Consider the following 56170-nt stretch of genomic DNA (forward strand, 5'->3'; position numbering starts at 1 on the left):
GGCAAGCGGCAAGTTCACCACCGGCGCGCGCGTGGAAAAGATCGGCGCGGTGGAAGGCCAGTCGAACAACCGGCCAACAGACGTATCGCTGCCCTTCAAGGGCCAGCCGCTGCAAGGCCATTCCGGCATCAAGCACATGGCGGACGGCAGCTTCTGGGTGCTGACCGACAACGGCGCCGGCAGCAAGGCCAATTCGCCGGACTTCATGCTCTACCTGAATCACTACAAGGTGGACTTCAAGAACGGCAAGCTCCATCGCCTGGGCACCGTGTTCCTGCACGATCCGGACAAGAAGGTGCCCTTCCGCATCGTTCACGAAGGCAGCAGGCAACGCTACCTGACCGGTTCGGACTTCGATACGGAGAGCTTCCAGTTCGCCGGCGGCGCGCTGTGGATCGGCGACGAGTTCGGGCCCTTCCTGATCAAGGCCGACCTGCAAGGCAAGGTGCTTGCCGTGTACGACACGCTGGTCGACGGCAAGGTTGTCCGCTCGCCCGACCATCCCGCCGTGACCACGCCGGGCGTGCCGGGCGGCGCGGTGGATTTCCAGGTCAAGCGCTCCAAGGGCTTCGAGGGCATGGCCTCGTCACCGGACGGCAGCAAGCTCTATGCCCTGCTGGAAGGCCCCGTGTGGAACGCCGAAGCCAAGGACTTTGAACGCATCGACGGCAAGGAAGCCCTGCGGGTGCTGGAGTTCGACACCCAGGCCGGCAAGTGGACGGGCCGCTCCTGGAAGTACCCGCTGGAAGCCAACGGCAACGCCATCGGCGACTTCAACATGATCGACGCCACCACCGGCCTCATCATCGAGCGCGACAACGGCGAAGGCACGGCCGACAAGGCCTGCCCCGAAGGCCAGAAGCGCAACGACTGCTTCTCGGACATCGCGAAGTTCAAGCGCATCTACAAGATCGAGCTGACCGACGCCAACGCGGGCGGCCCGGTCCGCAAGATCGGCTACATCGACCTACTCAATATCGCCGACCCCGACAAGCTGGCCCGCAAGCCGCTGAACGACGGCGTGCTCAAGTTCCCGTTCTTCACCATCGAGAACGTGGATGTGGTGGACCCGACCCACATCGTGGTCGGCAACGATAACAACCTGCCTTTTTCCAGCAGCCGCGAGCCGAACAAAGCGGACGACAACGAGCTGGTCCTGCTCGAGGTCGGTGAGTTCCTGAAGGCACGTTGAGCCTGGCTGGCGCGGCGCGCCTTGCGCCGCGCTCGTCCCTGTGCTGCTTCCGTCCGGGGCTTGGCGTTTGGGCGCTCTCGTCAACTCCGTGGGACTCTGCTCGGAGATTGCGCCGTGGCCGCTGCCGATCGCAACTAGTCAGTACACATACCAAGCACTGCTCCAGCAGTAGGCTTCCCATCGTGAGTATGGCGCGGTGCTCGAGGCGGAGACGCGTCCCTTTTCCCGTTATTCCGCAAAAACTTCCTGCAAGGTGCGCAGGGTGCTCAACAACGTTTTATCGGCCACCACACCGGCTTTCTTGACCAGGCGCACTTTGTCCACCGTGCGAATCTGGTCGAGCAAAATCAACCCACTCTTCTTCATGAAGGTGATCGGAACGCGGAACGGCGCAGGCTGCCCCTTCGTTGTCATCGGCGCGACGATGACCGTGCGCAGATGGTCGTGCAACTCGGGCGGTGACACGACCACGCAGGGACGCGTTTTCTGAATCTCGCTACCCAAGGTCGGGTCCAACGCGACCAGCCATATTTCACCGCGCGCTACCACACGAGCTCCGCATCACCCGCGTTGGAGAATTCGCCCATCACCAGCGCGTCATCGCCGGCTGCAGCGACATCCTTGCTGGCTTCAGCCCAACCCGCACGAGCCTTCCTTTGCGCACGCCGAATGACCAACGTGTCATCCTCAACTTCCATGTCCACTTCACCCTCCAAACCGAGCTGAGCAAGGATCGGCTTGGGGATCAATACACCCTGCGAATTACCCATCCTGCGAATCATCGTTCTCATAGCATCACCGTAAGCACAATGTTATACCATCCAATGCTGAATGGCAACACAATGTTATTACATCCTGGCTCAATCATCTAATATCACCGAAAGCATCGCCCACAACTGCCATCGCCTCCCGCCGCTCCTGTGGCAAGCGCACATCCGCAATGACGCGCTGCGCCGTCTGCATCTAGCCGCGCAGAGCGGCGAGACGCTGTTCTACCTCATGCGGCCCCAGGCTTCTCAAAAGCGCATACCGGCAAGTGTACTTATCGGCATATTAGTGGTGGTGGGGGGGGGCCGAAAAAGCTGTGTCCATGGGCGCAACGGGCAGATCCGCATGCGCAACTACTACAGGCACGATCCCCGCGACGCGAAAGGGGAAGCCCGAAACGCGCGGGTCAATGAACCCCATCCATGGCTAAGTCGGCATCTGCAAACGCGCGCAGCATGGATTGATGTTGGCGATTCGCCGGAACCCTTGCGCAGGTCATATTGCGCAGTACGCGCTGGAGATCGCCCATGAGGCCGACGTGACCAAGATGGTAAAAACGGTTTTTCAAACGCGCCAGGACCCACCAGCCTGGAGGAAGAGAAAGCCGGTGCCTCGCACACCAGAGATACCGCCTGCTGGGCGTGGACGGCATCCCCCCCGGCCCTTGCCACCTGCCCCTACACCTCCAGCCACTCCTTGCGAATAGCCGCATTGGCCTTCAGATCCCCCGGCGTGCCTTCGAACACGATATGCCCGTGCCCCATCACATAGACCCGCTGGGAAATATCCAGCGCGATGGCCAGCTTCTGCTCGATCAGCAACACCGACACGCCACGCTCCTTCAGGACCTTCAGGTAATCGCCCACCAGCGTGACGATCATCGGGGCCAGCCCTTCGGTAGGCTCGTCGATCAGCACCAGGTCGGGGTCGCCCATCAGGGTGCGGCACAGCGTGAGCATCTGCTGCTCACCGCCGGAGAGCACGCCGGCGGCGGTGTTCTCACGCTCCTTCAGGCGCGGGAACATGTTGTACATGTCCTGCACCGTCCAGCGGGGCTTGGACTGGCGCGGATTGCGCTTCTCGCCAAGTTGCAGGTTCTGGCGCACCGTGAGCGTAGGGAAGATATCCCGGTTCTCCGGCACGTAGCCCACGCCCAGGTGGGCGATCTCGAAGGTGCGCCGCCCGAGGATCTCCTCGTCGCGAAAGCGCACCGAGCCCTCAGCCTTGACCATGCCAAGGATGGCCTTGGCCATGGTCGAGCGCCCCACCCCGTTGCGGCCCAGCAGCGCGACGATCTCGCCTTCGCCGATATGCGCATCGACGCCGTGGAGGATATGGCTCTTGCCGTAGTAGGCGTGCAGGCCCTGCACGTCCAGCATGCGCTTGCCCATCAGTGCGCTCCCTCAGTAGCAGGTTCGTCCAGGGTCGTGCCCAGGTAGGCTTCCTTGACCTTGCGGTTGGCGCGGATGGCTTCGGGCGTGTCGGTGGCGATGACCTCGCCGTAGACCAGCACCGAGATGCGGTCGGCCAGCCCGAACACCACGCTCATATCGTGCTCCACCATCACCAGGGTCTTGCCCACGGTGACGCGACGGATCAACTCCACCGCATGGTCGGACTCAGAACGGCTCATGCCGGCCGTGGGCTCGTCCAGCAGGATCACCTCGGCGCCGCCGGCAATGGTGATGCCGATCTCCAGCGCGCGCTGCTCCGCATAGGTCAGCAGGCTGGCCTGGGTGTTGCGGCGGTGCTGCAGGCCGATCAGTTCCAGCACTTCGTCAGCCCGCTCGCGCGCGTCGCGCAGCTCCGAGAGACGATGCCAGAACGAATACTTGTAGCCCAATGACCAGAGCACGGCGCAGCGCAGGTTCTCGAACACCGACAGGCGGTGAAAGATATTGGTGATCTGGAAGCTGCGCGACAGCCCCATGCGGTTGATCACGAAGGGCTGTAGCCCGCCTATCTGCTGGCCATTGAGCTTGACCGTGCCCGAGCTGGGCGCAAAGCGGCCAGAGATCAGGTTGAAGGTGGTCGACTTGCCGGCGCCGTTGGGGCCGATCAGCGCATGCCGCTCACCCTTGGGGATGGTCAGGTTGACGCCCCGGATGATCTCGGTCTGGCCGAATTTCTTGCGTACATCGTTCAGTTCCAGTGCGGCGCTCATGCCGTGCCTCCCGCCATTTCGGCCTGTACCTTGTCCCACGTGGCGCGTACCCGCGTGCGGGCAGCGCGGCAAGCCAGCAGGCCAGCCACCCACAACGCTGCCGCCACCAGCCACGGTGCCACGGTGCCGGCGTCGAAGCCGATGCGCAGCAACGACATCTCGGTGCCGTTGGCGCTATCCACCTGCACCTTGTAGACCAGTTCCACGGTGAGGATCACCGCCGCTAGCAGCACCAGCCCGGCGGCCGCAGCGATGCCGTAGTCGGGCAGCATGCGGCGCAGCTTGCCGCGCGCGAGCAGCGGCACCTGCATCATCAGCAGGCTGGCGATGCCGCCGGGCACGAACATGACCATCAGCACAAAGAACAGGCCAAGGTACAGCAGCCAGGCCTTGGTCAGGTCCGACAGTGCCACTGCGAACAGGATGAAGACCACGGCGCCGATCACCGGGCCGAAGAACACGCCCGCACCGCCGATGAAGGCCGCCAGCAGCACCCCCCCGGAGCGCACCGCACTGACGTTCTCGGCCGACACGATCTCGAAATTGATGGCCGACAGCGCCCCCGAGATGCCGGCGAAGAACGCCGACAGGATCAGCACCAGGTAGCGCACGCGCTGCGTGTTGTAGCCGATGAATTCCACCCGCTCCGGGTTGTCGCGCACCGCGTTGGCGATGCGCCCAAGCGGCGTCTGGGTCCAGGCGTACATGGCCGCCATGGACAGCAGGCACCACACCGCGATCAGGTAATACACCTGGCGGCCGGGGCCGTAGGTGATGCCGAACACGGGGTCTCCCACCATGCGGTTGGTGGAGATGCCGCCCTCGCCGCCGAAGAAATCCGGGAACATCAGCGAGCTGGCAAATACCATTTCCCCGATGCCCATGGTGATCATGGCGAAGGTGGTGCCGGACTTCTTGGTGGTGACGTAGCCGAACAGCACACCGAAGAAGGCGCCGGCCAGGCCGCCAACCACCGGCAGCAGCGAGACCGGCAGCCATACCTTGCCCGCGCCAACCATATTGAGCACGTGGATGGCGATGAAGGCGCCCAGGCCCGCGTACACCGCATGGCCGAACGACAGCATGCCGGTCTGCCCAAGCAGCATGTTGTAGGACAGCGCGAAGATAATCATGATGCCCATCTGCGACATCAGCGTGATGGCGAAGCCGCCGGTGAAAAACAGCGGCATCACCAGCATCAGGGCGGCGGTCAGGCCCCAGATCGCCCAGCGTGCCAGGTTCATCGGGCGGTAGCGCATGGTGCGGCCCGTCACGACCGCCTCGCGGCGTTGTTGCATTGTCGTCTCCATGCTGTCAGCCCTCCCGGGTACCCATCAGACCACGCGGGCGGAAAATCAGCATCACCACCAGCAACAAATACGGCAGTACCGGGGCAACCTGCGCCACCGTGAGCTTCCATAGCGAAGACAGCGGCGTGCTGTCGGTAATCTGCAGGCCGATTGAGCCCAGCAAGCCAGCCAGCGAGGCGTCGAGCGTGACGGCAAAGGTTTGCAGCACGCCGATCAGCAGCGAGGCAATGAAGGCCCCCACTAAAGACCCCATGCCGCCCACCACCGCCACCACGAAGATGATCGACCCCACCGCTGCCGCCATCGACGGCTCGGTAATAAAGGCATTGCCGCCGATCACGCCGGCCAGCCCCGCCAGCGCGGCGCCACCGCCAAAGACCATCATGAACACGCGCGGCACATTGTGGCCAAGCGCTTCGACCATCTCGGGATGCGTCAGCGCCGCCTGGATCACCAGCCCGATGCGGGTGCGGGTGAGCACCAGGTAGATCGCCACCAGCATGGCCAGCGACACCAGCATCATGAAGGCGCGGTACTTGGGGAACGACGAGGTGAATACGGTAAACAGCGGCCCGTCCAGTTCGGCCGGGATGCGGTAGGGTACGGCGGCCAGGCCCCATACCAGCTTCACGCCTTCCTCGATCAGGTAGGCCAGGCCAAAGGTGAACAGCAACTCGGCCACATGCCCGAACTTGTGCACGGTGCGCAATCCGAAGCGCTCGACCAGCGCCCCGGCGCCGGCCACCAGCAGCGGCGCGAAGATCAGCGCGGGCCAGAAGCCGATCTTGCTGGCGATAGTGTAGGCGAAGTACGCGCCCAGCATGTAGAAGCTTGCGTGCGCGAAGTTCAGCACGCCCATCATGCTGAAAATCAACGTAAGCCCGGAAGAGAGCATGAACAACAGCAGCCCGTAGCTGATGCCATTCAACAGGGAAATGACGAAGAATTCCACAACATATCCTTCATTCTGACGCCGGCCAGCCACCTGGCTGCCGGCAGCCGGCCGGTCTGGAAACGGTTGCACGCGGGTGCAAACGGGTGTGCGCCACCCGCCCGGGGCCGCAAGCGCTGCCCCGGGCCGACCGAAGTATGCAGGATCGGGCGGCGCGCCGGAACCCGACGCGCCGCCCGCCAAGCGCGCAGGCTTAGCCCGGGCGCTTCATCTGGCAGGAAGTCGGCTGCGCTGCCACGTACTGGTCCATCAGCGCATCGGTCTTCCAGCCAAAGCCGGTGTTTTCCTGGTCGAACTTGACCTCCTTGCCATCAACCTTGGTCCAGGTGGCCACCACCAGCGATTGCTGGGCCTGGTGATCCGAGCCGCGCATCTCCACGGTGCCATTCAGGCTTTCGGCCTTGATGCCTTCGAGCGCCTTGGCCACCTTGACCGGATCCGTCGACTTGATGTCCGTGAATGCCTTGCCCAGCATGGCGATGCCCGTGTACGCGGCCATCACGTAGAAGTCATCGTTGTACTTCTTCTTGAAGCCTTCGATGACGTCGCCGCCCTTGAAGCCCTTGTTGTTGGGGTTGTAGTAGCCGACGTACTTGACATGCCCGGCTTCCGACGGCCCCATGGCGGTGGGCACGCCAGTGGTGGCGGCGTAGTAGGTGTAGTAGTTGGTGCCCAGGCCCGCGTCCTTGCCGGCCTTGATCAGCAGCGCGAGGTCGCTGCCCCAGTTACCGGTGATGACGGTATCTGCGCCGGAGGCCTTGATCTTGGCCGCATACGGGGCAAAGTCCTTGACCTGTGCCAGCGGATGCAGGTCTTCGCCGACGATCTGGATGTCCGGACGCTTGCGCTTGAGGTAGTCCTTGGCGGCGCGCGCCACCTGGTGGCCGAACGAGTAGTTCTGGTTGATCAGGTAAACCTTCTTGACGTTGGGATCCTTGGCCAGGAAGGTGGTCAGGGCTTCCATCTTCATGTCGGAGTTGGCGTCGAGCCGGAAATGCCAATAGTTGCACTTGCTGTTGGTCATGTCCGGGTCCACCGCGGCGTAGTTCAGGTAGACGATTTCCTTGCCCGGATTGCGCTCATTGTGCTTGGCCACCGCGTCTTCCAGCGCCATGCCCACGGAGGAGCCGTTGCCTTGCACGATATAGCGGATGCCCTGGTCCACCGCCTGCTTGAGGATGGTCAGGCTTTCCTGTGGCGAGAGCTTGTTGTCGAAGCCAACCACTTCAAACTTGTTGCCACCGCCCCAGTTCTTCTGGTTGGCGATGTCCGCCACATACTGCCAGCTCTTGAGCTGGTTCTGCCCCACCGGCGCCATCAGCCCGGACAGCGGGTCGATAAAGGCAATCTTCACCGTATCGGCAGCCGCGACCCCGGAACCCATTGCCGCGAAAATGGCCGTGGCGGCCACGAGCGGACGCAATCTGATCATGCTTGTCTCCTTCGGTTTTATTGTTGGCTGTTGTTGATCCCGGTTCGCGGCGGCGCTCTCTCCCACGACCTCGCGCGCCGCGAACCTGTCCTGCAATCGCCGGCATCGAAGGCCGGCAAGCATTGGCGGCTCTATGGCCGCCTTGGGGTCAGGCCGCCGGCAGGCGGTAGTCCTTGAACTGCTCGCGCAGCTTGAGTTTCTGCATCTTGCCGGTAGCGGTGAGCGGAATCTCGGTGACAAAGACGACGTCGTCGGGGATCCACCATTTGGCGACCTTGCCTTCGAAGTACTTCAGCAGTTCCTCGCGCGTCACCTCGGCCCCCGACTTCTTCATCACGACCAGCAGCGGGCGCTCGTCCCACTTGGGGTGATAGCAGGAAATGCAGGCCGCCATGTGCACCGCCGGGTGGGCCGCCGCGACGTTCTCGATATCGATCGAGGAGATCCACTCGCCGCCGGACTTGATCACGTCCTTGCTGCGATCGGTGATCTGCATATAGCCGTCGGGGTCGATGGTGGCCACGTCGCCCGTGGGGAACCAGCCATCCACCAGCGGCGACGCGTCGTTGCGGTAGTAGTGCTCGATCACCCAGGGACCGCGTACATGCAGGTCGCCAAACGCCTTGCCATCCCAGGGCAGCTCGTTGTCGTCGCCGTCGACGATCTTCATGTCCACGCCGTAGATCACGCGGCCCTGCTTTTCCTGGATCTTCTGCTGCTCGTCTTCCGGCAGGTCGTTGTGGCGCGCCAGCAGCTTGCAGGAGGTGCCCAGCGGGGACATCTCCGTCATGCCCCAGGCGTGGATGGTCTCCACGCCGAGCGCCTTGAGCGCGCGGATCATGGCGGGCGGCGCGGCCGAGCCACCGATCACGGTGCGATGGAAGGTGGAGAACTTGAGATTGTTGGCCTGCACATACTGCAGCAGGCCCAGCCATACGGTGGGCACGCCGGCCGAGAAGGTCACCTTCTCCTGCTCGAACAGTTCGTAGACCGAGGCGCCGTCGAGCTTGGCGCCCGGCAGCACCAGCTTGGCGCCCACCAGCGGCACCGAGTACGGCAGGCCCCAGGCATTGACGTGGAACATCGGCACCACGGGCAGGATCACGTCACGGGCCGAGCAGCCCAGCGCGTCCGGCAGCGCCGATGCGTAGGAATGCAGCACGGTGGAGCGATGCGAATACAGCGCGCCCTTGGGGTTGCCGGTGGTGCCGGAGGTGTAGCACAGGCTGGAAGCCGTGTTCTCGTCGAACTGCGGCCACGTGTAGTTGCCGTCCTGCGCGTCGATCAGGTCCTCGTAGCACAGCAGCGCAACTTTGGCGTTGGCCGGCATGTGCGAGCGGTCGCTCATCATCACCCAGCCCTTCACGCCCGGGCAATGCGCCGCCACGCCTTCCACCAGCGGCAGGAAGGTGGCATCGAAGAACACGTACTGGTCTTCGGCGTGGTTGATGATGTAGGCGACCTGCTCGGGGAACAGGCGCGGGTTGACGGTATGGCATACCGCTCCCGAGCCCGATACGCCGTAGTAGATCTCCAGGTGACGATAGCCATTCCAGGCCAGCGTGCCGACACGGTCGCCCGACTGCACGCCCAGCGCGGCGATGGCCTGGGCCAGCTTGCGCGAGCGCAGCTCGCAGTCGCGGTAGGTATAGCGGTGCAGATCGCCTTCGGTCCGTCGCGAGACGATTTCCGTGCCGCCATAGTGGCGTGCGGCGTGCTTGATGATGGAGGAAATGAGCAGAGGTTCGCTCATCATTTGACCCATCAATGCCATGGAATAGTCTCCTGTGATTTCTCGGAATCCGTCAAAAAAACGAACAACCGTTCTATTTTTGGGCCGATTGTTCCCATACTTTGATGAAGCGTCAACGGGAATCCGTTGTGCGCCGCCATATCCGGCATGCCGGGTGGCTGCACATCTGCCCCATGCCGGTGCGCTGGGGGCAGGATTCAAGGTCAGTCTGGAAACATTGCGGTGACAATAGCGGTCAGAGATGCGAGTGACGGCGTGGAAGTACAATAACGCCTGCCATGTTGCACCTCAACATGTCGTTTTCCCTAGCCTGCAAGCGCACTTGCGGGAAATTCGACGAGCCGGCGCTGCACCGCCCAGCTACCCAAAGTGATGCCCCTGTGAATTCTCCCGAGCTAACCAACCTTCCCCAAGCCTTGCCTGAGGCCGCCTTCTCCGCCCCGCTGGACACTGCCGAACCGCGGCCGCCGTTCACGAGCGTGCCGGGCTTTGCAGAGTTGGGCCCGCGCTTCTTTACACGGCTCGCGCCGACGCCGCTACCCTCCCCCAGGCTGGTCAGCGTGTCGGCCTCCGCCGCCGGCTTGCTCGGCTGGGATGCGGATGCCGCAACGCAGCGTAGCTTCATCGAAACTTTTGCAGGAAATCACGTGCCCGAGTGGGCCGACCCCCTCGCCAACGTGTACTCGGGCCATCAGTTCGGGGTCTGGGCGGGCCAGTTGGGCGACGGCCGGGCGATTCGCCTGGCCGAGGCGCGCACCGCCTCCGGCCCCTGGGAAATCCAGCTCAAGGGCGCCGGCATGACGCCCTACTCGCGCATGGCCGATGGCCGCGCCGTGCTGCGCTCCTCGATCCGCGAATACCTGTGCTCCGAGGCGATGCAAGCCCTGGGCGTGCCCACCACCCGCGCCATGTGCATCATCGGGTCCGACGCCCCGGTGCGCCGCGAAACCATCGAGACCGCCTCCGTGGTGACGCGCCTGGCGCCGTCCTTTATCCGCTTCGGCCATTTCGAGCATTTCGCGGCCCGCGAGGACATCGGCGCGCTGCGCCAGCTGGCGGATTTCGTGATCGACCGCTTCATGCCCGAGTGCCGCGAGGACAAAGAGCCCTACCAGGCGCTGCTGCGTGAAGTCTCGCTGCGCACCGCCGACCTGATGGCCAAGTGGCAGGCCGTGGGCTTCTGCCATGGCGTGATGAACACCGACAATATGTCGATCCTCGGCCTGACCATCGACTATGGCCCCTTTGGCTTCCTCGATGCGTTCGACGCCAACCACATCTGCAACCATTCCGATTCGCAAGGCCGCTACGCCTACAGCCAGCAGCCGCAGGTTGCGTTCTGGAACCTGCACTGCCTGGCCCAGGCGCTGATGCCGCTGTGGCGCGAGCGCGATGGCAACGCCGATGCCGAAGCCGAAGCCAACAAAGCGGCCACCGACGCCGCGGTGCAAGCCGCGCGCGCCGCGCTGGATCCGTTCCGCGAGCGCTATGCCGCGGCCTTTTTCCAGCAGTACCGGGACAAGCTCGGCCTGCGCGCGACAGGCGGCCCCGATGCCGACGACGAGCCGCTGCTGACCGACCTGTTCCAGCTGCTGCACGCCCAGCGCGTGGACTACACCTTGTTTTGGCGCAACCTCGCCCGCATCTCCTCTGCCGATGGCAGCCAGGATGCCCCGGTGCGCGACCTGTTCCTGGACCGCGCGGCGTGGGACGCCTGGGCCGAAGGCTACCGCGCCCGCCTGCGTGCCGAGAACTCTGTCGACGCCGCGCGCGCCGTGGCCATGCTGGCGGTCAACCCCAAGTACGTGCTGCGCAACCACCTGGCCGAGACCGCTATCCAGCGTGCGCGCGAGAACGACTTCAGCGAAGTGGACCGCCTGCTGGCCGTGCTGTCGCGCCCGTTCGACGAGCAGCCGGAGGCCGAAAGCTATGCCGCGCTGCCGCCGGACTGGGCAGCCGGGCTGGAAGTGAGCTGCTCGTCATGAAGGCGCAGCGGCAATGTAAGGTTTGACAGGGCAGATACGACCAACTGGCCTTGGGTGACGAAAAGCGGGCTGCGCAACAAGCTGTGCGCCTGCCGAGTCTCCCGGCCAACGAGAAAGGAAAGCCGAATATGACCACGCACAAGACCGAAGCCGAGTGGCGCGAGCAACTCTCCGACATCGAGTACCGCGTTGCCCGCGAAGCCGCCACCGAGCGGCCCTTCACCGGGCGCTACTGGGATCACTGGGAGCGCGGCACCTACCGCTGTGTCGGCTGCGGCACGCCGCTGTTCGAAGCCAGCACCAAGTTCGACGCCGGTTGCGGCTGGCCGAGCTACTTCCGCCCGATCAACGGCGAGGTGATCGACGAGCACACCGACCGCACGCACGGCATGGTCCGGGTGGAAGTCCGCTGCAAGGAATGCGGCAGCCATCTTGGCCACGTTTTCGAAGATGGCCCCGCGCCCACCGGTTTGCGCTACTGCATCAACTCGGCTGCGCTAAAATTCGACGAGCGCGACCCCGCCGACCTCAATGCGGGTGACGCCGCGCCGACATCGCCCGACACGCCGCGCTAAGCCCGAACCGCCCGCGCGGCGGTTCGCCGCCAACCCAGCCCTCGACCTTGCGTCGCTCTATCCTGTCCGCATGAAATTCCTGTTCGACCTGTTTCCGGTCATCCTGTTCTTCGTCGCCTTCAAGTTCGCGGGCATCTATGCCGCCACCGGAGTGGCGATCGCCGCCACGGTCGTGCAGATCGGCTGGGTCTGGCTGCGCCATCGCAAGGTCGAGCCGATGCAGTGGGTCAGCCTGGTGATCATCTCCGTGTTTGGCGGCGCCACGCTGCTGCTGCACAACGAGACCTTCATCAAGTGGAAGCCCACCGTGCTGTACTGGCTCTTCGCCGCCACGCTGACGCTGTCGGCACTGATCTGGCGCAAGAACCTGATCCGCGCCATGCTGGGCAAGCAGGTCACCATGCCGGAAGCCGCCTGGGGCAAGCTCAACGCCGCGTGGGCCGCTTTCTTCGCCGTGATGGGCGTGGTCAACCTCTACGTGGCCTACCAGTTCTCCACCGACGCTTGGGTCAACTTCAAGCTGTTCGGCAGCATGGGCCTGATGCTGGTGTTCATCCTGGCGCAAAGCGTCTGGCTGTCCCGCCACATGCAGGAAAACACCACCGAGTAAGCGTCCCGGCGGGCCATGCCCGCCGCGCCTCCCCCAAGATTGACCGCTCCGGCCCCGGCCGGACCCCACCAGGACACGCACCTCAGCCAATGGCCGCCGACCCCGCACAAATCGAAGCCCTGCTGCGCGCAGCCCTCACCCCCTCCAGCGTCGAGGTACGCGACGACAGTGCGCTGCACGCCGGCCATGCCGGCGCCGCGTCCGGTGGCGGGCATTACCACGTCACCATCGTCAGCGCGCAATTTGCCGGCAGCACCCGGGTAGCGCGCCATCGCATGGTGTATGATGCGCTGCGCGATCTATTCCCCACGCAAATCCACGCGCTGGCGGTGACCGCGCTGACTGACCAAGAACTTGAATCCCGCGAAACCTCCCGCGATTCCTCGAGCAACTCTCAGATCTGATTCCATGAAGACCACAGTCCTCTCGTTCAGCCTGGCGGCTGTGCTTGCCGCTGGCAGCTTGCCCGCCCTCGCCCAGAACGCCGCCGTCGTGAATGGCAAGGCGATCCCCTCGGCCAAGCTGGACAAGCTCGTAGCCGGCACCGGACAGCCTCCCAGCGCAGAACTGCGCGACCGTGCCCGCACCATGCTGATCGACCGTGAGCTGCTGCTGCAGGAAGCCAACAAGCGCGGCCTGACCCAGCGCGACGACCTGCAGGAACAACTGGAACAAGCCAAGCTGAACGTGCTGGCCGGTGCCGTGTTCGAAGACTACGTCAAGACCCACGGCGCCAGCGACGACGAACTGCGCAAGCAGTACGACAAGATCAAGTCCCAGTTCGGCAGCGGCAAGGAATACCACGCCCGCCACATCCTGGTCGAGAAGGAAGCCGACGCGCGCGCCATCATCGCCAAGATCAAGGCTGGCGCCAAGTTCGAAGACCTGGCCAAGGCCTCGTCCAAGGACCCGGGCTCCGCAGCCAACGGCGGCGACCTCGACTGGGCCAACAGCAGCAGCTACGTGCCGGAATTCTCGGCCGCCATGACCGCGCTGAAGAAGGGCCAGATGACCGAAACCCCGGTCAAGACCCAGTTCGGCTGGCACATCATCCAGCTCGACGACACGCGCGACGCCAAGATCCCGACGTTCGAGGAAGTCAAGCCGCAGCTGGTGCAGATGCTGATGGGCGACCAGAACTGGCAGCGCGAGCAGTTCCAGGCAATGATGAAGTCGCTCAAGGACAAGGCCAAGATCCAGTAAGTGGATTCAGGCTTGCCGTGACGGGAAAACCGGCGCCGATGGCGCCGGTTTTCATTTGCGCGAGCGGGATAGCGCTGGTTTGCTCCCCTCAGCCCTGAGGGGAGAGGGAGAAACAGCCGTCGTCATGGCGCGCGGCTTTGGCCTGTTCCGCCAAGCGTTCGCAGGTATCCATGCGCTGCGCCCCGCAGTTGCCGCATCAGCCGCGAGAAATCGATCCCCTCCCCCTCATCGATACAAGCATGCGAGATCAGGCCATAGACGATGGCCTGCAGCGTCACCGAGGCCTCCTCGACCACCGCGGCCTGCGGCGCGTCGGCCGCGCTTAGCAGCGCCCGGCTCCACAACGCGACGAACCGCGCATACATCTTCTGGTAAGCCCCGCGCCCCGAATAATGCCGCTCCAGCAGGTAGATCGGGCCCCACCGCTCCGGCGTCTCGCGGTGGTGCTCCGCGTTGACGGCAATCAGCGCGTCCACGATGGCCGCCATCGATTCGCCCCGGCACTGCGCGAGACTCGCATCCATCGCCAGCACGATGCGTTTGGCGCGCAGGTGCAGGCACACCTGCGCCAGCTCTTCCTTGCTGCCGAAGTACTCGTAAAACGTTCCCAGCCCCACCCCGGCCAGGTCAACGATGGCGCGGATCGTCACCTGCGCATAGTCCTGCCCGGCCAAAAGCCGAACAAAGGCCTCCTGGATGGCCAGCGACGTCTGCCACGAGCGCGACTGCATTGGCCTGCGGCGCGGCTTTGCCGGGCCTTTTTGCTGTGGGTTCATGGTGCTCCGAAAGCCGAACATGAAGGCTGGCCATTCTATCTAGAATGACCCTTCGAATCTAACGGGCGGCGGCAAGCCCGGCCAGCCCGGCCCAAGGAGACAGCCCGTCATGAACGCTACCCAAGCTACCCACGCCACCCACGTCATCACCAACCAGGTTCCCGAGCTTAAGGACTACAACCTCTATACCAGCGACCCCGCCATCCGCCGCGCCGTTGCGCGCGCCGGTGCGGGCTGGAACGAGGCGCAGCTCAAGCGCCAGGGCGCGGTGCTCGGCGCCGAGCAAACCATCCGCCACGCCGAAGACGCCAACCGCTACCACCCGGAGTTGCACACGCATTCGCGCATCGGCGAACGCATCGACCAGGTGCGTTTCCATCCCGGCTGGCACGAGATGATGGCCATTGCGCGCCGCAGCGGGCTCGCCAACCTGCCCTTCGCCGATACGCGCCCCTCGGCATGGGCCTCGTATGCGGCCTCGCTGTATATGCACAGCCAGATCGAGTCCGGCTCATTGTGCCCCACCAACATGACCCAGGCCTGCATCCCGGTGCTGCGCAAGGAGCCCGGGCTGTTCGCGCAGTTCGGCGACAAGCTGCTGACCCAGGCCTATGACCCACGCGACATCCCTATCAAGCAAAAGGGTTCGATCAACGTGGGCATGGGCATGACGGAGAAGCAAGGCGGATCGGACGTGCGCGCCAACACTACCCGCGCGGTGGCCAGCCGCGGCGAAGGGCGCGGCGCCGAGTACCTGATCACCGGCCACAAGTGGTTCTTCTCCTCGCCGATGTCGGATGCCCACCTGGTGCTGGCCAATACCGATGCCGGCTCCTCCTGCTTCTTCGTGCCGCGCTGGCGCCCCGACGGCAGCAAGAACCCGATCGAGATACAGCGCCTCAAGGACAAGGTAGGCAACCGTTCCAACTCCAGCAGTGAGGTCGAGTTCCGCGATGCCTGGGGCATTATGGTGGGCGAGGAAGGCCGCGGCATTCCCACCATCCTGGAGATGGCCACGTACAGCCGGCTCAACTGCTCGCTGTCCAGCGCCGGCTTCCTGCGCCAGGCGCTGGTGCAGGCCCTGCACTACGCGCGCCACCGCAGCGCCTTCGGCAAGCCGCTGATCCGCCAGCCGCTGATGATCAGGCTGCTGGCCGACATGGCGCTGGAGGCCGAGGCCGCCATGCTGCTGGCCATGGACCTGGCCACCGCCTTCGAAGCTACCGACGACCCCGCCCGCCTGGCATGGCGCCGCATCCTCACGCCCGCGTCCAAGTTCTGGATCTGCAAGCGCGCGGTGGAGATGACCGGCGAGGCCATGGAAGTCTTCGGCGGCAACGGCTATGTGGAGGATGGCCCCATGGGCCGGCTGTTCCGCGAAGCCCCGGTCAACTCGATCTGGGAAGGCTCCGGCAACGTGATGTGCCTGGACGTGCTGCGCGCCATCGGCCGCAACCCGGACGACTACCTGCGCGTGCTGGACCAGATGAGCACGGTGGGCGCGGGCGAGCCGCGCATCCAGGCCAGCGTGGCCGCGCTGCGTGCGGCGCTGCGCCTGCCCGAAGACGAACAGCAGGCAGAGGCGCGCCGCACCACCACGCGGCTGGTGCTGACCGCCCAGGCCTGCCTGATGCTGCAGCATGGTGAACCGGCTACGGCGCAGGCTTTCCTGGCCAGCCGCTTCGACCCGGAATGGGGCGCCGTGATGGGCATTAGCGCGGGCGGTGGCGACGCCGCGCGCATCCTGGAGATGGCCTGGGCCGCCTGACCCTGCCAGGGCTGCAGGACACGACAAAAACACGACAATGCCACCTCCAGGCGGCACGAGGAGACAAGCCTTGCACCTGGTATCTGCTGCGCGCGGGCCAGGCCGACGGCAGGCGCGACGGCTCCGGTACCAGATAACGGCCCTCAGGCCGCGCAGAGTTCCAATAGCTGCTCGTCGCGAAAGCCCCACTGCGCCGGGTCCTCGAAACCCACGATGGTATCTTCCGCCGCGCTCAGGTCCAGTGTCTCCGGACCAAGGTGCGCAGCCTCGCTCACCGAATAGAACACCTTGACCAGCGGGCGCAGCGGCTCGTTGTCGTTTTGCGCGAAGACCACCGCCAGCCGTCCGGAGCGCAAGCGCAGCACCGTGCCCAGCGGATAGATGCCGATGGACCGGGTAAAGGCCTGGAACACGGTACGGTCGAACAGCGTATCCACCCGCACCGCCATGTACTCCAGCGCCCGCGCTGGCGTCCACGCCTGGTGCCCGGGCCGGTTGGAGGTCAGCGAGTCATAGGTGTCGCACACCGCGGCGATCTTGGCATGCACGCTGATCTCGTTGCCGTGCAGGCCAAACGGATAGCCGCGCCCGTCGATGCGCTCGTGGTGATGCATGCAGACGTCGAGGGGAATATTGCTGTAGAGCTTGGCCTCGTTGAGGATGCGGTAGCCCACCGAAGGATGCCGCTGCACCATCGCCACCTCGGCGGCGGTCATCTCGCCCTGCTTGTGGAGCACGTGCGTGGGCACGGAAATCTTGCCGATATCGTGCACCAGGCCCGCCAGGCCGAGTTGCTGCAACTCGCCCCGGTCCAGGCCGAGCGTGCGTCCAAGCGCGATCATCAGCGCGCAGACCGCGAAGGAATGCAGGTAGGTGTAGTCGTCCCGCACCTTGAGCCGTGCCAGTGCGATCAGGGCCTGCGAATGGCGCGTGAGCGAATTCGAGACGGAATCGACCAGCATCAGCGCGCCCTCGACCTCCAGCGCCCGGCCCATGCGGGCATCGGTGAACATCGAGCCGACCACCGCCTTGCCGCTCTTCATGACTTCCCGGGCCAGCCCGAACTCCACCTCCAGCGGCACGCCCGACTGCGGCACGGCGCCGGCCGGCTCGTCGGCGACGGGCTTCACGTTCAAGGATCCCGTCGCCGCCGGCTGCACGGGCGGCGGCACGCCCTTGCCCTTGAGCAGGTCGATCCAGACCTCCTCGACCTTGGAGGCGATCATCTGGTCGATCTGTTCCCGGCTGTTCACCAGAAACCGGGAGCGCCAGAAAGGATGCTCCAGCCATGGCCCGCCCACCCTGGCCACGAACATCCCGACTTGAAGCTGTTGGGTCTTGATCCGTTTCAGCATGCCAGCTCCTCGCGTACAGATTGAATAAGGCGTGGTCGCTTAACGGCAAGGATGCGGATTACTTTAGGGTTGGCGCAGGCTCTGGTGCGCGTGGCGTCCTCGACGCGGCGGCGCATGTGGATATTCGCAAAAAGCCGGATTCTCGTCGTACACGCAGACGCCGCGGCCGCTCGGCCTCCCTGGCGAAGCAGTTCGCGCCCAGTCGGGAACGCACCGCCGGCAGGCCCGCAGGCATGCAGCTTGGTTATGGCTTTGCCCAGAATCGGCAATTCTCAAGCAAGCGCTTAGCCGGGATACTTGTGCATCGACGCACCCTGCTTGCGACGAACCCCGCGGCAAATCACACAAAATCCGGCCCGTCCACGCGGCGAGGCCAAACCTGGCTTCACAGGAGACCACCATGTTCCGAGCGACCCGCCCCGCCCTGCGGCGTCATCCAGCTTACTGGTGTGCCGCCCGCGCCATCGGCCTGATGCTAGCGTTGCCTGTCTTCTCGCAGCCCAGCGCAGCGCAGGCCTGGCCGGACAAACCGATCCGGCTGGTGGTCAACTTCCCGGCCGGCGGCGCCGCCGACACATTGGCGCGCGGCCTCACCCCCGGGCTGACGGCAGCGCTCAAGCGGCCCGTGGTGGTGGATAACCGCCCCGGCGCCAACGGCATCATGGGCGCCGACGTGGTCGCCAAATCGCCCGCCGATGGCTACACCTTCCTGCTGACCTCGGGCGGCGCCATTGCCATCGACCCCTTCCTGTACACCAAGATGCCTTACGACTCGCAGAGGGATCTGACGCCGGTGGCCTCGGTGGCCTTGGTGCGGGTGTTCCTGCTGGTCCACCCGTCGGTGCCGGCCAGGACGCTCGCCGAGTTCGTCAGCTATCTGCGCGCAAATCCCGGCAAGCTCAGCTTTGGCTCGGCCGGAAACGGCAGCACCCCGCATATCGCCGCCGAGATGTTCAAGCGCGCCGGCAAGCTCGACGCCGTCCATGTGCCCTACAAGGGCGCGGCGCCCGCGCTGAGCGACCTGCTCTCCGGCCAGGTGCAGTTCATGTTCGATCCCGGTCCCGGCCTGCAGCACGTGGCCGCCGGCAAATTGCGGCTGCTGGCAGTGGCCAGCGGCAAGCGCGCTGCCCAGTATCCCGACGTGCCCACGCTGGCCGAAGCCGGGCTGCCAGGCGTGAACGGCGATTCCACGTTCGGCGTCTATGCGCCGGCCGGGACGCCACGCGCCGTTGTCGAGAGAATGAACAAGGAGATCAACCAGGCGGTGGCCGCGAACGTGCTGCAGGACAGCGTCAATCGCATGGGCGGTGCCGTGGCGCCGCTTTCGATCCAGGCGTTTGCCGAGCGGCAGGATGCGGATCGGGCGCGCTATGGGAGCTTTATCAAGGCGGCCGGGATGACATTGGACTGACGTTGGCGCGAGCCCCGAGCGCGCTCCATGGCGCCCGGGGCTCGCCGACTCCCGCATGCACGGATGGAGGCCCGCGAGTCGCCCTTCAACCCTTACGCTGGCCCTTGCCGGCAGCGGCTTTCCCATGTGTCCGGCTGGCGGCAGGTTGCGGCGCGGCCTGCGTCTCCCCGGCCTGGGCGGACTTCATGAAGCGGCTTTCGCTGGTCATCACGCCGACAATCCGGGCGAGCTGGCGGCTCAGGCTGATATAGGCGTGGCCCATGCGGGCATCGAAGTACAGCGAATCGCCGCGCGCCAGATGCACCCGCTCGCCGCCGTCGAAATGCACCTCGATCTCGCCGGAGAGTACGTACACGAACTCCTCGCCGGGATGGCGCGCGAAATCCTCGGGCCCCGAGATGCGGCGCGCGTGCACGGTGCTGACCACCGGAATCATCTGCTTTCCCACCGCCTCGGTGCCGAGGAATTCATAGGAAAACGCCACGCCCCGGTAGGTCACGCCCTCGCCGGCCCGCGTCACGACGGGCCCCTGGAACGGCGCCGTCTTCGCGCCGGCGCCCGCGAACATCGAGCCCATGTCCATCTGCAGCGCCTTGCCCAGCGCGGCAAAATTCTCGTAGCCCAATGCCAGCTGCCCGCGCTCCGCGCGCGAGATGGTGGTGATCGAGACGCCTGACAGTTCGGCGAGATGCGCCAGCGTCCAGCCAAAGGCTTTGCGCGCACTGCGCAGACGCTTGCCAAAGGTCTCGCGGTCGAGCGTGCGCGACTCGTCGCTGCCGTCGTTGCCGCGCTCCTGGGCGATGTGTGTTTTCAAGCCTGCGTCCTTTTTTCCGTTGGAGCGGATGCTATCAGACGGCGCAGCCGGGTACATCCCATGCGGCTCACTTTAGCGCAAAATTTGCGTATCCGCAATTTGCATATTCGCAAATTCTTGAATACACTCACTCGCATTCCAAAGCACGAGCACCCGGTCAGGGCGCTCAGCCTCCCCGACATCCATGTGCACAATTCACGCCACTCCGCCGATTTCAGCTGACTTCCTCATCATCGGGGGCGGCATTGCCGGTGCGTCCGTCGCGCACTGGCTCGCACCGCATGGCCGCGTCATCGTGCTCGAGCGCGAAGCGCAGCCCGGCTACCACTCGACCGGCCGCTCGGCGGCGCTGTTCATGGAAAGCTACGGCACCACGCAGGTACGCGCGCTGACGATGGCAAGCCGCGCCTTCCTGCAAGATCCGCCGCCGGGCTTTGCCACGCATCCACTGCTGACGCCGCGCGGCGCGCTCATGATCGCCGGCCCTGGGCAGTTGCCCCTGCTCGAAGCGCACTGGGAGGTACTGCGCGCCATCGCGCCCGATGCGCGCCTGCTGACCACCGAGGAAGCCTGCGAGCGCGTGCCCGTGCTGCGGGCGGAACAAGTGCTGGGCGCCGTGTACGAGCCCGACGCCGCCGACATGGACGTGCACGCCATCCACCAGGGCTACCTGCGCGGCATGCGCCAGGCCGGCGGCAAGCTGGTGTGCGATGCCGAAGTCGCAGCCATTGCACGAGTACAAGACCACTGGCGTGTTGAGGCCGGCGGGGTGGCGTACGAAGCCCCCGTGCTGCTCAATGCCGCCGGCGCCTGGGTCGACGTGATTGCCCGGCTGGCCGGCGTGCAGCCGCTGGGGATCGAGCCCCGCCGCCGCTCGGCCTTTATCTTCGCGCCGCCCGCGGACGTGGACACGAGCGGCTGGCCGATGGTCTTCGGCGCCGGCGAGGACTGGTACTTCAAGCCCGACGCCGGCATGTTGCTGGGTTCGCCGGCCAACGCCGATCCGGTCGAGCCGCAGGACATCCAGCCCGAAGAGATGGATATCGCGCTGGCGATCCATCGCATCGAGGAAGCCACCGCGCTCTCGATCCGCCGGCCCATCCGCACCTGGGCCGGGCTGCGCTCCTTCGTCGCCGACGGCGACCTCGTGGGCGGCTTCGACGACGCGGCGCCCGGCTTTTTCTGGGTCGCTGCCCAGGGCGGCTACGGCATCCAGACCTCGGCCGCCATGGGCGAGACTTGCGCCGCGCTGGCGCGCGGCCTGCCGGTGCCTGCCCATCCCGCGTCGTTCGGCCTGACCGCCGAAATGCTGGGGCCCGCGCGGCTGCGCCGCCTGGCTGCATCGACCTGAATTGCGTCTGCCCCCCAACCGCCAATCGGCTAACAGACCAGGAGCTCATCACCGTGCGTGTCTTCAGTGCCTCCCTCGCCACCGAAACCAATACCTTCGGGCCGATGCCCACCGGCCTCTCGTCCTTCAAGGACCGCGGCTACTTCCCGGCCGGCCAGCATCCCGACCAGATGACGTTCTTCTCAGGCCCGCTGTGGGCCGCCCGGCTGCGCGGCAAGGAACGCGGCTGGCAGTTGTGCGAAGGCGTGGTGGCCGGCGCGCAGCCCAGCGGCACGACCACGCGCCATGCCTACGAAACCCTGCGCGAGGAACTGCTGGCCGACCTGCGCGCGGCGCTGCCCGTGGACATGGTGCTGCTCGGCCTGCACGGCGCGATGGTGGCCGATGGCTACGATGACTGCGAAGGCGACCTGCTGCAGCGCGTGCGCGCCATCGTCGGGCCCGAGGTGGTGATCGGCGCGGAACTTGATCCGCACAGCCACCTGACGCCGGAGATGGTCGAGCACGCCGACGTGCTGATCGCCTTCAAGGAATACCCGCACACCGACGTGCTGGAGCGCGCCCTGGAACTGGTCGACCTGTGCGCGGCCAAGGTGCAAGGCAAGGTCCGCCCCGTGGCTGCCGTGGTCGACTGCGAGATGATCGTCACCGTTCATACCTCGCGCGAGCCAGCACGCGGCTTCGTGGACCGCATCCAGTCGCTGGAAGGCCGGGACGGCGTGCTGTCAGTCTCCATTGCGCATGGCTTCTCGTGGGGAGACGTGCCCGGGATGGGCACCAAGGTACTGGTCTACACCGATGGCAACCAGGCCCAGGCCGATGCGCTGGCCCGCCAGCTGGCCGACGAACTGATCGGCATGCGCGAGGCGCTCACGGTGCGCTATCCGGACATCGACACTTCGCTCGACGAGGCCCTGGACTTCAACGGCGGCCCGGTGGTACTGGCAGACGGCGCCGACAATCCCGGGGGCGGCGCGGCGAGCGACTCCACCTTTATCCTGCGCCGCATGATCGAGCGCGGCATCGACAACGCCGCCATTGGTCCACTGTGGGACCCGATCGCGGTGCGCATCGCCTTCGACGCGGGCGTGGGCGCGCGCCTGGCAATGCGCATCGGCGGCAAGATCAGCCCCCTCTCCGGCGATCCGCTGGACCTGGACTGCACCGTCAAGGCGCTGCTGCCCGACATGGTGATGACCGGCCTGTCGAACACGCCGGTGCAGATGGGCGATTGCGCGCTGGTGCAAGCCAACGGCATCGACATCGTGCTGATCACGCTGCGCAACCAGGCGATGGGCACGGACCTCTTCACGCAACTGGGCTGCGACCTTGCGCGCAAGAAAATCATCGTGGTCAAGTCGTCGCAGCATTTCTACGCCTCCTTCTCGAAGGTGGCGAAGCGCGTGATCTACGCGGGCGCCCCCGGCGCCGTGACGCTCGACCTCACGACCCTGCCCTACCGCAAGGTGCGCCGGCCCAAGTGGCCGCTCGACGTCGCCGCGGCCTGAGCGCCGCCTGCCTGTTGGCAACGACAAAGACGACAACAACGACAATAACGACAACGGAGACCCGCAGATGACACTGAATCGTCCCCTGTTCGCCGCCCTCGCGGCGAGCGTCCTCGCCCTGGCGGGCGCCGCCAGCCTTCCCGCGCTGGCGCAGACCAAGACCCTCAAGGTCGTGGCCCATGCCGACCTGAAGATCCTCGACCCGACCTTCACCACCGCCTACATCACGCGCAACTTCGGCTACATGGTGTACGACACGCTGTTCGCGCAGGACGCGAGCGGCAAGCCGCAACCGCAGATGGTGGAGAAGTACAGCAGTTCCAAGGACGGCAAGCAGTGGAGCTTCACCCTGCGTCCCGGCCTCAAATTCTCGGACGGCAGCCCGGTCACCTCGGCCGACGCCGTCGCCTCGTTGCAGCGCTGGGGGGCGCGCGACAGCCTGGGCCGCGCCATGGGAGACGCCGGTGCCGAGTGGAAGGCGGCCGACGCGCGCAATTTCACGCTCACGCTCAAGGAGCCCTTCGGCATGGTGCTCGATGCGCTGGCCAAGCCATCGGGCTTTCCGCCAGTGATCCTGCCGGAGCGGCTGGCCAAGATGCCGGCCACCTCGCCTCTGCCCGAGGTGATGGGCTCCGGCCCCTTCGTCTTCAAGCGCGACGAATGGGTGCCGGGCAACAAGGCGGTCTTCGTGCGCAACCCGAACTACGTGGCGCGCAGCGAACCAGCGAGCGGTCTTGCCGGCAGCAAGAAGAGCCAGTTCGACCGCGTCGAATGGCTCTACCTGCCGGACGCCAACAGCGCCATCGCGGCGCTCAAGCGCGGAGAGGTCGACCTGGTCGAACAGGTGCCGCCGGACTACATCGCCCCGTTGCGAGCCGACACCAGCATCAAGATCGGCTCGGGCGGCGCCTACCAGGGCGTGCTGGTGATGAACCAGTTGCATCCGCCCTTCAATAATCCGAAGGTGCGCCAGGCCTTCCTGCAAGCGGTGAGCCAGGAACGCTTCACCGCGGCCATGGGGTATCCGCTCGACATGCGGATGAACTACTGCGCCACCTATTTCATCTGCGGCGGCTCCAACGATACGACGGCCGGCGCCGAGCCGTACCGCAAGGCCGACCTGGCGCGCGCCAAGCAGTTGCTGGGCGCGGCCGGCTACAAGGGCGAGAAGGTGGTGGTGCTGGTGCCGACCGACGTGCCTCAGCTCAACGCCGAGGCCCTGATGGCGGCGCAGACCATGCGCAGCATGGGCATGAACGTCGACATGCAGAACATGGACTGGGCCTCCATCGGCGCGCGCCGTGCCAAGCGCGATGCGCCCGAGGCCGGCGGCTGGAACATGTACGTGACGGTGGCGGGCGAGTTCGATTCGAATTCGCCGATCACCAACGCCTACCTCAGCGCCGCCTGCGGCAACAGCCTGCCCGGCTGGCCCTGCGACAAGCCGCTCGATGAACTGCGCACCGCCTGGATCCGCGAGACCGTGCCGGCCAGGCGCAAGGAATTGCTCGATGCTTTCCAGAAGCGCGCCTATGAGGCCGTGCCCTATGTGAAAGCCGGCCAGTACTCGGCGGCCTTCGCGGCGCGCGCCAGCCTCAAGGGCGTCGACAAGCTGTGGGCCGGCATGCCCACGGTCTGGATGCTCGACAAATAAGGGGCATCGGACTTTCGTGTGGGTCGCCGGGCGAAGCCGGCGCAGGCGTAGCAAGAGCTCGCGTGCAATCTCGCGCAGGTGTAGCTCCCCTCTCCCGCGCAGCGGGAGAGGGGTTGGGGGAGAGGGCGGGCGTACGCAAGAGCGAGGCGCATCACGTTGAGCGAGCGTCCACCCTCTCCCCCGGCCCCTCTCCCATTTAATGGGAGAGGGGAGCAAACCAGCGCATTGCATCGTGTCGCTCTCGCTCGGATGGAGGACGCACACGAAAGTCCGAATGGCCACAAATATGGACGAGCACGATCAACCGAGGAGACACGAACGACCATGAGCTACCTGCTCCGACGCCTGGCCGCGACGCTACCCGTGATGGCGGTGGTAGCCATCGTGGTGTTCCTGCTGATCCACTTGTCGCCGGGCGACCCGGCCGCGCTGATCGCGGGCGACCTTGCCACAGTCGATGACATCGCCAAACTGCGCGGCGCGCTGGGCCTGGACCTGCCGCTGTGGCGGCAGTTCGTGTTGTGGCTCGGCCGGCTCGCGACCGGCGATCTCGGCACCTCTATCTTCACCCAGGTGCCGGTGGCCCGGTTGCTGGCGCAGCGGCTGGAGCCCACGGCCTCCATCGCCGCGCTGACCATGCTGTTGACCTTGCTGGTGGCGGTGCCGCTGGGCACGCTCGCCGCCTACCGCACCGGCAGCTGGATCGACCGGCTGGTGATGCTGTTCGCGGTACTGGCGTTTTCGCTGCCGGTGTTCCTGGTGGGCTACCTGCTGGTCTATGCCTTTGCCATCCAGCTGCCGTGGTTCCCGGTGCAGGGCTATGCGCGCTTTGCCGATGGTCCTGGCGAGTGGCTGCGCAGCCTGGTCCTGCCCTGCGTCAACCTGGCCCTGGTCTATATCGCGCTGGTGACCCGCATGACACGCGCCACCGTGCTTGAGGTGCTGCACGAGGACTACATCCGCACTGCGCGCGCCAAGGGCCTGGGCGTGCTGCCGGTGCTGGGCCATGCGCTGCGCAACGCCGCGATCCCGATCGCCACCACGATCGGCATGGGCATCGCGCTGCTGATCGGCGGCGTGGTCGTCACCGAGACCGTGTTCGCCATCCCGGGCATTGGCCGCCTGGTGGTCGACTCGGTGCAGCGCCACGACTATCCGGTGATCCAGAGCGTGCTGTTGATCTCGGCCGGTGTCTACGTGCTGATCAACCTGATGATCGACCTGAGCTACCGCCTGTTCGATCCGCGCATCAAGTACTGACATCCTGTGCCAACCCCATCCTTGCCGCGAGACCTGCCGCCATGTCCACCTCCCTGCCCGTGACCGATGGCGCCGCCCCTAGCGCGGCGGTGCCGGAGGACGCCCCCTTCGTGCTGCCGCGCTGGCACTGGGCGCGCAAGCACCCCACGCTGATCGTCGGCGCGCTGTTGCTGGCCGCGATTGCCGTGCTCTCCATCGGCGCACCCTGGATCGCCACCTTCGACCCCCAGGATATTGATCCGCTGGCACGCATGCAGCCGCCTTCGGCCGAGCACTGGTTCGGCACCGATGCGCTCGGCCGCGATGTGTTCAGCCGCGCGGTCTGGGGCGGGCGCGTCTCGATGGTCGTCGGCCTGTCGGTCGGCCTGCTCGCGACCGTGTTCGGCGTGCTGCTCGGCCTCGCCGCGGGCTTCGTGCGCTGGGCCGATTCCTTCGTGATGCGCGTGATGGACGGCTTGATGGCCATCCCCGGCATCCTGCTGGCGATCGCGCTGATGGCCGTCACGCAGGCCAGCCTGACCGCGGTGATCGTCGCCATCACCATCCCCGAAGTCCCGCGCGTGGTGCGGCTGGTGCGCTCGCTGGCGCTCACGCTGCGCGAGCAGCTCTACGTCGAGGCGGCGCATGCGGTGGGCACCCGCCTGCCGGTGATCCTGGCGCGCCATGTGGTGCCCAATATGGTGGCGCCGCTAATCGTGCAAGCCACCTTCGTCGCCGCCGCCGCCGTGCTGACGGAAGCGGCGCTGTCCTTCCTCGGGGTAGGCGTCCCGGGGCAAACACCAAGCTGGGGCAACATGATGGCCGAGGGCCGCAATTTCGTGGCAGTGGCGTTCCACATCATCCTTTACCCCGGCATCCTGCTGGCCGCGACGGTGCTGGCGATCAACCTGCTCGGCGACGGCTTGCGCGATGCGCTCGATCCGCGCCTGGCGCGGCAACTCTGAACCCGTGAGCCCATCAATGACGATGACGATGTCCCGCGTTGCCCTGGCCACCGGCGAGCCGCTGCTGGAAGTAGACGACCTCCGCACCCATTTCGACACGCTTACCGGCCCGGCCCGCTCGGTCAACGGTGTCTCGTACACCGTGCGCGCCGGCCAGACGCTTGGCGTGGTCGGCGAGTCCGGCTGCGGCAAGAGCGTGACGGCGCTGTCGATCATGCGGCTGCTGCCCACGCCGCCGGCACGCATCCGCGGCGCCGTGCGGCTGCGCGGCACCGACCTGCTGCAGCTCAGCGAGCGCGAGATGCGCCGCATCCGCGGCAACCGCGTCTCGATGATCTTCCAGGAGCCGATGACCTCGCTGAACCCGGTGCTCACGATCGGCCGGCAGATTGCCGAGACTGTGCAGCTGCACCAGGGTGCAAGCCGTGCCGATGCGCTCAAGCGCGCGGTGGAAATGCTCAGGCTGGTGCAGATCCCCGAGCCCGAGCGCCGCGTCAACGAATACCCGCACCAGCTCTCCGGGGGCATGCGCCAGCGCGTGATGATCGCGCTGGCGCTGGCCTGCAACCCCGAGGTGCTGATCGCCGACGAGCCCACCACCGCGCTCGACGTGACCATCCAGGCCCAGATCCTGGACCTGATCCGCCGCCTGCAGAAAGAGCTAGGCATGGGCGTGGTGATGATCACGCACGACCTCGGCGTGGTGGCGGAATGCTGCGACCGCGTGATCGTGATGTACGCCGGGCGCAAGGTCGAGGAAGCCGGCGTCATCGACCTGTTCGACCGCCCGCTGCACCCCTACACCCGCGCGCTGATGGCCTCGATGCCCTCGATGAACACCAGCAGCCAGCGCCTGGCCGAAATCCCCGGCCTGGTGCCATCGCCGCAGGAGGCGCGCCGCGGCTGCGCGTTCGCGGCGCGCTGCCCGCATGCCGACACGCGCTGCGCGCGCGAGACTCCGCAACTCACGCGCCAAGGCGGCGACCATGCGGTGGCCTGCTTCGCGGTCGAGGAAGGCCGCATCGAACGCAACCCGCTAGCCCAGGAAGCCATCGCATGAGCACCACCACCGCAACGCCATCGCCTCTCCTCAAGGTCGACCGGCTCAAGAAGCACTACATCGCGCCGCAGCGCTGGCTGGCGCCGCGCAAGCCGCCTATCCAGGCGGTGGACGGCGTCTCCTTCACCGTCGAGCGCGGCGAGACGCTCTCGCTGGTCGGCGAATCCGGCTGCGGCAAGACCACCACCGCCAAGTCGGTGCTGCGCCTGGTCGAGCCCACGTCCGGCTCGGTGCAGCTCGACGGCGAGGAACTGCTGGGCCTGACCGCGAGCGCCATGCGGCTGCGCCGGCGCGATCTGCAGATCATCTTCCAGGACCCCTACGCTTCGCTAAGCCCGCGCCTGACGGCCGGCGAGATCGTCAGCGAGCCGCTGCGCAATTTCGGCATGCATTCGCGTGCCGAGCGCGCTGAACGCGTGCAGTGGCTGTTCAGCAAGGTCGGCTTGCGGCCCGAGGCGGTCAGGAAATTCCCGCACGAATTCTCGGGCGGCCAGCGGCAGCGGCTGGGCATCGCGCGCGCGCTCGCGCTCAACCCCAAGCTGATCGTCTGCGACGAACCGGTATCGGCGCTCGACGTCTCGGTACAGGCGCAGGTGGTCAACCTGCTGATGGACCTGCAGGCCGAGTTCGGCATCGCCTACCTGTTCGTCGCGCACGACCTGGCGGTGGTGCGCCACATCAGCCACCGGGTCGCCGTGATGTACCTGGGCCAGATCGTCGAGCTGGCCGAGCGCGACACCTTGCTCAGCGCGCCGTGCCACCCGTACACGGAGATCCTGCTGTCCGCAGTGCCCGTGCCCAACCCGCGCACGCCGGCCCGGCGCCTGTTGCTGCAGGGCGATCCGCCCAGTCCGGCCAACCCGCCGCCTGGCTGCCGCTTTCACACGCGCTGCCCGCTGGCGCAGGCCGTGTGCAAGGAACAGGCGCCCGCGCTCACCGAACGGCCTTCCACCACCGGCAGCCATCAGGTGGCCTGCCATTTCCGCTGACCGACTCGTTCCATCCCAAGAAAGGAATCCGATGTCCGACCCTACTTCCACGCACTACGACCTGCTCATCGTTGGCGGTACCGTGATCGACGGCAGCAAGGCACCCCGCTTTGGCGCCGATATCGGCGTGCGCGGCGGCCGCATCGCGGCGATCGGCAACCTGGCAGGCCACACGGCCGACCGCACGCTCGACGCCGGGGACCGCATCGTCGCCCCGGGTTTCATCGATGCGCACACGCATGACGACCAAGCCGTGTTGTCGCAAGCCGCCATGCCCTTCAAGATCTCCCAGGGCGTGACCACCGTGATCGCCGGCAACTGCGGCGTCAGCGCCGCGCCCCTGCGCGCCGACATGGACCTGCCCATGCCGCTGAGCCTGATCGATTCGCCGGCCGAGGGCCGCTTCACCACCTTCGCGGCCTACCTCGATGCGCTGCGCGCCACGCCAAGCTCGGTCAACGTGGCAGCGATGGTCGGCCATTCGACGCTGCGCGCGGTTACCATGGCGGCGCTCGACCGGCCAGCGAACGCCGACGAGATCGCTGCCATGCAGGCGCTGGTCGAAGAAGCCATGCAGGCCGGCGCCATCGGCCTGTCGACGGGCACCTTCTACCCGCCCGCCGCCAAGGCTACGACCGAGGAAATCATCGAGGTCTGCCGGCCGCTCAGCGCGCGCAAGGCGCTCTACGTCACGCATATGCGCGACGAGTCCGACCACGTCATGCAATCGCTCGAAGAGACCTTCCGCATCGGCCGCGAGCTCGACGTGCCGGTGGTGGTGTCGCACCACAAGCTGCAGAACACGGCGAACTTCGGCAGGAGCCAGGTCACGCTGCCCTTCATCCGCGAGACCATGAAGCACCAGTGCGTCTCGCTCGACTGCTACCCGTACACGGCGGGTTCCACCATGATCCGCACGGACCGCGGCATGCTCGAAGGCCGGGTGCTGATCGCCACCAGCCAGCCGCACCCCGAATGCGCGGGCCGCGATCTGGACGACATCGCCAGGGAATGGGGCGTGGCCAAGGACGAAGCCGCGCGCCGCCTGCAGCCGGGCAGCGCGGTCTACTTCCTGATGGACGAGAACGACGTGCAGCGCATCCTCGCCTTCGACGAAACCATGATCGGCTCCGATGGCATTCCCGTCGGCGAAAGCCCGCATCCGCGCCTGTGGGGCACCTTCCCCCGCGTACTGGGCCACTACTGCCGCGAGATCGGCCTGTTCCCGCTGGAGACGGCGGTCTGGAAGATGACCGGCCTGACGGCGCGCAACTTCGGCCTGCATCAACGCGGCACGCTCGAAGTGGGCCACCATGCCGACATCGTCATCTTCGATGCCGCAAACGTGCGCGATGCCGCCAGCTACGAAACCCCCACCCGCCCGGCCGAAGGCATCGACACCGTGATCGTCAACGGCACGGTGACGTGGCAGCACGGCGCGCACAGCGGGGCGCGCAACGGGCAGGTCATCACCCGGCAAGCCACGCCATAAGGCGCAAAGCGCGTTGCTTACGCTTGCTTGCGGACCGCCGCCACCGCCTTGATCTCGATCACGAGTTCCGGGCGGGCGAGCGCGGCCACGCCCAGGATCGTCCACGCGGGAAAGTCCGATTTGATGAACCGTTCCTTCACGGCGCGGAAATCGGCAAGCTGTTCGCCCACATTCACGTGGTACGACCCAGTTCCACCAGGTCAGTAAAGTCGAGCCCGAGATGCCCGAGAATGGCTTCCAGGCGCCCGAATGCCAGTTCGATCTGCTCCTTGGGCGTTTCCCCGATGGAGCCATCGGCGCGCATGCCGACCTGACCGGCGATGAACGCCAGCCCGTTCGCGGTGACCGCTGGGGAGTACTGGAAGAGGTCGAATACTCGGTTGCTGCCGAAAGCAGGATCATTCTCGGGAAGACGAAGACGCTCGATATGACTCATTGCCCATCCTTGACAACAATTGTTGTAGTTTAGCTACTCACATGCTGATTGGCGCGCCTGGCTGCTGCGGAGCCATTATGCCGACGGCACGCAGCAGCGTTGATGCGTCGGCGCTGCCACGTAGCCGACACCACTTGTTGCCCTGCCATCACCCACGCGCCAACTTGTCAACCCGCCCGAATATCCAGCCAACGCCCTCGGGCATTCGTCCCAAGGCGCGGCCGCACGGCTACAATGGCCCGCCACTCGCTTGCCGTTCACACCATGTCCACAACGTACACGCTTGTCGGAATCGCGCGCGCCAAGGCTCACCGCCGTGAGGTCCTGGTTGCCAAGCTGGCCGCGCTGCGCCTGCGCGGCGCCATGGAACCCGGCTGCCTGCGCTACCACGTGGGGGAAGACGCCGAGGATGCCGAGGTGTTCGTGCTCTACATGGAATGGAATTCCAGGCACGCGCTTGAATCGCACCTCAACAGCGAGTATGTGCGTGACTTTCACGCCACCCGGCAGGATTTCCTGGAAGGGGATATCAATTTCCGGTGGTTGAACGCTGCCTGACAGTCGCCCCCGGCCGTGGTCAAGAAGTAAGTCAAAATACGCTTTTACAGCGAAAGCCGAGCCTTTCCCGACTCTGGGCTCCCACCCGCTTGTCATTCCCCCAACACCGATCTATCACTTTGAGTGACGCTCCAGCGGATACGGGGCGCAACACCCGGAGTGCATCATGGACGTCAAGGATGGTTTCGTCGGCACCATCGGCCATACGCCGCTGGTCCGGCTGGCAGGCCTGAGTGAGGAGACCGGTTGCGAAATCCTCGGCAAGGCCGAGTTCCTGAATCCGGGCGGCTCGGTCAAGGACCGGGCGGCGCTCTACATCATCCGCGACGCCGAACGGCGCGGCGTGCTCAAGCCTGGCGGGACCGTAGTGGAAGGCACCGCCGGCAATACCGGCATCGGCCTGGCGCATATCTGCGCCGCGCGCGGCTACCGCTGCATCGTGGTCATCCCCGACACCCAGTCACCGGAGAAAATGGAACGCCTGCGCCTGCTCGGTGCCGAGGTGCGCCCGGTACCGGCCGCACCCTACGCCGACCCCAACAACTACCAGAAAGTGGCCGGGCGCCTGGCCGAGGAGACGGAAAACGCCATCTGGGCCAACCAGTTCGATAATCTCGCCAACCGCCAGGCCCATTACGAAACCACCGGCCCGGAGATCTGGCATGACACCGCCGGCAAGGTCGACGCCTTCGTCTGCGCCACCGGCACGGGCGGCACGCTGGCGGGCGTCGCGCGCTTCCTGAAAGAGAAAGAGCGCAACCCGCCTGTGCGCATCGTGCTGGCTGACCCGCATGGCAGCGGGCTGTATCACTTCGTCAAGCACCGCGCGATCAAGGTAGAGGGCAACTCCATCACCGAGGGCATCGGCTCGAGCCGCGTCACGGCCAACCTGGCGGACACGCCGATCGACGATGCGGTGCAGATCGACGACCAGGCCTGCGTCGACATGGTTTACCGGCTGCTGCGCGAGGAAGGCTTATGGGTGGGCGGCTCGTCCGGCATCAACGTGGCGGCGGCGGCATGGCTCGCACGCGAGATGGGGCCGGGCCACACGATCGTCACCCTGCTGAGCGACCGCGGCGACCTGTATGCCGGGCGCCTGTTCAATTCGGCCTGGCTGGCAGCCAAGGGCCTGACGCCGCATGTGCCGGTACCTGGTGGGGTGGCACGGCAATGAGACTGGCTACGTAGCCTCTTTCAAGCGCCGCCACAAGGTGGTGGCGCTGATGCCCAACTGGTGACAGGCGGCGGCGCGGTTGCCGCCGCATTCCGCCAGCACGCGGCGGATATGCTCAGCCTGGCTGGCGCGTGCCACGCCCGCGAGCGAGCCGGCGTCTGTCGCGTCGCCGTCGCCACTCCCCGCCGCTTTGCGCACGCCGCCAGCCGATGGCGAAGGATCGCCCTGCGCCTGCGTGCCAAACAACTCTGGCGCTGCCGCATGCAATTCCTCGAGCAGGTCCGCCGGCGCCAGCTTGCGCCCTGCCACCAGCACCGCGATGCGCTCCGTCACATTTTCCAGTTCGCGGATATTGCCCGGCCACGCATAGCTCGACAGCCTTGCCCGCACCGCCTGCGGCAGCGGCTGCGGCGCTGGCGTGCCCAGACGCTCCTGGGCACGCCGGTACAGCAGTTCGGCCAGTTCCGGCAGGTCGCCGGCGCGCTCCCGCAGCGGCGGCATCTCGATGCGCAGGATATTGAGGCGGTAATAGAGATCCTGGCGGAAGCTGCCCTGCCGCACGAGTTCACCGAGGTTGCGGTGCGTTGCGGCAATGACGCGGACGTTGACGGGGACGGCGTCCAGCCCACCAATCGGCAACACCTGCTTTTCCTGCAGCACGCGCAGCAAGCGCGTCTGCAACGCGGGCGGCATGTCGCCCACCTCATCAAGGAATAGCGTGCCGTTGTGGGCGGACTCGAACAGGCCGGCCTTGCCGCCGCGGCGCGCACCGGTAAAGGCGCCCTCTTCGTAGCCGAACAGCTCGCTTTCCAGCAGGGTCTCCGGGAACGCCGCGCAATTGACCGCCACGAACGGAAATACGCGGCGCGGGCTGGCGTCGTGCATGCCCTGGGCCAGCACCTCCTTGCCGGTGCCGCTTTCGCCGCCCACCAGCACGGTGGAATCCACCGCCGCGTAGCGCCGCGCCAGTTCGCGCAGGTGATGCATCGCCGGTGAGGCGCCGGCGAGGTCGTCCAGGCTGTAGCGCACGCCGGCCGGCCGCGCGCGGCTGCGCGAGCGCAGGTTGCGGTCGACCCGATGGATGGCATTGGCATCCTGCAGCGTCAGCACCGCGCCGGTGGCGCCGCTCTCGGTGACGATGGGGATGCGGTTGACCACCACCATCTTGTCGCCAAGCTTGTGAATGGCTTCGAGTTCCTTGCTGCCGCTCTGCATCACGCCATCGAGCGACAGCGCAGGGGCCAGCGCTTGCAGCTTGCGGCCCAGCGCGGCGGCCGGCGCCGTGCCAAGAAACCGCTCCATGGCGGGGTTGTAGGTCTGGATGCGCCCTTCCGCGTCGACCGCGGCCACGCCTTCGTTCAGGTGCGCCAGGATGGTGTTGACGTAGTCGCGCCGGCCGGATTCGATGCGGCGCAGCCGCGCGGCTTCAATCACGTCCTCCAGCGCGCCACGCACGGAATTGCCGGAGTACAGGAACACGCCGATCAAGCCGATCTTGTCGGCCAGGTCGGTCACCAGGCCGGGCCCGACCACCACCTGCACGCCCTCCTGCTTGAGCGCCTTGACGCGGGCCGCGGCGTCATCCTCGGTCAGGTAGGTGTAGGCCGGGATGGACAGCGAAAACGTCCGCACGAATTCGTCCACCTCGGGATAGGTGGCAGCATGGGTCACCAGCGCCACCCGGGGCGAGATGCGCCGCGCCGTTGCCAGCGCGCTCATCACATCGAACCCCGTCACCTTGACCAGCACCACGGGCACGTCCACGTGCTGGCGCAGGTAGGCGCCGTTTGAGCCGCCCGCCACCACGGCATCGAGCCTGCCCTCGCGCGCTTCGCGGGCGACGGCGCTCGCAGCGGCCGCGTAGCCTTTGCCCACGATGCGGAACTCGGCCTGCGCGGCGTAGGCCGGGATCAGGTCGGCAAAGGCGCGAGACAGGCGGCTGATGCCAATGGCCCAGATCCGCGGGCGGGCCGGCGTGGCGGTGGCGGAAGGGGTGATGGGCGGGAGGATGCCGGATTGCATGGAGACGGAAAACGCTGCAGATACGCCGAATGGCGCTAATCTGGAGATTGTGCGCCAATGCGGATTGCATTTCAATATTGAAATACAATGCTTTCATATTTGAAATTCATCACATACCCGGGATGCAACGCAGCGCCAGGCACGAAGCCGCAGAAACCGCCGCCAGCCCAAGCCTGGCAAGGGTACCTGCCCGACGCGCCCCATCCTCCGCGCGGCCCGATGCACGGCCAAAACAGGCTGGCACACCCCTTGCGCTTATCAGCCGTCCACTCCTAAAGCGATGATCATGACCTTCTCCACTTCCGACCTCGCCCGCTCCGCCGGCGCCCGCTTTCGCCAGGCCCTGGCCGACGAGCATCCCCTGCAGGTCGTCGGCACGATCAATGCCAACCATGCCCTGCTGGCCAAGCGCGCGGGCTACCGCGCGATCTACCTGTCGGGTGGCGGCGTGGCCGCGGGCTCACTCGGCCTGCCTGACCTGGGCATCTCCAACCTGGACGACGTGCTGACCGACATCCGCCGCATCACCGACGTGTGCGACGTGCCGCTGCTGGTCGACGTCGACACCGGCTTCGGCGCCTCGGCCTTCAACGTGGCGCGCACCACCAAGTCGCTGATCAAGTTCGGCGCCGGTGCGATGCACATCGAAGACCAAGTCGGCGCCAAGCGCTGCGGCCATCGCCCGGGCAAGGAAATCGTCTCGCAAGGCGAAATGGTCGACCGTATCAAGGCAGCGGTCGATGCCCGCACCGACGAGAACTTCGTCATCATGGCCCGCACCGACGCGCTGGCCGTAGAAGGCCTGGACAAGGCCATCGAGCGCGCCGTGGCCTGCGTGGAAGCCGGCGCCGACGCCATCTTCCCGGAAGCCATGACCGACCTGGCCATGTACCGCAAGTTCGTCGACGCCGTGAAGGTGCCGGTGCTGGCGAACATCACCGAATTTGGCGCTACGCCGCTGTTCACCACCGAGGAACTGGGTGGTGCCGGCGTGTCGATGGTCCTCTACCCGCTGTCCGCCTTCCGCGCCATGAACAAGGCTGCCGAAAACGTGTACGCTGCCATCCGCCGCGACGGCACGCAGCAGAACGTGGTCGACACCATGCAGACGCGCGCCGAACTGTACGAGAGCATCGGCTATCACGCGTACGAACAAAAACTGGATGCCCTGTTCGCCCAGGGCAAGGCCAAGTAAGCACACCAGCAGCACACGAACAGCACACGAGCACAGCAACCCCAAGGAGACTCCCCCCATGTCCGAAGCGCAACCGCTAGCCGCCCCGAAGCCGAAGAAGTCCGTCGCCCTGTCTGGCGTTACCGCCGGCAATACCGCGCTGTGCACGGTCGGCCGCACCGGTAACGACCTGCACTACCGCGGCTACGACATCCTCGACATCGCCGAGACCTGCGAATTCGAGGAGATTGCCCACCTGCTGGTGCACGGCAAGCTCCCCACCCGCGCCGAACTGGCCGCCTACAAGGCCAAGCTCAAGGCCCTGCGCGGCCTGCCCGCCAACGTCAAGGCCGCACTTGAATGGGTGCCCGCCAGCGCCCACCCGATGGACGTGATGCGCACCGGCGTGTCCGTGCTCGGCACCGTGCTGCCGGAAAAGGACGACCACAACACCCCCGGCGCGCGCGACATCGCCGACCGCCTGATGGCCAGCCTGGGCTCGATGCTGCTGTACTGGTACCACTACAGCCACAATGGCCGCCGCATCGAGGTGGAGACCGACGACGACACCATCGGCGCGCACTTCCTGCACCTGCTGCACGGCCAGAAGCCCTCGGCGCTGTGGGAACGCGCCATGCAGACCTCGCTCAACCTGTACGCCGAGCATGAGTTCAACGCCTCCACCTTCGCCGGGCGCGTGATCGCCGGCACGGGCTCGGACATGTACTCGTCGATCTGCGGCGCCATCGGCGCGCTGCGCGGCCCCAAGCACGGCGGCGCCAACGAAGTGGCGTTCGAGATCCAGAAGCGCTACGACAGCCCGGACGAGGCGCACATCGACATCTCGCGCCGCGTGGAAAACAAGGAAGTGGTGATCGGTTTCGGCCACCCGGTGTACACGGTTTCCGACCCGCGCAACCAGGTGATCAAGGAAGTGGCGCGCCGCCTGTCCAAGGATGCCGGCTCGATGAAGATGTTCGACATTGCCGATCGCATTGAAGCCACCATGCAGGATGGCAAGAAGATGTTCGCCAACCTCGACTGGTTCAGCGCGGTGAGCTATCACATGATGGGCGTGCCGACCGCCATGTTCACCCCGCTGTTCGTGATCTCGCGCACCTCGGGCTGGGCAGCGCACATCATCGAGCAACGCATCGACAACAAGATCATCCGCCCCAGCGCCAACTACACGGGTCCGGAGAACCTGAAGTTCGTGCCGATCAAGGATCGCAAGTAATCTAGCCATCTAGCCGGATGCCGGTTTGCTCCCCTGCATCGCCCGTGGGAGAGGGGGTAGCTGGTCGCAAGGTGCGGCCACTGCCCCCTGATCGTTACTTTATTTCTTCCCTACAAAATGAACACTGCAAACCGCAAACCGCTGCCCGGTACCCAGCTGGATTTCTTCGACACGCGCGCCGCGGTCGAGGCGATCCAGCCGGGCGCCTATGACAAGCTGCCCTACACGTCGCGCGTGCTGGCCGAGAACCTCGTGCGCCGCTGCGACCCCGCCACGCTGACCGCTTCGCTCAAACAGATCGTCGAGCGCAAGCAGGAGCTGGATTTCCCCTGGTTCCCGGCCCGCGTGGTTTGCCATGACATCCTGGGCCAGACCGCGCTGGTCGACCTCGCCGGGCTGCGCGATGCCATCGCCGCCCAGGGCGGAGACCCGGTCCTGGTCAACCCGGTCGTGCCGACGCAACTGGTGGTGGACCACTCGCTGGCCGTCGAGTGCGGTGGTTTCGATCCCGACGCATTCGAGAAGAACCGCGCCATCGAAGACCGTCGCAACGAAGACCGCTTCGACTTCATCAACTGGACCAAGAAGGCGTTCAAGAACGTCGACGTGATTCCGCCTGGCAACGGCATCCTGCACCAGATCAACCTCGAGCGCATGAGCCCGGTGGTGCAGGTCAAAGACGGCGTGGCCTTCCCTGACACGCTGGTCGGCACCGACTCCCACACCCCGATGGTGGACGCGCTGGGCGTGATCGCCATCGGCGTGGGCGGCCTGGAGGCCGAAAGCGTGATGCTGGGCCGCGCCTCGTGGATGCGCCTGCCGGACATCATCGGCGTGGAACTCACCGGCAAGCCGCAGCCGGGCATCACCGCGACGGACACCGTGCTGGCCCTGACCGAATTCCTGCGCAAGGAAAAGGTCGTGTCGTCCTACCTCGAATTCTTCGGCGAAGGCACCACCCACCTGACGCTGGGCGACCGCGCCACCATCTCCAACATGGCGCCGGAGTTCGGCTCCACCGCCGCGATGTTCTACATCGACGAGCAGACCATCAAGTACCTCAAGCTCACCGGCCGCGACGATGCACTGGTCAAGCTGGTGGAAACCTACGCCAAGGAAGCCGGCCTCTGGGCGGACAGCCTGAAGCACGCCGAGTACCCGCGCGTGCTCAGGTTCGACCTGTCCACGGTGGTGCGCAACATCGCCGGCCCGTCCAACCCGCACAAGCGCGTGCCGACCTCCGAGCTGGCCGCGCGCGGCATCAGCGGCAAGGTCGAGAACGAGCCCGGCCTGATGCCGGACGGCGCCGTGATCATCGCCGCCGTCACCAGCTGCACCAACACCAACAACCCGCGCAACATGGTGGCTGCCGGCCTGCTGGCGCGCAACGCCAACAAGCTCGGCCTCACCCGCAAGCCCTGGGTGAAGAGCTCGCTGGCGCCGGGTTCCAAGGCGGTCACGCTCTACCTGGAAGAAGCCAACCTGATGTCGGAGCTGGAGCAGCTGGGCTTTGGCGTGGTGGCCTATGCCTGCACCTCCTGCAACGGCATGTCCGGCGCGCTGGATCCGGTGATCCAGAAGGAAGTCGTGGAGCGCGACCTGTACGCCACCGCCGTGCTGTCCGGCAACCGTAACTTCGACGGCCGCATCCACCCGTATGCCAAGCAGGCCTTCCTGGCCTCGCCGCCGCTGGTGGTGGCCTACGCCATCGCCGGCACCATCCGCTTCGATATCGAGAAGGACGTGCTGGGCACCGACGCCGATGGCAAGCCGGTGACGCTGAAGGACATCTGGCCGTCCGATGAAGAGATCGACGCGGTGGTGGCCGCCAGCGTGAAGCCAGCGCAGTTCCGCAAGGTCTACGAGCCGATGTTCGCCGTGACCGCCGACACCGGCGAGCAGGCCAACCCGCTGTACGACTGGCGCGAGATGAGCACCTACATCCGCCGCCCGCCCTACTGGGAAGGCGCATTGGCGGGCGAACGCGCGCTCACGGGCATGCGCCCCCTGGCCGTGCTGGGCGACAACATCACCACCGACCACCTGTCGCCGTCCAACGCCATCATGCTCGACAGCGCAGCCGGCGAGTACCTGGCCAAGATGGGCCTGCCGGAGGAAGACTTCAACTCCTACGCAACCCACCGCGGCGACCACCTGACCGCGCAGCGCGCCACGTTTGCCAACCCCACCCTGAAGAACGAAATGGTGGTGGTGGACGGCAAGGTCAAGCCGGGCTCGCTCGCCCGTGTCGAGCCGGAGGGCAAGGTCACCCGCATGTGGGAAGCCATCGAGACCTATATGGCCCGCAAGCAGCCGCTGATCGTGATTGCCGGCGCCGACTACGGCCAGGGCTCCTCGCGCGACTGGGCCGCCAAGGGCGTGCGCCTGGCCGGCGTGGAAGCCATTGCCGCCGAAGGCTTCGAGCGCATCCACCGCACCAACCTGGTTGGCATGGGCGTGCTGCCGCTGGAGTTCAAGCCTGGCGTGAACCGCACCACGCTGGGCATCGACGGCACCGAGACCTACGACGTGATTGGCGAGCGCACGCCGCGCTGCGATCTCACCCTGGTGATCCATCGCAAGAACGGCGAGCGCGTGGAAGTGCCGGTGACCTGCCGCCTCGACACCGCCGAAGAAGTGTCGATCTACGAGGCTGGTGGCGTGCTGCAGCGTTTTGCGCAGGACTTCCTCGAGTCGTCGAAGGCCGCTGCCTAAGCGCGCGCAGGCGCATCGACCAGCAACGTGTTCGGGCGGTACGGCAACGTACCGCCCGGTTTCATCAGGACAAGAACCCCATGGCCCAGGTACCCCAGATCAAGATCCCCGCCACCTACATCCGTGGCGGCACCAGCAAGGGCGTCTTCTTCCGCCTGCAGGATTTGCCCGAAGCCGCGCAGGTACCGGGCGCGGCCCGCGATGCGCTGCTGATGCGCGTGATCGGCAGCCCGGACCCTTACGGCAAGCAGATCGACGGCATGGGCGCCGCGACCTCGAGTACCAGCAAGACGGTCATCCTCGCCAAAAGCAGCAAGCCCGATCACGACGTCGATTACCTGTTCGGCCAGGTCTCCATCGACCAGCCCTTTGTCGACTGGAGCGGCAACTGCGGCAACCTCTCCGCCGCCGTCGGCCCCTTCGCCATCAGTGCCGGGCTGGTCGACCCCAGCCGCATCCCGCACAACGGCGTGGCCATCGTGCGCATCTGGCAGGCCAATATCGGCAAGACCATCATCGGGCACGTACCCATCACCAATGGCGCCGTGCAGGAAACCGGCGACTTCGAGCTCGATGGCGTGACCTTCCCCGCCGCCGAAGTGCAGCTTGAGTTCATGGACCCGGCGGCCGAGGAAGACGGCGCCGGCGGCGCCATGTTCCCCACCGGCAACCTGGTGGACGATCTCGAGGTGCCGGGCGTCGGCACGCTCAAGGCCACCATGATCAATGCCGGCATCCCGACCATCTTCCTCAACGCGGAAGCTATTGGCTACAAGGGCACCGAGCTGCAGGACGCCATCAACGGCGACGCCAAGGCCTTGGCGATGTTCGAGACCATCCGCGCCCACGGCGCGGTGCGCATGGGCCTGATCAAACATATCGATGAGGCCGCCACGCGGCAACACACGCCGAAGGTCGCCTTTGTCGCCAAGCCGGCCGGCTACGTGGCCTCCAGTGGCAAGCAGGTTGCCGCCGGCGACGTCGACCTGCTCGTGCGCGCCTTGTCCATGGGCAAGCTGCATCACGCCATGATGGGCACGGCCGCGGTCGCCATCGGCACCGCAGCGGCAATCACTGGCACGCTGGTGAACCTGGCGGCCGGCGGCGGCGAGCGCAACGCCGTGCGTTTCGGCCATCCCTCGGGCACCTTGCGGGTGGGCGCCGAAGCCAGCCAGGTCGACGGCGAATGGACCGTGACCAAGGCCATCATGAGCCGCAGCGCCCGGGTGCTGATGGAAGGATGGGTGCGCGTGCCCGGCGACGCGTTCTGAGGCCGGCTGACGCCGCGGCCTGGATTTCACCCCGGTGCGGGGCCGGCCACGGCGCCCGCTACCGGGAGTATCCCGGAGCTACCACTATCGGCGCACCGGACAGGTCTCTCGCGGCCTGGCCGCGCCGTGTGAATGGCAGTCGGCTCGCGTAGCGAGCGGACTGCCATTTTCCATTCAAGCCTTACCTCTCGCCCTGCAGGCTCGCCTGGCCCGCCGAAGCCGCGTGCGGCCGGAGTTGCGGGATCGCGCGAGATGACACTGGTTTGGTCGTAAGGTGCAAATGCTTGGCGGTTAATTGCGTTAGTGATTTCAAGCCAGGGATCTCAGTCGTGCGGCACAGGTGGCTTGGGGGTCTGTGCATCGACAGGCACGAGGATGACCTCGCCCGATGCCACCAGCCGGAGTTCGCCGCCGGACTGCTCGGCGAACACTTCCGCCCTCGCAAACACCTGCCGCTTGCCCGCCTTGGTCACGCTGGCCCGCGCCACGAATGCCTGCCCCACGGCCGGCGCCATGCAGTTCACCGAATAGTGGGAAGCCATCACTGGCCCCGCCACCGTGGTGGCCGCGAAACCGCAGGCGGTATCGACCAGGGCGCCGATCACGCCCGCATGGAGGAATCCCGCGTATTGCGTGGCTTGGTCATGCCAGGCCATGCGAAGCTCCGCCGCCCCGCCCTCCGCGCGGATCACCTCGAAGCCGAGCCACCGGTTGAATGCGGCGGTCTGGTTGACGCGCTTGACCGCGTCCAGCGAATAGGCGCTGTTGGTGGTCGCGTTGGTGGTCGCGTTCGTGGTCGCGTTGGTGCTGTTCGTATTTGCTGTCATTGCATTACCCTGCCTGGTTGAGATCCAAGGAAAAACTCACTGCATGGCCCGGAAGGTCGCATTGGCCCTGGCGCAAGCCACGCCGTCGGCGGTGACCAAAGCCTGGGCAAAGCACAGCGTCCCGCCGACCTTGATGAATGACGTTTCGAACAGCAGCCACTGCCCGATCCGTGCCACGCCGAGGAAGTCGATCGACAGGTTCACGGTGACCAGGCTGCGCGGCTCGGCGAACTGCATGCCGCACGACAGCCCCATGGCGTTGTCCGCCAGGGCCGTGATCAGCCCGCCATGGGCAAAGCCGCGCGCATTGGTGTGGGCCTGGGCGAGCTTCACCGCCAGCACGATGGCCTGGTCCGAGCGTTTCGAGTACAACGGCTCCCAAGGGTCGGTCAGCGGACTATGGCGAAAATGCGGCGCAAAGCCGGGCGGAAGATCGGCGGGAAGATCGGCATGCTCGGCCGTGGGGCTGGTCATCGTGGTGTCTCCTGGTCGGATCGGTGAGGCTGCGATTGCCCCACCACTATTTTTAATGTAGACCAGTCTATATAATTCTCGAGGGATAACAACCCCTCCAACGACCGAGGACTTCGTCACATGGCCGCTCAAGCCAAGCACCGGGACAAGATCATCCGCTCCGCCGCCGTGCTCTTTCGCCGGTATGGTTACGCCGCCAGCGGCACCAATGACATCGTCGCACTGAGCGGTGCGCCGAAAGGCTCGCTCTATCACTACTTCCCGCGAGGTAAGGAGCAGATCGCCGAGGAAGTCATCGCGTACGCCGGGGAACTGGTGCGTACGACGCTCGCGCAGCTATGCGCCGAGCATGAGTCGCCCGGGGCGATCGTGCGCGCTTATGGGGTGTTGATGGCCGGGTGGATGGCACAGTCCGATTACCGCGACGGCTGCCCGATCTCGACCATCCTGCTGGAAATCGCTCCCGAAGCCGAGGGCGTCGCAGCGGCCGGCAACGCGGCGTTCGCCGCCTGGGAGGCTGTGCTTGCCGACGCCTTCGCCGCGCATGGAATTCCGCGGGCGCGCGCCACCGAACTCGCCGGCCTGGTGATCTGCGGCTGGCAAGGGGCGCTGACGCTCGCCAAGGTGGCCAAGAGCGGGCAACCGATCCGGCGGGCGGTGGATGAACTGGCGCGGCAGCTCGATGCCGAGCCGCTGAACATCGTCCAGGACCAGCTTGGCTGACTGAGTGCGCACGTTCATAGGTGGCCCTCGCCAAGGATGCGATCCAGAATTTCAACATTGCGAACGTGAGGGCCTCCAACGTGACCCTCAATGACAAGGTCGGGGCGTGCTTCCAGGCCATCGTCGCGCAAGGGCCGGTGGCGTCAGGATCCCGTCCCCCTCTCTCAGAACAAAGCACTGCTCATCAAGGCCTTGGCCACCAGTTCGACCTGGTCCGCCCCTTGCGCGTAGACCGAGACCTCGGTCACCACCTGGCGGCGCCCTCGCCTCACCACGTTGGCGACGGCGCGCAGGTTCGCCGCGCGGGCCGCTTCGAGATACTGGATGTTCAGCGAACTGGTGGCGCCCCCGCGCAGGTTATCGGCATCGGCGCCCGAAGCCGCCGCCGCCGCGCCCGCGACGTCGATCAGGGTGGCGATCACGCCGCCGTGCACGATCTCGCCAACCGTCACGTTGGCCGCGCTGAAGGGCAGCAGCAACTCCACCTGGTCCACGGCCAGCACATCCAGCGCAATGCCCAAGGCACGCGCCACGGGCGAGCCCATCAGCACCTGCTCCACGGTGTGGCGGATGCGCGGATCGATAGGCGGCGAGGCGGCGGTGCTTGCAGCGCTGGACAAGGCGGGGATCAGGGACAGCATGGGGGGCTCCTCAGGGTGATCGGTAGTTCAGGCTCGCTCCAGCTTATGCGCACCGGCGGAGCGGCTCAATAACCTTGCAGGTAATCGGCTGGCAGCCAAGACCGGCCCATCCACCCGTTTATAATGGGCGCCCATCCGTCCCGCCACCCAGCCGCATGCCGTCAAACCCGCAAGACCCCAGCCAATCCGCCCAGCAATCCAGTGGGCAGCCGGAGTCACAGCCAGGCCAACCCCGCGGCGACGAAAGCCTGTTCGACCGCCCGGACAGCCCGTGCATCGGCATCTGCTCGACCTTGTTCGATGAGATTTGCCAGGGTTGCGGCCGCAGCGCGATGGAAGTCAGCAACTGGGTCTTCATGGACGATGCGGAAAAGCAGGTGGTGTGGGAGCGCATCACGCGCGAGGGCAAGGGCAAGCGCTTCCGCCAGGGCTGATTCTCCCTTCCCTCGGTGGTCGAGCGTGGGCTCAACCGCCTGCCAGCCGCCGCTCCATATCTTCGACCTCGTGCCGTTCCAGCCGCTGGCGCGCCAGGTTGCGCCAGTTCTCGGCCAATGCCGGCAGTGCCGCCATGGCAGCCAGGGCGACCCTATCCAGCCGATCCACATAGAGCACGTGCAGCAGCCGCTGCAGGCTCCAGCCGGGATTGGGCCGTTCTACCAGCAGGAGGCGGTCGCCCGGCGTCAGCTCCCCCTCTTCCAGCACCCGGTAATACCAGCCCGTGCGCAGGCTCTGCTGGACGGCGCGCGCCATGCCGGCGTGCCCGAAGCGATGGTTCAGCTTCCAGCAGGGCTGGCGAGCCTGCGATACCTCGACCAACGCCCCGCCGAGGCGAAAGCGATCGCCAATGCAGACGTCGGCCTCGGTCAGGCCGGCGGTGCTCACGTTCTCGCCAAACGCACCGGGCCGCGCCAGCACCTCGGCAGCCTGCGCGGATAGCGCCGACAGTTCCTGGCGCCAGGCGGGATAGTGATCGAACGCGTAGTGGTGGATAGCTTTTTCCGGGCCGCCATGGTGCTTGGGGTCTCCCTGCCCATCTCCGGCCAATCCCAGCACGGTGACGCGCACAGCCGCGTCAACCGCATGCTTGTCGATGCCGCTGGGTACGCCCTTGGGCCCAAACGGGCGCACAGTGCCGAGCAGCACGCAATCGATGGCAATGTCCACCTCGGTCATCGCCTGCCGGCCGGTTGCAGCACCAGCGTATCGAAGGCCTCATTGCCCGGCGCGCGGCGGCCCGGCGCCATGGTGATGTACTGCACCGCGGCCCACTTGTCGGTCCAGTCGCGGTAGTGGGTCGACATCACGTTGCCCGACTGCCCGGTCGAATCCATGAAGCGCGACTCGGCCAGGTCGGACAGGTCGTAGATGGCACGCAGGCTGGCCGCGTGCACGCTCTCGAACGGCGCCGCCTCGTCGCGCAGATTGTGGCGTCCCACGTTGACCGTATAGGTGTCGCCGCCACTGGGTACCTTGACGTTGAACAAACCCGCCAGGTAAGGCTGCTTGCCGAACGGCTTGTGCTCGGACCGGGCTGCATGCGCCTTGCCCCAGCGCCAGCGCTCGGGCTTGCCGCCGTAGCGGCGGTCCAGGTCGGCAATGGCCAGGCGCCAGGCGCTGGCGATGGCGTCGTCGCAGCTCTCCTGGGTGGGCGTCTTGCTGTCGTCGCACCAGAACGCGCCCTGCCCCCGCGGATTTCGCAACACGTTGAGCATGGGCTGTTGCACGTTACGCTGCTCCCACAGGCGGTTGAACAGCGTATCTCCCACCTTGTCCTCGAACAACACGCGCGACAGCTCGCGCAGCCATGCGGTTGCCACCAGCGGCTCGGACAGCCCGGCCTGCATATCGCCGTCCCATTTGCGCAGCGACTCGATCAGCGCGCGCTCGCGCTGCGGCAGCGCCGGATTGCTGGCGAAGGGAGATGCCAGCAGCAGCGGCAAGGCGTCGCGCACGGCCAGCGAGAGCGTGTCTTTCTGGATCGCGCCAAAGCTGTCCATGGTGTGCCGCTCGGTGGCGTCGATCAGCGTGCGGATGCGCTGGTAGCGATACGCCACGGTCCATTCGCTGGTCAGGAAGTACGGGTAGTCGTCCTCGACGATCTTCTGGTTGGCGGTGGCGATCACGCCCTCGGGCGGATTGAAGCTGCGCGGCAACTGCTCGAACGGGATGAAGCCGGTCCAGTCGTAGCGCGCATCCCAGCCGGGGGCCGGCGCCAACCCCTTCAGGTCATTGTCGGCGCGGCGCAGCGGCACACGGCCGGGCGCGATAAAGCCGATGTTGCCATCGACGTCGGCGTAGACGATGTTCTGCTGCGGCGAATGGAAATCGCGCAGCGCTGCCAGGAAGCTGGCCCAGTCGGTGGCGCGGTTCAGCGCCAGCCCGGCCTGCACGGTCCGGTCGTCGGCACGCAGCGCAGTCCACTGGAAGGCCACCACGTACTGCGCCCCGAGCGGGGCCGCGGCGGTCGCCACCGGCTCGGCCGCATCGGAGATCACCGGGCCGTGGCGCGTCTCGCGCACGCTCAGCTTCACGTCGGGCGCCCCCTTGACGTGGATGGTCTCGGTGCGCGTGATGAAGTCTGCCCAGCCGTCCGGAGTCTGGTAGCGCTGCGTGCTGCCAGGCTGCAAGCGCTCGATATAGAGATCTTGCACGTCCGGCGCGGTATTGGTGAAACCCCACGCGATGCGCTGGTTGTGCCCTAGCACCACCGCCGGCATGCCGGGCAGCGTGGCGCCCGTGACATCCAGTCCGGGAGCCTGCAGCTGGGCGAAGTACCACAGCGCCGGCGCCTGCAGCCCGAGGTGCGGATCATTGGCCAGCAGCGGCTTGCCCGAACGGGTATGGGCACCCGACACCACCCAGTTGTTCGAGCCCATGCCCTCCACGTAACCCGCCGGCGCCCGCTGCTCGACGCGCGCCATGGCCGTGGCCAGCGGCGCCAGGTGCCGATAGAGATTGCCGTAGTCCATGGTGCGCAGCGGCCGATCGCCGGGGTAAGGCGCCAGCAGCTCATTGATGCGCGCCACCGGCAGCACCTGCGCCAGCCGCATGCGCAGCGTCTCCTGGGTCCAGTTGCCGCCCAGGTCCCACGCCATCATGGTCTGCCAGGCCAGCGTATCGGCCGGCTCCCAGTGCTCGGGCCGGGTGCGCAGGATCAGGAACTCCGGCGGCAACGGTCCCTTGTGGCCATCGATATAGGCATTCACGCCATCGGCATAGGCCTGCAGCACGGCCCGGGTCTCGGCAGAGGATTGGCTCAGGATGGCCTCGGCATTGCGCCGCACGCCCAGGGTACGCAGGAAGCGGTCGGTATCCAGCGCGCTCGGCCCCAGGATTTCCGCCAGGCGGCCGGACACGATGCGCTTGCTCATCTGCAACTGCCACAGCCTATCCTGCGCGTGGACGAAGCCGAGCGCAAAGTAGGCATCCTGCGCATTGGCCGCCTTGATATGCGGCACGGCATGGCGGTCCCGAACGATCGATACGCCATCGCGCAGGCCGGTCAGCTTCAGCGTGCCCGCGGTCTGCGGCTGCGATGCCTGGCGATACCAGACATAAGCGCCAAACGCGCCGACCAGCAGCAGCACCGCCAGCGTCAATACCAGCCAGGTCAGCCGTTTCAACCAACGCATCGATCCCTCTCCCCGCGTGGCGTGGCGTGCCGCGCCCGCGTTCTTATTTATGTTTTTGGTCCCGTGTATCTTGCCCGTCCGCTAGCCCGCAGCCCGCTTGCAGGCCAATGGAACTCCGGCATTATCGCCGAATCATGAATCCGGCCAACGTGAAATCGGCCAACGATTCAGTCAACCAGCCGGCCAAGTAGCCGGCCACCGAAGCGGCCCATGAAAAATGCCCGGACCAGCCGGGCATCGTTCCTCGCGCGAAGGCGGGGGCGCACGGGTCAGCGCCCGCCTTCGCCAGCCGCCGGCCTCAGGCAGCCGGCTTCTTCATTTGCAGCGACTTGTACTCGAGGAATTCCTCGAGCCCGTACTTGCCGGCCTCGCGCCCGTTGCCGGACTGCTTGTAGCCGCCAAACGGCGCCTGCATGTTGAACGGGCCGCCGTTGATGTCGACCTGGCCGGTGCGGATACGGCGCGCCACGCGGATGGCGCGCGCCTCGTCGACCGACCACACGCCGCCGCCCAGCCCGTAGATGCTGTCGTTGGCGATGCGCACGGCATCTTCCTCGGTGTCGTAGCAGATGATCGACAGCACCGGGCCGAAGATCTCCTCCTGCGCCACCGTGGCCTTGGGATCGACATTGCCCAGCACCGTCGGCTTGACGAAGAAGCCCTTGTCCAGGCCTTCCGGCGCCTCCGGGCCGCCGGCTACCAGTTCCGCGCCCTCGTTGATGCCGCGCTGGATATAGCCGGTCACGCGGTCCTTCTGCGCGGCCGAGATCAGCGGGCCGAGCCGGCTGGTTTCCAGCAACGGGTCGCCCACGGTATAGCCTTCGACCACCTTCTTGGCGATCGCCTTGACCTCGTCGTAGCGTGCGCGCGGCACCAGCATGCGGGTGTGCGCCGAGCAGGTCTGCCCGGAGTTGAGGAAGCAGGCGCCAACGGTACCCTTGACCGCGGCAGCCAGGTCCGCGTCATCCAGGATCACCGAGGCGGACTTGCCGCCCAGCTCCAGCGCGACGCGCTTGACGCTCTGCGCGCCCAGCTCGGACACGCGCTTGCCGGCGCGCGTGGAACCCGTGAACGACACCATGTCCACTTCCGGGTGGCTGGCCAGTACCTCGCCCACCACCGGGCCATAGCCGGTGACCAGGTTGAACACGCCCGGCGGCAGCCCGGCGGCTTCGATCACTTCAGCCAGCACGAAGGCATTGAGCGGCGCCACTTCCGACGGCTTGAGCACCACGGTGCAGCCCGCGGCCAGCGCCGGCGCCACTTTCAGCGTGATCTGGTTGAGCGGGTAGTTCCACGGCGTAATGGCCGCGACCACACCGACCGGCTCGCGAACCACCAGCGAATTGCCCACTTCTTCCTCGAACGCAAAGGTATCGAGCAGCTTGGCGGCCTGCGCCCAGTTGTAGACCGGGCCGCCCACCTGGATGGCGCGCGCCAGCTTGATCGGCATGCCGACTTCGCCGGCGATCAGCTGCGCCAGTTCTTCGCTGCGCTCCTTGAGGCCCTCCGCAATCTTGCGGATATAGCCCGCGCGCACGCTGGGCGGCGTGGCCGACCAGCTGTCGAAGGCGGCCCGCGCTGCCTGGATGGCATCCTCGGCGTCGCGCGCGTGGCCTTCGGGGATGCGGCCCATGACGGCTTCGGTCGTGGAGTGGATGACGTTGATCAGGCCGGTACCGTGCGGGGCAATCCACTTACCGTTGATAAAGAGTTTGTCTCGTTGTTGCATGGCCACAGTTTTCAGTTGGGTGAATAGGCGGGTGCAAATTTTGTTACTTTTATGGTGCACCACATTGTAGTGCGCTTTGGCGACTCGTTTTTTTGCAGCGCGCCAGCGTCCCAAACAACGTGGCGATAATCGGCCGGCGAGCCGCATGACGCCAAGTGCGGCCCACCGCACGGCGCTGCCCGGCCTATCACAATGGAGCGAGACATGACCGACCCGGTTTTTCATAAGACCGAGCAAGGCCATGACGAAATCCGCACGCGCGCACGCAAGCTGGACCATAAGTTGCGCGCCTTGCTGCTGATCGTCAATGGAGAGCGCCGCCGCAGCGAGTTGCTGGCCCAGACCGGCGGCATGGGCGTCGGGCCTGAGGCCATCGACGCCCTGCTGGCTGCCGGGCTGATCCGCGCGGAGGATGCGCAGCAGCCAGCGCCAACGGTTACCAGCCCGCCAAACCCGCCCGCAAGCATGGCTGACCATGGCGATGCCAAGGCCGACAGCCTGTTCTCCATGTACGGCATGCGTGGTGCCAATGTGCAGTTACGGGACGACGCCTTGCTGGCGCAAGCCTCCCTGCAAGCCACCGGCGGTGCTTACCAGCAGCTTTATCACTTCTATACGGACGTCATCGGCCATCACCTGGGCCTGCGCGGCTACCTGCTCCAGGTCCAGGTGGAAAAGGCCGGCAGTCCGGCGGAACTGGCGGCATTGCGCGATCCGCTATACAGCGCCCTGCACAAGGCCAAAGGCGAGATCACTGCCGGCGCCATCATCGACCAGCTCGACAGGATGGTGCGCGACAACGGGCAAGCATCGGCCTGAGCGGATGCGGCCACAAAAACAAGAAGGGCCGCGCTTGGCGGCCCTTCAGCTTGCTGACAAAGGTCGATCTACGATGTCGCGCTCCCCTCTCCCGCACGCGGGAGAGGGGCTGGGGGAGAGGGCGGGAGTCCCTACGAAGTGGACGTCCTCACGCTATGCGAGCGCCCTCCCTCTCCCCCGACCCCTCTCCCACAAGTGGGAGAGGGGAGCAAACCGGATGGTTCGCAACTTTGTCAGCAGTCCCAAGAGCAGCGCTTGGCGGCCCTTCTTGTTTGCCCGAGGCTTTTTTTTACTGCTTAGTCGTCGATGCCTTGCGATTCCAGGTACTCGTCGTACGTACCCAGGTAGTCGGTCAGCGTGCCGTCGTTGCGCACTTCGATCACGCGCGTGGCCAGGCCACTGACGAAGATCCGGTCGTGCGAGACGAAGATCAGCGTGCCGGCGTATTTGTCGAGCGCGATCTGCAGCGATTCGATGGATTCCATGTCCATGTGGTTGGTCGGCTCGTCAAGCGCCATCACATTGTGCCGGCCCAGCATCAGCTTGCCCCAGATCATGCGGCCCTTTTCGCCGCCGGACAGCACCTTGACGGACTTCTTGATGTCGTCGGCGGAGAACAGCAGGCGGCCCATCGTGCCGCGCAGCGACTGGTCGTCGTCGCCGGCCTGGGTCCACTGGCTCATCCAGTCGATCAGGTCCCGGTCGACCGGGAATTCCTCGAAGGTGTCCTGCGGCATATAGCCGACATTGGCGTTCTCGGCCCACTTGATGGTGCCGCGATCGACTTCCACGCCGCCCTTGACGGTGCTGCCCAGCAGGCTGCGCAGCAAGGTGGTCTTGCCGGCGCCGTTCTCGCCGATGATGGCCACGCGCTCGCCGGCCTGGATCGCGATCGACAGGTTGTTGATGACCTTGCGATCGTAGGTCTTGGTCACGCCCTCGGCTTCCACGGCCAGGTTGTGCAGCTTCTTGTCGAACTCGAAGCGGATGAACGGATTCTGGCGCGACGACGGCTTGATGTCCTCGACCTTGATCTTGTCGATCTGCTTCAGGCGCGACGTGGCCTGGCGGGCCTTGGACTTGTTGGCCGAGAAGCGGCGCACGAAGTCCTGCAGCTCGCCGATGCGCTCCTTGGCGCGCGTATTGGCCGCCACCTGGCGCTCGCGAGCCTGCATGGAGGCTTCCATGTAGTCGTCGTAGTTGCCCGGGTAGACCTTGAGCGTGCCGTAGTCCATGTCGGCCATGTGCGTGCACACGGAGTTCAGGAAGTGGCGATCGTGGGAAATGATGATCATGGTGGAATTGCGCTCGTTGAGCACGTGTTCCAGCCAGCGGATCGTATTGATGTCGAGGTTATTGGTCGGCTCGTCGAGCAGCAGCACGTCCGGGTTCGAGAACAGGGCCTGCGCCAGCAGCACGCGCAGCTTCCAGCCCGGCGCCACGTTGCTCATGGTGCCCTGGTGCTGGTCGGTGGGAATGCCCACGCCCAGCAGCAGCTCGCCGGCGCGCGCTTCGGCCGTGTAACCGTCGTACTCGGCATACTTGGCCTCCAGCTCGGCGGCCTTCATGTAGTCTTCGTCGGTGGCTTCCGGGTTGGCGTAGATCGCATCGCGCTCGGCGGCGGCGGCCCACAGCTCGGTATGGCCCATCATGACCACGTCCAGCACGCGCATGTCTTCATAGGCGAACTGGTCCTGGCGCAACTTGCCCAGGCGCACGCCCGGCTCCAGCATGACGGTGCCGGCGGATTGCTCGAGATCCCCGCCGAGGATCTTCATGAAGGTGGACTTGCCGCAGCCGTTCGCGCCGATCAAGCCGTAGCGGTTGCCCTCGCCGAACTTGACCGAGATATTCTCGAACAACGGCTTGGGGCCGAACTGCATGGTGATGTTTGCGGTAGAAAGCACGTCTGGGACCTTGTATGGATGATGAGGCGCGGGACTTGCCGCGCTTGCCTCGGGCTGCCGCCTGCCAAGGGCTGTGCAAAATGCGATTCGCTTGGCTTCTTTGGCAACGGGGGCGGCATAAAGCCAGGCATGGTGACCTGGCGGCGCGTTGGCGCGGGACCCGGGCAGGGAAATCGGGAAACAACCCAAAATTTTACCACTGGCGGGCAAAGGAACGAAGCGATAAGCCTCAGATGTGGGCGCAAGCCGCCGCTTTCAACACCGGGTAGCCCGACAGCGACAGGGAAAACCCATCCGCACGTGCGCTCAACTGCGCCTGCCCGCCCACCGGCAGGGTCAGCTTGCGCGGGCAATGACCGAACGGCAGGCCGGTGAGGACCGGCACCGACAGGCGCGCCTGCATGTACGCCACCACTGCAGGCAGGTCATAGCCGTTGTCGTAGTCGGTCACGCGGTAATTGGAAAAGTCGCCCAGCAGGATCGCGCGCTGCGCGCCAAGCACGCCGGCCTGGTCCAGCTGCAGCAGCATGCGCTCGACCCGGTACGGCGGCTCGTTGACGTCTTCCAGGAACAGGATGCCGCCCTCTACGGCCGGCATGAATGGCGTGCCCAGCAAGCTGCACAGCATCGCCATGTTGCCGCCCCACAGCGTGCCCGACAACGAGCCGGTAAAAGGCTGGCCGCCGGCCTGCGGCGCATCCACGTCGATGGTGTACGCCGGATCGCGCAGCACGCCGTTGAAGTGCTGCCACATGAAGGGATCGACCACGTCCGCGCCAAAATCCGCCAGCAGCATCGGGCCGGCAAAGGTGACGCCGCCGGTGGCCGCCAGGTACGCTAGCTGGAAGGCCGTGAAATCGCTATGGCCGACAATCGGCGTCTGGCTGGCGCGCGCCTGCTCGGCGATGCGGGCGAAGTCCACCTGCTCCAGCAGCCGCGCAATGCCGTAACCGCCGCGCACCGCCAGCGTCAGCTCGTGCGCCGCGCCGGTGCCGATGGCGTGCAGGTCGGCCAGCCGCTCCGCATCGCTGCCGCCAAAGCGCAAATAGCGGCGCGCCAGCACATCCGGGTTGCCGACATGAAAGCCCTGCCCCTTGAGCCAGGCGCAGCCGCGCGCGGCGATGGCGACGTCATGCGGATAGCCGGAAGACGCGATCAGGCGGACCTCGGTGGCTGGCGTGGGCGTGGTCGTGGGCTGGCTCATGCGTCGGAGTTCTGGCTTGGGTCGGTGTCGATGGAGGCTGCGGGTGCGGCAGCATCGCAATGGGCGCAGGCAGGCGCATCGCTTGCCCCCGCAGTCTGGGCGGCTTCTTGCGCCGCTGCTTTCTGTGCGGCCTTCTGGGCCCGGCGCCTGCCGCCAAAGAAATCCTTCAGCATGCGCGAGCACTCGTCGGCCATCACGCCGTCGGCTATGGTGGTCTGGTGATTGAGCTGCGCCTGCTCGAACAGGTTGAGCACGCTGCCCGCGGCGCCGGTCTTGGGGTCGGTGGCGCCAAACACCACGTGACGAATCCGCGCGTGCAGGATCGCGCCGCTGCACATCACGCAAGGTTCCAGCGTCACATAGAGCTCGCACTCCGGCATGCGGTAGTTGCCGATCACGCGGGCAGCGGCGCGCAGCGCCTGCATTTCAGCATGAGCGGAAGGATCGACCGAGCGGATCGGCAGGTTGTGGCCGCGCGCGATGATGGTGTCGTTCCACACCACGACCGCGCCCACCGGGACTTCGCCGGCGGCTTCGGCCAGGCGCGCTTCGTCAAGCGCGGCCTGCATATAGCGGCGCTCGCGCTCCAGCGCAGGATCCATGGAAGGATCCGGGCTTTCCAGGCTTGCCTCGGGCGGGAGGGTCGGCGCGGTCATCGCGGCTGCATCATCCCGGCGGGTCAGTCCTGCGCCGGCAGGCTGAAGGCGGCGCTGACCTCGGCCCAGCAGTTCGGGGTCTCGAACAGCACCAGGCGGGTGAGCTGCAACTGGTGGCCAAAGCAATCCTTGAACACCGGGGCGAGCATGTCGAAGGCGATCTGCGCCAGGTTCTCCACGGTTGGGATGGCATCGAGCACCACCGTCTTGTGCCCGTCCATGGTCTGCAGGAAGTTCAGCAGCGCGGTATCGCCGCGGTAGATCAGGAAGGCGTGGTCCCACTTGGACACCAGGTGTTCCGTGGCCAGCGCCTTGATGTCGCTGAAGTCCAGGATCATGCCCTCGTCCGAGGCGCCGGCGCGATGCAGCACCTCGCCCGACAGCGTCAGGTCCAGGCGATAGCGATGGCCATGGATGTTGCGGCACTGGCCGCCATGGTTGGGGATGCGGTGGCCGGAGTCGAACTCCAGCCGGCGGGTAATGGAAACTTGCTTGTTCATGTGGACCAGTGGGTGCCGAGGTGTGCCGGTGCGTACCGGCGCGATTTGCACGATTTGCGCGATTTGCCTACCGGATGCCGAGCAGCTTGTGGGTCTGCAGCGAGAGGCGCCAGAGCGGACGGCGCTGGCAGAACTCCACCGCCAGCGCGGTATTTTGCCGTGCCAGCGGGCCATCCATGGCCTGCACCAGGAAATAGCGGAATTCAAGGCGCTCGTATGCGGCGAAATCCTGCCCATCCTGCGGGATCACCACCTTGAGCTCGTCGCCGCGCGTGACCACCAGCTCGGCGCCCATCTTGGGGCTCACGCAAACCCAGTCGATGCCGTCCGGCACCGGCAACGTGCCATTGGTTTCGATGGCGATCTCGAAGCCGCGCGCATGCAGCGCGTCGATCAGGGGCGCATCCAGCTGCAGCAGCGGCTCGCCGCCCGTGCAGACCACCAGCGGGCGCCCGGCGGCGCTGCTCTCCACGCCTTGCGGCCACTGGGCCGCCACCTTGTCGGCGAGCGCCTCGGCGCTGCGGTACTTGCCGCCCTCGGTGCCGTCGGTGCCAACGAAGTCGGTGTCGCAGAACTGGCAGACCGCGCCGGCACGGTCTTCCTCGCGCCCGCTCCAGAGATTGCATCCGGAGAAGCGGCAGAACACGGCTGCGCGGCCCGCGTTGGCGCCTTCGCCCTGCAGTGTGTAGAAGATTTCCTTGACGGCGTAAGTCATGCTGGCTGGTAAAGCTGTAGTAGCTCTTGTAGGTGGTGCTGTGGGTGGTGTGGTGATGCACTCATCATGCGGCACGACATGCCGGCCTGGCGGTGTGGCGGCCAGCGCAGACAGGCCTCGACCGGCCGGTACACGGCGCGCGGCGAATGCCGGGCGGGCAACTGGCGACGAGTGGCGACTTTAATGGCCGCGACTTAATGGCCCAAAAACAGCGCAAAAAACTGCGGCTAGCTCGCTATTTTCGCACAGGAGCGCAATCCGCTCCAGCCACCTCCTTGATTTCCCCTATTGCCAAGGCCCAGCTTAGCCGCTGGCCTGGGCTGGCACCGGCCTAAACCTGCGCCCAGGCCGCCTCGCGCAGCTTCCCCCCGACAAAATCCAGGAAGCTCGCGATGCGCGCTGAAAGCTGGGTGTTGAGGTAGTAGACCGCGTTGATCGACTGCCGTTCGTCGATGGTGTGCCCCATCAGCACCTGCACCAGGTCGCCACGGCGCCGGTCCGCATCGGTCATGAAGTCCGACAAGCAGACCAGGCCCTCGCCCGCCAGCGCCAGTTGGCGCAGGGTTTCGCCGCTCGATGCCGACAGATGCGGCGCGATCTGCACCTCTTCGCCCACGGCGCCGCGCAAGGGCCAGCGATTGAGCGATTCGGGCTGGGTGAAGCCGATCAGGCTGTGGCTGGCAAGGTCTGCCACGCTTTCCGGGCGGCCCCGCGCCTTGAGATAGGCGGGGCTGGCCAGCACGCGCACGCGGCTGCTGGCCAGCGGGCGGGCATGCAGCGTGGAGTCCCGCAGCGTGCCGATGCGGATTGCCACGTCGGTGCGATGCTCCAGCAGGTCGATGATCTGATCGTTGGTATTGAGCTCCAGTTCGATTTCCGGATACGCCCGGCGGAATTCCCCGATCAGCGGCACGATCACATGCAGCATGAAGGGCGACGCCGCATTCACCCGCAGCCGCCCCGCCGGCCGCTGGCGGCGCACGGCCATCTGCTCCTCCGCCAGTTCCACCGAGGCCAGGATGGCGCGCGCGTGGGCCAGCAAGGCGTCGCCCTCCTCGCTCAGCGCCAGCCGGCGCGTGGTCCGGTGCAGCAAGGTGGTGCCCACCTTGTCTTCCAGGCGGCTGAGCGCGCGGCTGATGCCGGAGACGGTCTGCCCCAGTTGCTCGGCCGCGGCTGTGATGGAGCCGCTGTCCACCACGGTGGCAAAGGCCTGCAGTTCTTCGAGTGTGATCTTCATTGTTGAATATTAAGCAAACACTCGTTGAAAATCACCCTGCATTCTGCAATAAAGCCTGGCTGACGACTTGAGCGCCCCGCCGGCGCGAATGGCCAGGCACCCGAACCGTTCTTGAATATTTATCAAGTATCTTATCCAGATACCCCACTTAATCAGCAAGAAAGACAGCGGCAAACTGCGCCCATTC

General features: G+C 66.1%; 51 protein-coding genes (1 of these 51 running past the window's edge). 25 read left to right on the forward strand and 26 right to left on the reverse strand.

Annotation, left to right across the window (positions count from 1 at the left end; translation table 11 throughout):
• Positions 1-1192: the 3' portion of an esterase-like activity of phytase family protein gene (locus ACGLHR_RS07650; protein WP_400093020.1), read on the forward strand. Its footprint begins 182 nt before the window's first position; 1192 of the gene's 1374 nt are visible here — the last part of the coding sequence; the start codon falls outside the window, past its left edge; the stop codon is at positions 1190-1192.
• A 228-nt stretch (positions 1193-1420) separates the two neighbouring features.
• Here ACGLHR_RS07650 and ACGLHR_RS07655 read toward each other — a convergent pair whose 3' ends face one another.
• From ACGLHR_RS07655 to ACGLHR_RS07690, 8 genes are all read right to left on the reverse strand, one after another.
• The gene (locus tag ACGLHR_RS07655; protein WP_318235876.1) at positions 1421-1741 is read right to left on the reverse strand and encodes a type II toxin-antitoxin system PemK/MazF family toxin; all 321 of its coding nucleotides are present in this window, start codon (positions 1739-1741) and stop codon (positions 1421-1423) included.
• Complete coding sequence (locus ACGLHR_RS07660) at positions 1735-1983, reverse strand: AbrB/MazE/SpoVT family DNA-binding domain-containing protein (protein ID WP_318235875.1); 249 nt, start codon at positions 1981-1983, stop codon at positions 1735-1737. Before ACGLHR_RS07660 ends, ACGLHR_RS07655 begins: the two co-directional genes overlap by 7 nt.
• Before the next feature lie 654 nt (positions 1984-2637).
• On the reverse strand, positions 2638-3351 hold the full coding sequence (locus ACGLHR_RS07665; protein ID WP_267603127.1) for an ABC transporter ATP-binding protein: 714 nt from the start codon (positions 3349-3351) through the stop codon (positions 2638-2640).
• Positions 3351-4124 (reverse strand): ABC transporter ATP-binding protein, encoded by a 774-nt coding sequence (locus ACGLHR_RS07670; RefSeq protein WP_318235874.1) that lies wholly within the window; start codon positions 4122-4124, stop codon positions 3351-3353. The genes ACGLHR_RS07665 and ACGLHR_RS07670 overlap by 1 nt, the downstream gene beginning before the upstream one ends.
• Positions 4121-5434, reverse strand: coding sequence for a branched-chain amino acid ABC transporter permease (locus tag ACGLHR_RS07675; RefSeq protein WP_318235873.1), 1314 nt, complete (start codon positions 5432-5434; stop codon positions 4121-4123). The genes ACGLHR_RS07670 and ACGLHR_RS07675 overlap by 4 nt, the downstream gene beginning before the upstream one ends.
• Before the next feature lie 4 nt (positions 5435-5438).
• Entirely contained in the window at positions 5439-6386 is a 948-nt protein-coding gene (locus ACGLHR_RS07680) for a branched-chain amino acid ABC transporter permease (RefSeq protein WP_400093022.1), read from the reverse strand.
• Positions 6387-6579: 193 nt separating this feature from the next.
• Positions 6580-7818: a branched-chain amino acid ABC transporter substrate-binding protein gene (locus tag ACGLHR_RS07685; RefSeq protein WP_400093024.1), complete on the reverse strand. Its 1239-nt coding sequence runs from the start codon at positions 7816-7818 to the stop codon at positions 6580-6582.
• A gap of 148 nt (positions 7819-7966) precedes the next feature.
• On the reverse strand, positions 7967-9592 hold the full coding sequence (locus ACGLHR_RS07690; protein ID WP_400093025.1) for a 3-(methylthio)propionyl-CoA ligase: 1626 nt from the start codon (positions 9590-9592) through the stop codon (positions 7967-7969).
• A gap of 359 nt (positions 9593-9951) precedes the next feature.
• On the opposite strand from ACGLHR_RS07690, the gene ACGLHR_RS07695 reads away from it, so the two are divergent.
• The 5 genes from ACGLHR_RS07695 to ACGLHR_RS07715 all read left to right on the forward strand — a co-directional run bounded on the left by ACGLHR_RS07695 (position 9952) and on the right by ACGLHR_RS07715 (position 13944).
• A complete protein-coding gene (locus ACGLHR_RS07695) occupies positions 9952-11556 on the forward strand; it encodes a YdiU family protein (RefSeq protein ID WP_400093027.1) in 1605 nt (534 codons plus the stop codon).
• A 128-nt stretch (positions 11557-11684) separates the two neighbouring features.
• A complete protein-coding gene (msrB, locus tag ACGLHR_RS07700) occupies positions 11685-12131 on the forward strand; it encodes a peptide-methionine (R)-S-oxide reductase MsrB (protein WP_267603142.1) in 447 nt (148 codons plus the stop codon).
• A 70-nt stretch (positions 12132-12201) separates the two neighbouring features.
• Positions 12202-12741, forward strand: a complete 540-nt coding sequence (locus ACGLHR_RS07705) for a septation protein A (RefSeq protein WP_267603143.1) — start codon at positions 12202-12204, stop codon at positions 12739-12741.
• Positions 12742-12830: 89 nt separating this feature from the next.
• Positions 12831-13145, forward strand: a complete 315-nt coding sequence (locus tag ACGLHR_RS07710; protein ID WP_318235869.1) for a BolA family transcriptional regulator — start codon at positions 12831-12833, stop codon at positions 13143-13145.
• 4 nt (positions 13146-13149) lie between these two features.
• Positions 13150-13944: a peptidylprolyl isomerase gene (locus ACGLHR_RS07715; RefSeq protein ID WP_267603145.1), complete on the forward strand. Its 795-nt coding sequence runs from the start codon at positions 13150-13152 to the stop codon at positions 13942-13944.
• A gap of 122 nt (positions 13945-14066) precedes the next feature.
• On the opposite strand, the gene ACGLHR_RS07720 is transcribed toward ACGLHR_RS07715, so the two are convergent.
• Entirely contained in the window at positions 14067-14720 is a 654-nt protein-coding gene (locus ACGLHR_RS07720) for a TetR/AcrR family transcriptional regulator (RefSeq protein ID WP_400093029.1), read from the reverse strand.
• 109 nt (positions 14721-14829) lie between these two features.
• Between ACGLHR_RS07720 and ACGLHR_RS07725 the strand changes: the two genes are divergently transcribed.
• The gene (locus ACGLHR_RS07725; protein WP_400093031.1) at positions 14830-16488 is read left to right on the forward strand and encodes an acyl-CoA dehydrogenase family protein; all 1659 of its coding nucleotides are present in this window, start codon (positions 14830-14832) and stop codon (positions 16486-16488) included.
• Positions 16489-16631: 143 nt separating this feature from the next.
• Here ACGLHR_RS07725 and ACGLHR_RS07730 read toward each other — a convergent pair whose 3' ends face one another.
• Positions 16632-17843 carry an HD-GYP domain-containing protein gene (locus ACGLHR_RS07730; RefSeq protein WP_400093032.1) on the reverse strand — a complete coding sequence of 404 codons (1212 nt, stop codon included), beginning with the start codon at positions 17841-17843 and terminating at the stop codon, positions 16632-16634.
• A gap of 472 nt (positions 17844-18315) precedes the next feature.
• On the opposite strand from ACGLHR_RS07730, the gene ACGLHR_RS07735 reads away from it, so the two are divergent.
• Entirely contained in the window at positions 18316-19254 is a 939-nt protein-coding gene (locus ACGLHR_RS07735; RefSeq protein ID WP_400093089.1) for a Bug family tripartite tricarboxylate transporter substrate binding protein, read from the forward strand.
• Positions 19255-19339: 85 nt separating this feature from the next.
• Here the strand turns inward: ACGLHR_RS07735 and ACGLHR_RS07740 are convergent, their stop codons facing one another.
• Positions 19340-20068: a helix-turn-helix domain-containing protein gene (locus ACGLHR_RS07740; RefSeq protein WP_400093033.1), complete on the reverse strand. Its 729-nt coding sequence runs from the start codon at positions 20066-20068 to the stop codon at positions 19340-19342.
• Positions 20069-20252: 184 nt separating this feature from the next.
• Between ACGLHR_RS07740 and ACGLHR_RS07745 the strand changes: the two genes are divergently transcribed.
• The 8 genes from ACGLHR_RS07745 (at position 20253) to ACGLHR_RS07780 (ending at position 30326) form a co-directional block, all read left to right on the forward strand.
• On the forward strand, positions 20253-21419 hold the full coding sequence (locus ACGLHR_RS07745) for an NAD(P)/FAD-dependent oxidoreductase (RefSeq protein WP_400093035.1): 1167 nt from the start codon (positions 20253-20255) through the stop codon (positions 21417-21419).
• A gap of 53 nt (positions 21420-21472) precedes the next feature.
• Positions 21473-22927 (forward strand): M81 family metallopeptidase, encoded by a 1455-nt coding sequence (locus ACGLHR_RS07750; protein WP_400093037.1) that lies wholly within the window; start codon positions 21473-21475, stop codon positions 22925-22927.
• Between the two features lie 67 nt (positions 22928-22994).
• Positions 22995-24581 carry an ABC transporter substrate-binding protein gene (locus tag ACGLHR_RS07755; protein WP_400093038.1) on the forward strand — a complete coding sequence of 529 codons (1587 nt, stop codon included), beginning with the start codon at positions 22995-22997 and terminating at the stop codon, positions 24579-24581.
• Positions 24582-24905: 324 nt separating this feature from the next.
• On the forward strand, positions 24906-25841 hold the full coding sequence (locus ACGLHR_RS07760; protein ID WP_400093039.1) for an ABC transporter permease: 936 nt from the start codon (positions 24906-24908) through the stop codon (positions 25839-25841).
• 41 nt (positions 25842-25882) lie between these two features.
• Positions 25883-26785, forward strand: a complete 903-nt coding sequence (locus ACGLHR_RS07765) for an ABC transporter permease (protein ID WP_400093041.1) — start codon at positions 25883-25885, stop codon at positions 26783-26785.
• A 16-nt stretch (positions 26786-26801) separates the two neighbouring features.
• Positions 26802-27845 carry an ABC transporter ATP-binding protein gene (locus ACGLHR_RS07770; protein ID WP_400093043.1) on the forward strand — a complete coding sequence of 348 codons (1044 nt, stop codon included), beginning with the start codon at positions 26802-26804 and terminating at the stop codon, positions 27843-27845.
• On the forward strand, positions 27842-28834 hold the full coding sequence (locus ACGLHR_RS07775; protein WP_400093044.1) for an ABC transporter ATP-binding protein: 993 nt from the start codon (positions 27842-27844) through the stop codon (positions 28832-28834). Before ACGLHR_RS07770 ends, ACGLHR_RS07775 begins: the two co-directional genes overlap by 4 nt.
• 31 nt (positions 28835-28865) lie before the next feature.
• Positions 28866-30326: an amidohydrolase family protein gene (locus ACGLHR_RS07780; protein WP_400093045.1), complete on the forward strand. Its 1461-nt coding sequence runs from the start codon at positions 28866-28868 to the stop codon at positions 30324-30326.
• 17 nt (positions 30327-30343) lie between these two features.
• Here ACGLHR_RS07780 and ACGLHR_RS07785 read toward each other — a convergent pair whose 3' ends face one another.
• A complete protein-coding gene (locus tag ACGLHR_RS07785; protein ID WP_400093046.1) occupies positions 30344-30496 on the reverse strand; it encodes a hypothetical protein in 153 nt (50 codons plus the stop codon).
• Between the two features lie 2 nt (positions 30497-30498).
• Complete coding sequence (locus ACGLHR_RS07790) at positions 30499-30762, reverse strand: Rid family hydrolase (protein ID WP_400093047.1); 264 nt, start codon at positions 30760-30762, stop codon at positions 30499-30501.
• Positions 30763-31026: 264 nt separating this feature from the next.
• Here ACGLHR_RS07790 and ACGLHR_RS07795 point away from each other — a divergent pair, with 264 nt between their 5' ends.
• Together ACGLHR_RS07795 and ACGLHR_RS07800 are read left to right on the forward strand one after the other, a co-directional pair.
• Complete coding sequence (locus ACGLHR_RS07795) at positions 31027-31320, forward strand: antibiotic biosynthesis monooxygenase (protein WP_318235855.1); 294 nt, start codon at positions 31027-31029, stop codon at positions 31318-31320.
• Positions 31321-31486: 166 nt separating this feature from the next.
• On the forward strand, positions 31487-32497 hold the full coding sequence (locus tag ACGLHR_RS07800) for a cysteine synthase A (protein ID WP_267603170.1): 1011 nt from the start codon (positions 31487-31489) through the stop codon (positions 32495-32497).
• A 6-nt stretch (positions 32498-32503) separates the two neighbouring features.
• Here the strand turns inward: ACGLHR_RS07800 and prpR are convergent, their stop codons facing one another.
• Positions 32504-34519, reverse strand: coding sequence for a propionate catabolism operon regulatory protein PrpR (gene prpR / locus ACGLHR_RS07805; RefSeq protein WP_400093049.1), 2016 nt, complete (start codon positions 34517-34519; stop codon positions 32504-32506).
• Between the two features lie 286 nt (positions 34520-34805).
• Here prpR and prpB point away from each other — a divergent pair, with 286 nt between their 5' ends.
• The 4 genes from prpB to prpF all read left to right on the forward strand — a co-directional run bounded on the left by prpB (position 34806) and on the right by prpF (position 40916).
• Positions 34806-35714, forward strand: coding sequence for a methylisocitrate lyase (gene prpB, locus ACGLHR_RS07810; protein ID WP_267603172.1), 909 nt, complete (start codon positions 34806-34808; stop codon positions 35712-35714).
• Between the two features lie 58 nt (positions 35715-35772).
• Positions 35773-36930: a 2-methylcitrate synthase gene (gene prpC / locus ACGLHR_RS07815; protein ID WP_400093050.1), complete on the forward strand. Its 1158-nt coding sequence runs from the start codon at positions 35773-35775 to the stop codon at positions 36928-36930.
• A 117-nt stretch (positions 36931-37047) separates the two neighbouring features.
• On the forward strand, positions 37048-39645 hold the full coding sequence (acnD, locus tag ACGLHR_RS07820) for a Fe/S-dependent 2-methylisocitrate dehydratase AcnD (RefSeq protein ID WP_400093052.1): 2598 nt from the start codon (positions 37048-37050) through the stop codon (positions 39643-39645).
• Between the two features lie 80 nt (positions 39646-39725).
• A complete protein-coding gene (gene prpF / locus ACGLHR_RS07825) occupies positions 39726-40916 on the forward strand; it encodes a 2-methylaconitate cis-trans isomerase PrpF (RefSeq protein WP_318237578.1) in 1191 nt (396 codons plus the stop codon).
• 323 nt (positions 40917-41239) lie between these two features.
• On the opposite strand, the gene ACGLHR_RS07830 is transcribed toward prpF, so the two are convergent.
• Positions 41240-41743 (reverse strand): PaaI family thioesterase, encoded by a 504-nt coding sequence (locus ACGLHR_RS07830; RefSeq protein WP_400093053.1) that lies wholly within the window; start codon positions 41741-41743, stop codon positions 41240-41242.
• A 36-nt stretch (positions 41744-41779) separates the two neighbouring features.
• On the reverse strand, positions 41780-42217 hold the full coding sequence (locus tag ACGLHR_RS07835) for a PaaI family thioesterase (RefSeq protein ID WP_400093054.1): 438 nt from the start codon (positions 42215-42217) through the stop codon (positions 41780-41782).
• A 120-nt stretch (positions 42218-42337) separates the two neighbouring features.
• Between ACGLHR_RS07835 and ACGLHR_RS07840 the strand changes: the two genes are divergently transcribed.
• Complete coding sequence (locus tag ACGLHR_RS07840) at positions 42338-42940, forward strand: TetR/AcrR family transcriptional regulator (RefSeq protein WP_267603179.1); 603 nt, start codon at positions 42338-42340, stop codon at positions 42938-42940.
• 164 nt (positions 42941-43104) lie between these two features.
• On the opposite strand, the gene ACGLHR_RS07845 is transcribed toward ACGLHR_RS07840, so the two are convergent.
• Positions 43105-43581 carry a PaaI family thioesterase gene (locus ACGLHR_RS07845; RefSeq protein WP_400093055.1) on the reverse strand — a complete coding sequence of 159 codons (477 nt, stop codon included), beginning with the start codon at positions 43579-43581 and terminating at the stop codon, positions 43105-43107.
• Positions 43582-43736: 155 nt separating this feature from the next.
• On the opposite strand from ACGLHR_RS07845, the gene ACGLHR_RS07850 reads away from it, so the two are divergent.
• Positions 43737-44015: a DUF1289 domain-containing protein gene (locus ACGLHR_RS07850; protein WP_400093057.1), complete on the forward strand. Its 279-nt coding sequence runs from the start codon at positions 43737-43739 to the stop codon at positions 44013-44015.
• Positions 44016-44046: 31 nt separating this feature from the next.
• Here the strand turns inward: ACGLHR_RS07850 and ACGLHR_RS07855 are convergent, their stop codons facing one another.
• The 3 genes from ACGLHR_RS07855 to ACGLHR_RS07865 form a co-directional block, all read right to left on the reverse strand.
• The gene (locus tag ACGLHR_RS07855) at positions 44047-44754 is read right to left on the reverse strand and encodes an MOSC domain-containing protein (protein ID WP_400093058.1); all 708 of its coding nucleotides are present in this window, start codon (positions 44752-44754) and stop codon (positions 44047-44049) included.
• The gene (locus tag ACGLHR_RS07860; RefSeq protein ID WP_400093060.1) at positions 44751-47213 is read right to left on the reverse strand and encodes a penicillin acylase family protein; all 2463 of its coding nucleotides are present in this window, start codon (positions 47211-47213) and stop codon (positions 44751-44753) included. Before ACGLHR_RS07860 ends, ACGLHR_RS07855 begins: the two co-directional genes overlap by 4 nt.
• Before the next feature lie 298 nt (positions 47214-47511).
• Entirely contained in the window at positions 47512-48945 is a 1434-nt protein-coding gene (locus tag ACGLHR_RS07865) for an aldehyde dehydrogenase family protein (RefSeq protein WP_400093062.1), read from the reverse strand.
• A 204-nt stretch (positions 48946-49149) separates the two neighbouring features.
• On the opposite strand from ACGLHR_RS07865, the gene ACGLHR_RS07870 reads away from it, so the two are divergent.
• Positions 49150-49764: a hypothetical protein gene (locus ACGLHR_RS07870; RefSeq protein WP_400093063.1), complete on the forward strand. Its 615-nt coding sequence runs from the start codon at positions 49150-49152 to the stop codon at positions 49762-49764.
• A gap of 296 nt (positions 49765-50060) precedes the next feature.
• On the opposite strand, the gene ACGLHR_RS07875 is transcribed toward ACGLHR_RS07870, so the two are convergent.
• The 6 genes from ACGLHR_RS07875 to ACGLHR_RS07900 form a co-directional block, all read right to left on the reverse strand.
• The gene (locus ACGLHR_RS07875) at positions 50061-51671 is read right to left on the reverse strand and encodes an ABC-F family ATPase (RefSeq protein ID WP_267603185.1); all 1611 of its coding nucleotides are present in this window, start codon (positions 51669-51671) and stop codon (positions 50061-50063) included.
• A gap of 229 nt (positions 51672-51900) precedes the next feature.
• Positions 51901-52875 carry a muramoyltetrapeptide carboxypeptidase gene (gene ldcA / locus ACGLHR_RS07880; RefSeq protein ID WP_400093064.1) on the reverse strand — a complete coding sequence of 325 codons (975 nt, stop codon included), beginning with the start codon at positions 52873-52875 and terminating at the stop codon, positions 51901-51903.
• Complete coding sequence (tadA, locus tag ACGLHR_RS07885; RefSeq protein WP_400093066.1) at positions 52872-53531, reverse strand: tRNA adenosine(34) deaminase TadA; 660 nt, start codon at positions 53529-53531, stop codon at positions 52872-52874. The genes ldcA and tadA overlap by 4 nt, the downstream gene beginning before the upstream one ends.
• A gap of 23 nt (positions 53532-53554) precedes the next feature.
• A complete protein-coding gene (gene queD, locus ACGLHR_RS07890) occupies positions 53555-54031 on the reverse strand; it encodes a 6-carboxytetrahydropterin synthase QueD (protein WP_267603190.1) in 477 nt (158 codons plus the stop codon).
• 67 nt (positions 54032-54098) lie between these two features.
• Positions 54099-54746, reverse strand: coding sequence for a 7-carboxy-7-deazaguanine synthase (gene queE / locus ACGLHR_RS07895; RefSeq protein WP_400093067.1), 648 nt, complete (start codon positions 54744-54746; stop codon positions 54099-54101).
• Between the two features lie 331 nt (positions 54747-55077).
• Complete coding sequence (locus ACGLHR_RS07900; RefSeq protein ID WP_400093069.1) at positions 55078-55983, reverse strand: LysR substrate-binding domain-containing protein; 906 nt, start codon at positions 55981-55983, stop codon at positions 55078-55080.
• Positions 55984-56170 lie beyond the last annotated feature (187 nt).

Source organism: Cupriavidus sp. CuC1, assembly GCF_044627735.1.
Taxonomy (GTDB): domain Bacteria; phylum Pseudomonadota; class Gammaproteobacteria; order Burkholderiales; family Burkholderiaceae; genus Cupriavidus; species Cupriavidus ulmosensis.

What these genes read in the sequence shown, in the direction of transcription:
- ACGLHR_RS07660 (WP_318235875.1), bottom strand. Translation starts at nt 1,983, where the DNA reads ATGAGAACGATGATTCGCAGGATGGGTAATTCGCAGGGTGTATTGATC.
- ACGLHR_RS07665 (WP_267603127.1), bottom strand. Translation starts at nt 3,351, where the DNA reads ATGGGCAAGCGCATGCTGGACGTGCAGGGCCTGCACGCCTACTACGGC.
- ACGLHR_RS07670 (WP_318235874.1), bottom strand. Translation starts at nt 4,124, where the DNA reads ATGAGCGCCGCACTGGAACTGAACGATGTACGCAAGAAATTCGGCCAG.
- ACGLHR_RS07675 (WP_318235873.1), bottom strand. Translation starts at nt 5,434, where the DNA reads ATGGAGACGACAATGCAACAACGCCGCGAGGCGGTCGTGACGGGCCGC.
- ACGLHR_RS07685 (WP_400093024.1), bottom strand. Translation starts at nt 7,818, where the DNA reads ATGATCAGATTGCGTCCGCTCGTGGCCGCCACGGCCATTTTCGCGGCA.
- ACGLHR_RS07690 (WP_400093025.1), bottom strand. Translation starts at nt 9,592, where the DNA reads ATGGCATTGATGGGTCAAATGATGAGCGAACCTCTGCTCATTTCCTCC.
- msrB (WP_267603142.1), top strand. Translation starts at nt 11,685, where the DNA reads ATGACCACGCACAAGACCGAAGCCGAGTGGCGCGAGCAACTCTCCGAC.
- ACGLHR_RS07705 (WP_267603143.1), top strand. Translation starts at nt 12,202, where the DNA reads ATGAAATTCCTGTTCGACCTGTTTCCGGTCATCCTGTTCTTCGTCGCC.
- ACGLHR_RS07710 (WP_318235869.1), top strand. Translation starts at nt 12,831, where the DNA reads ATGGCCGCCGACCCCGCACAAATCGAAGCCCTGCTGCGCGCAGCCCTC.
- ACGLHR_RS07715 (WP_267603145.1), top strand. Translation starts at nt 13,150, where the DNA reads ATGAAGACCACAGTCCTCTCGTTCAGCCTGGCGGCTGTGCTTGCCGCT.
- ACGLHR_RS07720 (WP_400093029.1), bottom strand. Translation starts at nt 14,720, where the DNA reads ATGAACCCACAGCAAAAAGGCCCGGCAAAGCCGCGCCGCAGGCCAATG.
- ACGLHR_RS07725 (WP_400093031.1), top strand. Translation starts at nt 14,830, where the DNA reads ATGAACGCTACCCAAGCTACCCACGCCACCCACGTCATCACCAACCAG.
- ACGLHR_RS07730 (WP_400093032.1), bottom strand. Translation starts at nt 17,843, where the DNA reads ATGCTGAAACGGATCAAGACCCAACAGCTTCAAGTCGGGATGTTCGTG.
- ACGLHR_RS07735 (WP_400093089.1), top strand. Translation starts at nt 18,316, where the DNA reads ATGCTAGCGTTGCCTGTCTTCTCGCAGCCCAGCGCAGCGCAGGCCTGG.
- ACGLHR_RS07745 (WP_400093035.1), top strand. Translation starts at nt 20,253, where the DNA reads ATGTGCACAATTCACGCCACTCCGCCGATTTCAGCTGACTTCCTCATC.
- ACGLHR_RS07755 (WP_400093038.1), top strand. Translation starts at nt 22,995, where the DNA reads ATGACACTGAATCGTCCCCTGTTCGCCGCCCTCGCGGCGAGCGTCCTC.
- ACGLHR_RS07760 (WP_400093039.1), top strand. Translation starts at nt 24,906, where the DNA reads ATGAGCTACCTGCTCCGACGCCTGGCCGCGACGCTACCCGTGATGGCG.
- ACGLHR_RS07765 (WP_400093041.1), top strand. Translation starts at nt 25,883, where the DNA reads ATGTCCACCTCCCTGCCCGTGACCGATGGCGCCGCCCCTAGCGCGGCG.
- ACGLHR_RS07770 (WP_400093043.1), top strand. Translation starts at nt 26,802, where the DNA reads ATGACGATGACGATGTCCCGCGTTGCCCTGGCCACCGGCGAGCCGCTG.
- ACGLHR_RS07775 (WP_400093044.1), top strand. Translation starts at nt 27,842, where the DNA reads ATGAGCACCACCACCGCAACGCCATCGCCTCTCCTCAAGGTCGACCGG.
- ACGLHR_RS07780 (WP_400093045.1), top strand. Translation starts at nt 28,866, where the DNA reads ATGTCCGACCCTACTTCCACGCACTACGACCTGCTCATCGTTGGCGGT.
- ACGLHR_RS07790 (WP_400093047.1), bottom strand. Translation starts at nt 30,762, where the DNA reads ATGAGTCATATCGAGCGTCTTCGTCTTCCCGAGAATGATCCTGCTTTC.
- ACGLHR_RS07795 (WP_318235855.1), top strand. Translation starts at nt 31,027, where the DNA reads ATGTCCACAACGTACACGCTTGTCGGAATCGCGCGCGCCAAGGCTCAC.
- ACGLHR_RS07800 (WP_267603170.1), top strand. Translation starts at nt 31,487, where the DNA reads ATGGACGTCAAGGATGGTTTCGTCGGCACCATCGGCCATACGCCGCTG.
- prpR (WP_400093049.1), bottom strand. Translation starts at nt 34,519, where the DNA reads ATGCAATCCGGCATCCTCCCGCCCATCACCCCTTCCGCCACCGCCACG.
- prpB (WP_267603172.1), top strand. Translation starts at nt 34,806, where the DNA reads ATGACCTTCTCCACTTCCGACCTCGCCCGCTCCGCCGGCGCCCGCTTT.
- prpC (WP_400093050.1), top strand. Translation starts at nt 35,773, where the DNA reads ATGTCCGAAGCGCAACCGCTAGCCGCCCCGAAGCCGAAGAAGTCCGTC.
- acnD (WP_400093052.1), top strand. Translation starts at nt 37,048, where the DNA reads ATGAACACTGCAAACCGCAAACCGCTGCCCGGTACCCAGCTGGATTTC.
- prpF (WP_318237578.1), top strand. Translation starts at nt 39,726, where the DNA reads ATGGCCCAGGTACCCCAGATCAAGATCCCCGCCACCTACATCCGTGGC.
- ACGLHR_RS07830 (WP_400093053.1), bottom strand. Translation starts at nt 41,743, where the DNA reads ATGACAGCAAATACGAACAGCACCAACGCGACCACGAACGCGACCACC.
- ACGLHR_RS07835 (WP_400093054.1), bottom strand. Translation starts at nt 42,217, where the DNA reads ATGACCAGCCCCACGGCCGAGCATGCCGATCTTCCCGCCGATCTTCCG.
- ACGLHR_RS07840 (WP_267603179.1), top strand. Translation starts at nt 42,338, where the DNA reads ATGGCCGCTCAAGCCAAGCACCGGGACAAGATCATCCGCTCCGCCGCC.
- ACGLHR_RS07845 (WP_400093055.1), bottom strand. Translation starts at nt 43,581, where the DNA reads ATGCTGTCCCTGATCCCCGCCTTGTCCAGCGCTGCAAGCACCGCCGCC.
- ACGLHR_RS07850 (WP_400093057.1), top strand. Translation starts at nt 43,737, where the DNA reads ATGCCGTCAAACCCGCAAGACCCCAGCCAATCCGCCCAGCAATCCAGT.
- ACGLHR_RS07855 (WP_400093058.1), bottom strand. Translation starts at nt 44,754, where the DNA reads ATGACCGAGGTGGACATTGCCATCGATTGCGTGCTGCTCGGCACTGTG.
- ACGLHR_RS07860 (WP_400093060.1), bottom strand. Translation starts at nt 47,213, where the DNA reads ATGCGTTGGTTGAAACGGCTGACCTGGCTGGTATTGACGCTGGCGGTG.
- ACGLHR_RS07865 (WP_400093062.1), bottom strand. Translation starts at nt 48,945, where the DNA reads ATGCAACAACGAGACAAACTCTTTATCAACGGTAAGTGGATTGCCCCG.
- ACGLHR_RS07870 (WP_400093063.1), top strand. Translation starts at nt 49,150, where the DNA reads ATGACCGACCCGGTTTTTCATAAGACCGAGCAAGGCCATGACGAAATC.
- ldcA (WP_400093064.1), bottom strand. Translation starts at nt 52,875, where the DNA reads ATGAGCCAGCCCACGACCACGCCCACGCCAGCCACCGAGGTCCGCCTG.
- tadA (WP_400093066.1), bottom strand. Translation starts at nt 53,531, where the DNA reads ATGACCGCGCCGACCCTCCCGCCCGAGGCAAGCCTGGAAAGCCCGGAT.
- queD (WP_267603190.1), bottom strand. Translation starts at nt 54,031, where the DNA reads ATGAACAAGCAAGTTTCCATTACCCGCCGGCTGGAGTTCGACTCCGGC.
- queE (WP_400093067.1), bottom strand. Translation starts at nt 54,746, where the DNA reads ATGACTTACGCCGTCAAGGAAATCTTCTACACACTGCAGGGCGAAGGC.
- ACGLHR_RS07900 (WP_400093069.1), bottom strand. Translation starts at nt 55,983, where the DNA reads ATGAAGATCACACTCGAAGAACTGCAGGCCTTTGCCACCGTGGTGGAC.